Raw genomic sequence first — 56,309 nt, 5'->3', positions numbered from 1 at the left:
CGAGTGCTCTACGACCCGAACGACGACGGAACCCGGCAGATCTCGTGGCTCGCCCCCTCCCCGGACGGGCGGATCGCCGCGCTCGGGGTCTGCGAAGACGGCTCCGAACTCGGCGAGATCTGGTTGCTGGACGCGGAAACCGGCGATCGCCTGCCGGACCGGATCCCGCAGCGGACGATGGGGCCATTGGTCACCCCGCAGTGGCTGCCGGACAGCTCCGGGTTCTTCTACACGGCCGGCGACATGTCCTCGGAGTCGTTCGCCTTCCGGGTGTACTTCCACACCGTCGGCGGCCCGCCCGCCACCGAACCCGAACCGGTCGACGTCGTCCACGGGGCGACCGTCCAGGTGTCCACGGACGGCAAACGCGCCGTCGTGTCCGGCGTATGGCCGCTCCCGCAGTACGTGTGCGACCTGCCGCGGCGAGCGTGGCGGCCGTTCGTCCAGGGCCTCGACTCGTCGGTCGCGGGTTCGATCGACGGAGATCGGTACGTCGCGGTCACCGACCACGGCGCCCCTCGCGGCCGGATCGTCGCGATCCCGTTCGACGAGCCGGCTCCCTCGGACCCGGCCACCTGGCGTGAACTGGTTCCGGAGTCCGGGCGGGTGCTCAGCCACGTCAGGCTGATCGGCGACCGCCTGGTGGTGACCGGATCGGTCGACACCGAGGCGCGCGCCTGGGTCTTCGACCGGAACGGACGGGAACTGGAGGAGGTGCCGCTGCCCGGCCGGGGCGCCCTGCCGCTCGACGTGCTCCCCAACGCCGCCCTGACCCCCGCCGGCCACCCGGACGAGTTCGTTTTCTCGTTCTCCACCCCCATCTCGTCACCCGGCTTGTACCGCTACCGCCTGGGCTCAGGGCAGGTGGACACGCTCCGAGCACCGCGTGTTCATCTCCCGGGCGCGACTTCTTCGCTCCGCTGGGCGCAGTCCGCGGACGGCACCAGGGTGCCCTACCACCTCGTCCTGCCGGACGGCGCGGACGGAACCCGGCCACTCCCGGCTCTCATCACCGCATACGGTGGCGGCCGGGTGGCCTGGCCGGCGCAATTCCCCGGCCCCGTAGCGGCTTTCGTCGCAGCCGGCGGGGCGCTGGTCATCTCCCACCAGCGCGGTGGCGGTGACCTCGGTTCCGGCTGGGCCGACGCCGGGCGCGTCCGGAACAAGCAGAACAGCTTCGACGACCTCTACGCGATCGCCGAACACCTCGTCCTCACCGGGGTGACAACATCCGAACGGCTCGCGGTGACCGGGTGGAGCAACGGCGGGATCATGGCCGGGATCGCGTTCGCCCAGCGCCCGGACCTGTGGGCGGCAGTGGTTTCCCAGTGCCCGATCCTCGACATCATCGGATGCCATCGGCACCCCTACGGCCGGTTCGCCATCAACGCGGAATACGGCGACCTCGGCGACCCGGACGACATCGCCCGCCTCGCCGGGATGTCGCCGTATCAGCTCATCGAGGACGACGTGGCCTACCCGTCGCTCTACGTGCACGCGGGCGGCGCAGACGTCGCGTGCCCGCCCGGGCCGACCCGCAAGTTCATCGCACGCGCGCAAGCCGCGGCGGGAACCACGGCACCGGTGTTGCTGCGCGTCTGGGATGGCGTCGGGCACGGAACGGCCACCAGCAGGTCCGAAGGCGTCACCCAGGCGACTCACTGGCTCGCCTTCCTGATGCAGCGCCTGAACATGGTGCCACGCGAAGACGGCGGAGTTCGAGCTACCGGGTGAGGGGGTCGCGGCGTCGCGGACCGGTGATCCTTGGCTGCCAAGGGATTGGCGACAGGGGAGATCTCAGCGCACCTGGCCGAGGTCTATGGGGCCGAGGTGTCGCGGCAGACCATCTCCACCATCACCGACACGGTCGTCGAGGGTGTGGTCGACTGGCAGAACCCGGCCGCTGGACCCGGTGTATCCGGTGATCTTCATCGACGCCATCCACGTCAAGATCCGCGATGGGCAGGTCGCCAACCGGCCGCTCTACGTCGCTTTGGCGGTGACCTGTGAGGGACGCCGCGACATCCTCGGCTTGCGGGCCGGCGATGGCGGCGAGGGAGTCAAGTACTGGCTGCACGCTGCGTTGTTCACTTGCTGCGCAACAGTTTCCGCTATGCGGGTCGCCAGCACTGGGACTCGATCGCCAAGGCCCTCAAGCTGGTCTACACCGCGCGGACCGGGGCAGCCGCGCGCGAGCGGTTCGCGGAGTTCTCCAAGTGTGAAGCTCCGCCGGCAGCCGCGCGGCCAGGGCTGCGCGGCTGCCGGCGGTGTCTCTACCGGTCAGGCGTTCCTGATCAGCTCGAACACGGCGCCGAACAGTGGATCGTCCGCTTCGCCGAGCCGTTCCACGGCGTCGAAGTGGTGGCCGTCGGGCTGGTCGACGACCTTGCACGCAAGCCCGCGCGTCGACCAGATCCGGGCGAACTCCGCCTGTTGGCGGTGAAACTCCGAGGATTCGTCTCCGCCGACGGTCAGGAGCAACGGCGCGCTCGAGGAAGGTGCGTGCTGCACAGGGCTGTTTCGCTGACTGGTCGCGATATCCATGCCGAGCACGTCATTGAGGTAGCAATTCTGAATCGGTTCGAGATCGTACAGTCCGCTGATCGCGCAACCGCCCTTGATGATGTCCGCCGGCAGCCCCAGCTCCGGCCATGCGGTCGACATCAACATGGCTGTGAGGTGCCCGCCGGCGGAGTGACCCGACAGGTACAGCTGGGCTGGATCTGCACCGTACTCGGGCGCCCGCTCGTACAGGCTCCCCACCGCCGACCGGACATCCTCGACGATTTCGTCCATTCCCACATCGGGTGCCAACCGGTAGTTGACAGCCGCGAAACAAATGCCGCGCGAGATGTACGGTTCGGCGAGGAACCCGAACTGCGATTTGTCCAGCGACTGCCAATAGCCGCCGTGCACGAAGACGAGCAGCGGGTCCGCTCCGGTCGAGTGACGCGCCGGGTACACGTCGAAAGCTTGCAACGGATCGGGCCCGTAGCTCACGTCCAGCTTCGCTCGGGAGCGCTCGTGGTCCTGCAGCGTCGCGCTGTCACGCGTCCAGCGGGCGAAAATGTCCTGGTGGTCCGGAATTCCGGCGCGCGCGTTGTACTCGGCGTCCAGCCAAGCTCGCTCGACGTCGTTCGGTGCCGCAGCCATTTCCATCAAGCCTTTCAGATAATGATTGGGTGAATCGATCGCCTGTTGCTTTCGCGACTGGACAACTGATCGCCGAGGAGAGCGCGCAGCGTTCGATCGAGGATTGCCTTCCAGTTTTGCCCCATTTCGGGCGCGGTACTTATGAACTGCTCGTCCCTTCCGTGTGAATCAGACTGCGGTTAAAATTTATGGCCGGATGGTTTGGCCGTCTAGCGCGTTCGGGACAGCTGTCGTCGGGAGCCTGCCAATGTACGGGAAGAGCGAAGACCGCGAGGACTACCAGGACACGCCACGTGCCGTGGCGGCGATGGCGCGCGACCTGCCGGACCGGCACTACATCCCGACGCATTCGCACCGCCGCGGCCAGCTCGTCTACGGCACGGGAGGCACGATTACGGTCACGACGCCGGAAGGCACGTGGGTCGTCCCGCCCCAGCGGGCCGTCTGGGTGCCCCCACGTGTTCCGCACGCCATGCGCACTTCCGGGCATGTCCCCATGCGAACGCTGTACATCGATACCCGCGCACACCCGTCGCTGCCGGTTTCGTGCACGGTGATGACCGTTTCGCCGCTGCTGCGCGAACTGGTCAGCGCCGCGGCCAGGATTCCGGTCGACTACGACGAGTCCGGCCGCGACGGCAAGCTCATGTCGTTGCTGATCCACGAGCTCGTTCCCGCAGATGTCATCCCGCTGCATCTCCCGGTGCCCAAAAGCGATGTGCTGGAACGCCTGTGCGCGCGCATCATCGACGAGCCCGGCCTGAACTGGACGCTGGGCGAGTGGGCGGCGTGGGCGCACCTGAGCGAGCGAACGCTGGCCCGCCGTTTCCAGGACGAGTTCGGCTGTTCCTTCGCGCGCTGGCGCCAGCAGGCCCGACTGCTCGCGGCGGTCCAGATGCTGGGGGAGGGGAAAACGATCGCGACCGTCGCCGGGACGCTGGGATACGAGAGCCCCAGCGCGTTCACCGCGATGTTCCGCAAGGCCCTGGGCAAGCCCCCGACGCAGTACTTCGAGGAATCCTGACTCCGCCGCATTCCCCCATGTGTCAGGTTCTCGACGACACCTGACGCGAACGAGCGGAATAGCCGGAAACTCCGCTGGTACCGTTCATGGCTATCCGCTCGCAACCCTAGGGGAATGGGGTTGATAATGAACAGAGAAGATGAACATGATCTATCCGGGGAGCGGAAATTCCGCTCTCGCAAAACTTCTCGGGCAATTTTCGCGAGCACGCTCAGTGTGGCGATCGAATGGTATGATTACTACCTCTACGGCTTGGTCTCGGGCCTCGTTTTCGCGCACGTCTTCTTCCCGAACGCCAGTCCGTTGGTCGGCACCGTCCAGGCATTCGGAATATTCGGTGTCGGATTCGTGGCACGGCCGATCGGCGCGGTGCTCTTCGGTCATCTCGGCGACCGGGTAGGCCGGAAGACGGCCCTGATGTGGAGCACGCTCTGTATGGGAATCCCCTCGTTCGTGGTCGCCTTCGTGCCGAGCTACGAGACGATCGGGATCGGCGGCGCGATCATCCTGACGTTCCTGCGGCTCATGCAGGGAGTCGGCCTGGGCGGGCAGTGGGCCGGAGCCGTCCTGCTGTCGATGGAATCGGGCAGTGCCCGGCGCAGCGGCTTCTTCGCATCGTGGGCACAGGCCGGTTCACCCATCGGACTCGTGCTGGCCAACCTCGCGCTGATCGGCACGTCCGCCGGCATGTCCGGCGAGGCGTTCCTCAGCTGGGGCTGGCGGATTCCGTTCCTGATCAGCGGCGTGCTGATCTCGGTCATCATCTACATGCGGTTCAGGGTCGACGAGACGCCCGAATTCTCACGTCTTTCGCGCAGCAGCCGAACCGAACGCAACCCGGTGCTAGGCGTGCTTCGGAGCAACTGGCGAGAGGTCCTGCTCGCGGCGCTCGTGCGCACGTCCGAAATGGCGCCCTTCTACATCTTCACGACCTTCGTGGTGACCTACGGCGTGCACGAGCTGCTGCTGGACCAGGGGTTCGTCCTCGGAGCCGTGCTCGTCGCCTCGGTGCTTTCCGTTGGTTGGATCCTCCTGTTCGGTCACATATCGGACCGGATCGGACGGCGAAGCATGTACATCATCGGAGCGGCGGCCACAGGCGTGTGGGGATTCGGATACTTCGCGCTCCTGGACACGAGAATCCCGGCCCTCGTGGTGATCGCAATCGTCGTGTCGATGATCCCCCACGACATGCAGTACGGCCCCCAGGCCGCCTTCATCGCGGAGAGCTTCCCGCCGCGCGTTCGGTACAGCGGTGCCGCGCTCGGATCCCAACTGGCATCCATCATTTCCGGCGGCCCTGCCCCAATCATCGCGACCGCACTGCTGGCGCGGTTCGGGTCCAGTACCGCGGTGGCAATCTACCTGCTCCTGTGCGCAGTCGTGGGAGGAGTCGCGGCGTTCTTCTTGCGCGCTCACGGCGCTGAAACGAAAACCATCGAGCAACAACCCCGATTTCCACTACGCCTCGGTGCCGACGAACGCTGACCAGCTGATCCTGCTATCCGACCTACGGCAACGCTTGCAATTGAAACGAAGGGAAACCATGCCGGAATTCAACACCCTTGCCCCCGTCACCATCGCAACCTCGGCCGCGCCGGTACCGGCCGGCCCCTACAGCCAAGCCGTCGCCGCAGACGGCCTGGTCCTGTGCAGCGGTCAGATGTCCATCGATCCGGCCAGCGGACGGTTTGTGGGCCGGGGTGACGTTGCGGTCCAGGCCGCTCAGATTCTGACGAACTTGGACGCCATCCTGGCCGCGGCGGGGACCTCCATGTCGGAGGTGGTCAAGACGACCATATTCCTGACCGAAATGGAGAGTTTTCCGATCGTCAACGAGGTCTACTCGTCGTTCTTCCCGGGAATTCTTCCCGCGCGTTCATGCATCGCCGTGGTAGCACTCCCGATCGCTGACGCCCTCGTGGAGATCGAAGCCGTGGCTCACGTTTCCCCGCAGCAGTAGATCGGGAAATGAGTTTTGGCAAGTGCCGCTGCGCCGGTAGGCGAAGCGGCACTTGCCGGCTTGGCCGCTTCTCGACGATGGTCGGCAGCGGCTCGCTAGACGGTCACTGCATCGGCCCGCAAACTTGAACCTGCTGCATGGCCACTATGGAAGGGAGATCGTCTTTGTACGTGCCACCGCATTTTCGCGAAACACGAGCTCAAATGATCGTTGACGTCGTCACGCGCAACCCGTTCGGCATCCTGGTCACGTGCTCCTCCGCAGGTGAGCCGGAAGCGAGCCACCTCGCCTTCACCTATCATCCGAACACCGAAAACGGCGGACACGGAGTCGTTCTCGGGCACTTGGCCATCGCGAACCCGCAATGTGAATCCATCCGACAGGGGAAGCGCGCGACGATCATCTTTTCCGGCCCCCACCACTACATCTCACCCAGGTTCTATCGAACCTCCCCGAGCACGCCCACCTGGAACTACTGCGCAGTGCACATGACGGGACATCTGGATCCGACGCCCGAGTCCGGCTTGGATGAAACCCTGTCCAAGCTCACCGATTCCCTCGAGAAGGGATATCAGGCACCGTTTCGCTACGAGAGTCTGTCTCCTTCCTACACTGCTACGCGAAAGCCGGGAATTCTGGCCTTCAGAATGACGGTGGAGTCGATCGACGCGCAGTTCAAGATGAGCCAGAACCGTACCGCAGAGGACCGGCGCGGAGTCATCAAAGGCCTGCGCCGCCTGCACGATCAGGAAGCCGACGCCGTCGCGAGCATCATGGATCGGTTGCTGCGAGAAGCCAAACCGGAGAACTGAGCCTTTTTCACCCTGATCCAGATGTGTTGGTGGACGAGGGATGCAGATAACGAGGCTGATGAGCACCGGTGTGTCGGTGCGACAACGAGATGAAGCCTCCGGGAGAAGGGCTGTCGACCAAGATCAGTCCATACCACCGAAGGCTTCGCATGTTGTTCTACTGTGCCGCACTGTCGTTGTCACGTCAGACCTGACCTTCGCGAGCGCCTACCCCAGAACCACTATGGCTCAGTCGGTTCGGGTGGCGGTGAGGGCGTGTGCCGGGCCGTGGGGGTGGTCGGGGGTGTCGAAGCCGATGTTGGTGACGGTCCAAGCGAAGTGTTCGAGGGCGGCGAGCAGGTCGGCACGGGTGAGCCAGTTGCTGAAGGGGGCGCTGCCGCCGCAGAACCCGTTGCGGTGCAGGGCTTCTGCTTATTCGAAACGGTGCAGGGTGTGTGTGAAGCCCTGGTGGGTGGCCGGTTCGTGGCTGGGGAAGCGTGGTGCGAGCAGTTCACTGCGGGTGATGACGTCTTCGTCGTAGACGTGGGTCCACAGGAAGAGCTTGGTGGCGATTTTCGCGGTGAGCGCGATGGTTTCGACGGGGTTGCGCATGTGGTAGAGCACGCCGCTGGCGAAGCAGATGTCGAAGCGCTGGTCGGTGTCGCGGAGGTAGGGCGTGAAGTCACCCAGCAGGAACCAGGCCCGGGGCATGCCGAGCAGTTCCTTGGCGATGAGGCATTTCAGGTAGGCGCGGCCCTGCGCCTCGACAGCGACGATGTCGGCACCGGCGGTGTGGAGTGGTAGGTGTGCCCACCTTCGAGCGGTCCGATTTCGAGCACGCGACTGCCTGCCACACCACCGAAGCACTCGATGGCCCAGGAGACGCGGGCGTCGTCGAACAGTGGAAGGGGGCCCGCCTGGACGTGCTGGAGCGGCGCGGGCAGCTGGGAAGACCACTCGCCGGCGAACACGTCGACGGCGTTCTGCGGTGAGGGCGCGCTGGTCACGTACTCGTCCAGGATCGACGGCGCGGCCATCGCCGGTGGTTCCGGTGACGGTGGCGTGGATGTGCGGGACCTGCGAATGAGCGAACGCACGGCCTGGCCCGTTCTGCTCCTGGTCAGCGGCGGCCAGGTATGCGCTTGTCATCGGCGGCACAGTGACCACCGGAAAACTGGGATGTCGCGGCCTCTATCGATGAGGCCGCATCGGGCGTTACTCGAAAAACCCTGTCTCGCAGAGATTTCGCTTTCGTCACATGCGTGGCCGTCCACGATGGCCATTACGTATCGCACCGGCGTCGTTGCTGTCAGCTATCACCCGTTTGTCGTATTGGTGTTCTGATGGTTGGCTGGTGAAGATTTGAGCGCTTTCTTGGCGCGGGCTGTGGGGCCTGCACCGATTCTTCGAGGAGTTTCGGAATGGTCCCTGCTCGTCCCGGTGCTGACGCGCGCTCTTGTGTCCGCCGGTACTTTTCTCGTTGGCTTGCCGGTCTTCTGGTGTTCGTGGTCGGTGTCTCGATCGTCGAGGTCGTGGTACCGCCTGCGGTCGCATCGGCGGCCGAGCCCAAGCAGCGCGACCCGCGTGAGAATCCACTGCTGCCGGGCCAATCGACGCCCGAGCGGACCTCGCCTGGCCGCACAGATGCTGACTTCGCGTCGTTGACGGCCCGGGCCGGGTATGCGGGGTCGCGGTTCGATCCGGTGCGCTCAAAGCTGGTATCGCGGTCGATGTTCGTCGAGGAGTGGGCGAACCCGGACGGCACCCGGACGGTGCGGCAGTCCACGGTGCCGCTGAACGTCAAGGACGCGGCGGGGCAGTGGCAGCCGGTGGACACCACGCTTGTGCCTGGTCAGCGCTCGGCGCGGGCACAGGCGCAGCAGCATGTGCTGCACCCGTCGGTGGCGGGCAGGGCTAACGATCCGGCCGTGGTGGCTGCGGAGATCGAGGGCAAAAAGGCGTCGCTGGCGTTGGAGCAGGCCGCTGACCGGCCGGTGCGTCTGGGCGCGATCGGCTGGCTCCAGGGCAGTGGCGTCCCACCCGCAGCCAGAACAACCGTGCGAGAGCTGAAGAAGGCGTTCGGCCTTAACGGAAATCTCTTTGAAGATTTGTAGTCGCGCTATGCGATCCGTGTGCAAGTACCGGATGTATGGGCCTTTTTCGGCCAAGTGGCAGTCTAGAATGTGGGAGCACGCGCGGATCATCGCTACAAGCGGATCTATGGGGTGTGCCCACCTGGTCAACGAAAGAGTTGCCGATGAACGAGCCGAGCGAAATCAGCCTCATTATCGGGGCCCCTGATGATCCGAAAGGTCCTGAGTGGGCAGATATATGGTGGGCCGGGCGGATGTCCGACTCCTTCGCTGTTCCCGCTCTGGACGCTGTATCTCGGGCGCTTAATGCCACTGTGGACCTGAATTCCTGGCTGGGAGAACACTACGGCAGGCGCGATGTCACCATTTCTCTTCAATTTCCCTGGAAGGTGAGGCACGAGGACTTCATTGGCCCGGATGGTTATGTGATGAGTGGAGAATGGGGCTACTGGTGTTCGGTTCACGTGCCGCCGAAGGTGGCCGAAGAAACCGATCCCCGAGTCGTGTTTGGGTGGCTCTACTCCAAAGGGCTGGAAGCGCTCGAGTGCATCGCGAAGAAAACTCGGCTGGGTAGCACTCTGTACGGGGCCCATGTGGATCTCCCGCTGGAATTTGCGCCCGAATCCGGTGCTGTCAGGCTCGTCGCGCTGCCTCGGCTGGCAAATAAGATCGCAAATCTCGACGACCAGCAGAAAGCGGTTCTTGAGTCTGTCGGCGAAATGCGCGGTGTCGATGCGTGGGCAGTAGATGTCGGCGCTGTTTCCGAGGTGGTTCCTCGGTCCGTGCGTGGGCGAGCGGAATTCGTTGAGCAGAGGATCAGGGCAAGCGGTGTGCTGCCGAAGGAAAAAGGCACCTGGGGGCAATTCCGGATCAACTCGGAAGGCTTGAGTTACCGATCTGTTGTGAAGGACCTCAAGCTCTTGGAACGCTGGGCAATCTACCAGCTGTCCTGCGAGGTCGTCGATGTGGGCCGCGCCAACCACGTGTACTGGATGACAATCGCACCAAGCCGGGAGCCTCGTCCACGAAAGAACGTCTCCCCTGAGCTGAGCAGATCCCAGGACGTCTAAGGTACGGAGTCTGCACAGTACTGACCGGTCGGTGGGCCGGGTTCCCTTACCTGGTTTAGGTTTTCGTCGGCGAAGGTTCAAATACGGACGCACCCTCGCCGATGAGTGCTGAACAGTCCGCAACGGGATTGCCCTGACCTGCGGATTCTCCATTTACGCAGGTCAGGGCGATGCGAGGGCTGCCTTTGGCGCGGTAGTTCTCTTGATCGCTATTTCTGCTGGTCAACACGGGCTCGCCGGTAGCTGTGCGCAGGGAGCTGGTGCGTGCGCTGGGACGGGGGGCAGCGCACGCACCAGCCGCAAATGGTTGTCAGGGCAGGGGGTGTTCGGCGGGAGCGGTCGGCGGGGTGATCGGTCGGTGGCGTCGTACCGCGAGGTAGCCGACCGTGATCGCGGCGGCCAGGGCCGGGGTGAGGTATAGCGCGATCCGGGTGTCCGGGTCGAACGCCAGCAGCATCACGACGAGCGCGAGGAAGGTGAGCACGAGGTAGTTGGAGTACGGGGCGAAGGGCATCCGGAACTTCCCCGCCTGGATCTCACCCGCGGCCACCTTCCGGCGGAACCCGAGATGGGCGAGGATGATCATGCCCCAGGTGAAGATGGCGCCGATGGTGCTCGCGCTGGTGATGTAGGTGAAGGCCTCCTCCGGGGCCAGGTAGTTGATCAGGACGCCCAGTAGCATCGCGACGAACGTGACCGCGATGGCGCGGGATGGCACGGCGCGGGCGTTGAGGCGGCCGGTCCTGCGTGGTGCCTGCCCGTCCTGCGACAGGGTGCGCAGCATTCGCCCGGTGGAGTAGATGCCGCTGTTGCAGGACGACAGCGCCGCGGTGGTCACCACGAAGTTCACCACGCCGGCCGCGGCTGGGATGCCGATCAAGCTGAAGGCGTGGACGAAAGGGCTGCCGTTGGCTGGGAATTGGTTCCATGGCACCAGCACGGTCAGCGCTGTGAGGGCGCCGACGTAGAAGATCAGGATTCGCCACATGACGGAGTTGATCGCGCGTGTAGCACTTTCTCGGGGTTTGTGCTCTCGCTCGCGGTCTGGCCGACCATTTCCACGCCGACGAAGGCGAACATGACGATCTGGAACGACAGCAGCGCGGCGGTCGGGCCGTTGGGGAAGAGTCCGCCGTGTGACCAGATGTTGTTCACCGTCGCCGAGTTGCCGAGGTCGCTGAAGCCGAACACCAGGATCGCCGCGGCGAGCACGATCAGCGCGATGATGGCCAGCACCTTGATGAGGGCGAACCAGAACTCGAACTCGCCGAAGAGCCGTACTGCGATCAGGTTGACGCCGGTGAGGACGAACAGCGCGACGAGTGCTGGAATCCATTGTGGAACGTGGGGGAACCAGAACTGGAAGTACTTGCCGACGGCGGTGATCTCGGCCATGCCGGTCACGATCCACACCAGCCAGTACCCCCAGCCGGTGGCGAACCGGGCCCAGGGTCCGACGAATTCCCCGGCGTACTCCGCGAAGGAGCCGCTGACGGGCCGGTACATCAGCAGTTCGCCCAGCGCGCGCATCACGAAGAAGATCATCAGGCCCGCGATCGCGTAGATCACGATGAGGCCGGGGCCTACCTGGTGCAGGGCCTTGCCTGAACCCAGGAACAATCCGACCCCGATCGCGCCTCCCAGGGCGATCATGTTGATGTGCCGGCTGCTGAGCGCGCGGCGGTATTCCTCGGTGGGTGGCTGACTCATCTGAGGAAGCTCCGTTCATGCGGCAGCACTGCCGCCAAGTCGGTTCCAGACCGGTCGCGAACGTCGCATGTGCATTCGGCCACGTGCGTGTTGCAGACCACCATCAGGCACCCGCCGCGAGGTGTCATTGTTCCGCCGACACCGTTTGAACGAAGTGGATTGTGCCCACGCACCTCCTCCGCGCCACAAGCACCACACCGGATCCGGCTGCCCCAAAGGACGCAGCTGATCCGCGAGGTGAGGGGTGTTGGCCAGCCTCCTGGCCGCCGCAAGGTTGTGCTTGCGGTCTACCGGGTGGCGCGGAATCGCCCGCAGGGCGGCGGGCACGCCATGGGGGGCTCGCGGTAGCGGCAACCTCGGGCTGTTACTCCGAGCAGTCGCCTGGTGCGCTCTCGAAGAGACGGATGCGTGCGAGCACTTCTCGGTGGAACCGGGAGATCGAGTCGACGAGCGCGGCTACCTGTGCGCCGGCCCAGTGGGATCTGTCCCAGCCGGCGTACAGGGTCACGGAGAGCAGGCTCTCGCCTGCCCGGATGGCGACCGGGGTGAGTCCGAACATCGGCCTGTCGGTGAGCACTGCGATCCCGTGGCCCGAGGCTGCCAAGGCACGGGCCACGACGGTTGTCGAGACCACTCGCGGCTCGTTGTAGACCAAACCCTCGCGTGCGGCAGCCGCGTCGAGCGCCAGCCGACCCGCGTTGACGGGATGCATCAGGATCAGTTGCTCCTGGACGAGCTCGGTCAGCTCGACTTCGCCGATTCGCGCCAGCGGGTGGGTTGGTGGCACCAGCGCGAGCACGGGGGCATGACCCACGACGCGGGATTCCATCGATCCGGGTGGCGGGATGGGCGCGATGCCGAGGTCGGCATCTCCGCGCGCAACGACGTCGTACACGCTGCGCGCGTCGCGTTCGAGGATGTCGCGAATTGAAGAGGCGGCGCCTCGGTCGGCGAGGTAGGGCGCCAGAAAGTCGGCGATCGTGGTCGGGGGTGCGGCGACGATCAACGGCATGCCATGCCCTTGGGTCATGGTCCTGACCGCGCCCAGCGTGCGGTCGGCCCGGGCCACCAGGTCACGGGCGAGGGGCAGGAAGCGCTCCCCGGCGAAGGTGAGCTTTCGCGGCCCTGGCGTGCGCGCGAAGAGTTCCACTCCCAGGCTGCGCTCGAGGTTGCGCAGTTGGCGGGAGAGCGAGGGCTGTGCGATTCGGACATCGCGTGCGGCCGCCGTGATCGAGCCTTGGTCGACCACTGCCAGGAAGTAACGCAGAACTCTGATCTCCACCATGCCTCCGAGGTATGGGCAGCGATGTTAACGGGCATTAGACGGCATATGCCACATGCGCTCAGAATCAGATCCCGTTCCGGCCACCGAGCCTCAACGCTCCCGTCGTCGAGGAGACGGCATGTCCAGTTCTTCTGATCTCCGCGCAGCCCGCCGGGCGGGCCTCGGATCGTTCATCGGCACCGCGATCGAGTGGTACGACTTCTTCATCTTCGGAACCGCCGCGGCGCTCGTCTTCGGGGAGGTCTTCTTTCCCACGGCGTCACCGGTAGCCGGTCTGCTCGCGTCCTTCGCGACCTTCTGGACGGGTTTCCTCGCCCGGCCGCTGGGAGGTGTGGTCTTCGGTCATCTCGGCGATCGGATCGGCCGCAAGAAGACGCTCGTCACCACACTGGTCCTCATGGGCGTCTCCAGTACCGCCATCGGTCTGGTGCCCAGCTATGCCTCGATCGGGATGGCTGCCCCGGCCCTCCTCATCCTGCTCCGATTGGTGCAGGGCCTGGCGCTTGGCGGTGAATGGGGAGGAGCTGTGCTGATCGCGGCTGAGCACGCGCCACCGAGCCGTCGAATCCTCTTCGGTGCCTTCGCCCAGCAGGGCTCGCCGGCGGGTGGCCTGCTGGCGACCCTGGTCTTCCTGGGCGTGAGCCGGCTGTCGGCTGAGGACTTCGCCGCCTGGGGGTGGCGTGTTCCGTTCCTCGTGTCTGCTGTCTTGCTGATCGTGGGCTTGGTCATCAGGCTGACCGTGGCTGAGTCGCCGGAGTTCTTGGCGGCCAAGCGACGCGGCGAGATCGTCAAGGCGCCGGCGGCAGAAGTGCTGCGGACGGCCCCGGCTGCAGTCCTGTTGGGAATCGGGGCATCGGCCATCGGGATCGGCGCAGCGTACTTCCTGAACGCGTTCATGATCGCTTGGACCACGACCGAGCTCGGCGTGACCCGGGAGATGATCCTCTCGGCCCTGCTGGTGGGCACCGTCGTCCAGTTCTGCGCGCAACCGGTGGCAGCGCTGATCGCGCACCGCGTCGGCGCCACGCGGTTCATGATCGTGGCCCTGGTGGCGAGCGCCCTCCTCACCCCGGTCTTCTACCTGCTCGTCAGCACGGGCGACGGGAGCAAGATCGTCCTCGGCATCGTCCTCATCAACATCGTCGCGCCGGCCTACTTCGCCGTCCTCGCCGGCTTCCTCACACACGCGTTCCCCGCCAGGATCCGGTACACCGGAATCTCGTTGGCCTACCAGCTTTCCGCAACGGTGATCGGCGGCTCGGTCCCGCTCATCGCACAGTCCCTGCTCTCCAGCGGCGGAATCGGCCTGGTCGTCGCCTACCACGTCGGGCTGATCGTCTTGACCTTGGTGTGCGTGGCCGCGCTGGGCCGCAGGACAGCGAAGTCCCAAGGCGTTGCGGATCTGCCGGACAACTCGGACCTTCGCGCCAGCGATGCGCCCGCATGAGACTCGGGGCGACATTCGCCCCGGGCGAACCCCAACGCGCCACAGTGGACGTCAACACGCCGACAGGCGCGGTCCCAGCTTTCTCAGCATCGAAAACCTGGAAGGAATCGCATGCATTCGTCAGCCGAGCCGCGCATCTTCCGTGCGCGTCGGGTCATCACGCCGTCCTCGCCATCCGCTGACGCGGTCGCGGTGCTCGGGGACAGAATCGTTGCGGTGGGCGATGCGGACGACCTTCGGCGGTCGCTGCCCCTCGCGCGGCTCGTGGACCTGGGCGACGCAGTTGTCACCCCTGGCTTCAACGACGCGCACGTGCACCTGTCGATGGCCGCCGACAGCGAGCTCCAGATCGACGTGTCCCCAGCGGAGGTGTCCTCCCTCGCGGAGCTGACCGCGAAGGTCGGAGCCGCTGCAGGGCGCGAACCGGTGGACGGCTGGGTCCGCGCCTTCGGCTACGACGATGCGCGGATGGCCGAGGGGCGCCGACTTACCCGTTGGGACCTGGACGCGGTCACGGGCGCTGTCCCGGCGATCGTGCTGCACGTCGCCTGTCACTGGGGTGTGGTCAACTCGGCAGCGCTGGCCGCAGGCGGCATCACCGATGAGTCGCTACCTCCGAGTGGTGGCGAGTACGGCCGGGACGCGACCGGGCGGCTCGATGGCGTCCTCTACGAACGCGCGTTGACCGACTTCGCCTACGGTCACGTCAATGCGGCGGGAGGCCCAGTCGTACCGCAGTCTCGGTTCGACGACCGCGTAGAGGCGCTTGGACGCGTGGTGCGCCGCTGGCACGCGGCCGGCGTGACATCGGTGTGCGACGCACTCGTGGGGCCAGACGACATCCGCCTCTTCGCCGCGGCGCGGGAGCAGGGGCTGCTGACGATGAGGGTCGGGTTCCTCCTGGCCGCCGAGCACTACGACACCTTGCGCCGGCTCGGCCTTCGTTCGGGCTTCGGGGACGCCGGGCTTCGTTTCGTCGGCGTCAAGACCTTCGCCGATGGCGCGGTCGGCGGCCGGACGTGCCTGCTCGACGAGCCGCACCACAGCACCGGCGACCACGGCATCCAGGTGCTCACGCGGGAGGAACTCGCCGACATCGTCCGGGCGGTGCACGGCGATGGCAACCGGGTCTGCGTCCACGCCAACGGAGACAGGGCAATCCGGCTCGTGCTCGACGAACTTGAACGCGCCCACCGGGAAATGCCGAAACCTGGCCTGCGGCACCGCATCGAGCACTGCAGTCTGGTGGACGACGATATCCTCGGCCGGATCCGAGCTCTGTCCGCGATCGCTGTGCCGTTCGGCAACTACGTTCACCAGCATGGCGGGCGCTTGATCGATTGGTACGGCGAGGCCCGGGTGGAGCGGATGTTCGCCCACCGCTCTTTTCTGGACGCCGGCATCACCGTCGCCGGTTCGTCCGACTATCCGTGTGGTCCGGTGGAACCCCTCCTGGCGGTGCAGAGCATGGTCACGCGGACCGGCTGGGATGGGTCGGTTGTCGGTGCGGGGCAGCGGGTCTCTCCGGCCGAGGCGTTGTCGGTCTACACAACTGGATCAGCGGCCAGCACCGGTGAGGAAGGGCTGAAGGGCTCGCTGATCGTCGGTCAGCTCGCCGATTTCGTGGTGCTCGAAGACGATCCGCTCGAGGTGCCCCACGACCAGATCTCGAAGATCGCAGTCCGGGCCACCTACGTCGGCGGTACGGAGGTCTACGCGCGCGAATGAAGATCCGTTCGCCCAGGTCGAACCGGATGACCGCATTCTCGACCAGGACAGGCAATTCCATGCACCCGGCCCGAAAAGGACAGCGCCGCTCGACGAGCCTGCGTCGACCTTCCGATTGACGCCTCCACGCGCCAGACGGGGGTTGACCTCGTTCGAGGTCAACCCCCGCCGTTGCGTGCTCGTTCAGTTCCGACCCTGTTGGGCCGCAAGGAGGTGCAACAGGATCGCGTCCGCGTTCAGGGTCAAGATCGGGGGTTCACGCTCACCGGCGACGTACCGGTGCCGGGCGTCTGCCCCTGCAACATGGCGGGAATGCCTACGCGGGTGTTGCAGTCGATCACCTGGAAGTGCAGGTGTGGAGCAGACGACGCTCCAGTGCTCCCCGACAAGCCGATGACCCGCCCCTGCGGAACCTGGTCGCCGGTGTTGTAGATCGCCTTGTTGAGGTGCGCGTAGTGGGTGCACTGGCCGTTCGGGTGCTGGATGATGACCTCGATGCCGTTCTGCCAGTACGGCGACCAGTCCGACGCGAGGATGGTCCCACCCTGGGCAGCTGACACCTCGTAGTTGGCGGGAAGACCGAAGTCCCAGGCGTACTCGTTGTACGGGCCAACGTGCGAGTAGGTGCCCTCCGGCCCCTGGGTCACCACGTACGACTCACCAGCGGGATACGGCAGTGCGTAGTCGTCCGCGGCCGAAGCCGGCGTCGCACTCCCCAACATGAACGTTGCGCCCATGAACACCGGCGCGACAGCGCCGACAATTGTCCTGAATGAATTTTTCCGGTTCACCACGTCGTCACCTTTCGAAAAGAACGGACTGCAAGAACAAGCCGGCCGCGATGACGAATTGCTCCGGGGGGCGCAGGAGAGAACAGGGACTCCAGGTCCACTTCGGAGCTGCTGATCGTCGCCGGCAGCGGCACACGCCTGGCGGCGCACTGGGAGATGTGGATCAGGCGGGCAAGCCCAAAGAGGACCACACCACGAACGGGTCCACATCGTCGCAGGGGCCGATGGGCGAGGCGCCCCAGTTGCCGTGCGACGCGCGGTAATGGACGTGCGAGAAGGTGAGTCCGTCCGCCGTCGTCCCGACCTGCGCCCACACATCACCTTCTTCGAAGGTGCGGCCAACCGGCAGCTGGGAACCGTCCAGCAGGTGGCCCAGGGTCATCGTCATGTCGATCGACGGGAAGTAGACCTGGATCCAGCGGTGATATCCACCGTCGTCATAACCGGTGCCTACGACCTGGCCCGATCCCCAAGCGTGGATGTTGGTTCCGGTGGGCGCTGAGATGTCGAGGCCCTTGTGGCGCTGATCGCCATTGCAGCCGAACTGGTAACCGGGAACGTAGAGGTTGTACCCGGCTTCGGTTGCGCCGTTCGGCACACCCCACCAGGTGTTGTCGGGCAGCCCGGTCGCCTGCGCAGAAGCGACGGTCGCGGTGGTCGTCAAGTTCGGGGCGGCGGCAGCGGCGCTGACTCCTGCGAATGTACCGATTGCAAGGGTCGAGGCGATCGCGGCCGCCCTGAGTAATTTGTTCACGAATGGGACAATATGGTGGTCAATAACCCACTGCAACCAGCAATATCGTGATCCCGATCACATTTCATTGCCAATTGGTAACGGGGTGAACTCGGTTTATTACCGCTAATCCCAGATTAAACATTTTGAACTCGTCGCCGCGTTCCGGTCTGGCTGAACCGAGCCTGCGTCATATCCAGCCACCGACCACAGTTGGATGGCGCCCCCGTTACGCCGCCGCGAGCCACGCCCGAAGCACTGCGCTATCCGAGTAGTGCTCGGCTGGTGACGGCGATGCACTCGCTGGCAGGAGTGCCGACGGCGGCCGGCGGTCAACGTCGGATGGCGTGCGAAGCGCCCCGATCGAAACCGGCACCGACTTGTGCCGCTCGCCCGCCCGGGCCGAAGAACACTCTTCCTGATGCGGCGGGTCCGTGACCACTTCGGTGCCACCGGGATACTTCAGTCTGGGTCAACCGGCTACGCGAGATCGGACGAATGATTAGCGTTCAAGAATGTCCACCTCCGTGGGAGCGTTAGTACTCCAGCCGTAGATCGTGACGGTCATGATTGGTAAGTGGATTGTCGCTGGTAGTGGGCTTGTCGGGCTTGGTATTGGCGGCGTCTGCGCCAGTTCGTGCAGCGCAACCGGTGCGCGGTGTTGCGGGCCGGTGTGACGACGATCGTGGCGAACAGGTGCTGGATTTCGTTGCAGGTCAAGGAAATCCAGCCTATTGGTGCCGGATTGTGGGCGCGCTCGGTCGCGGCGACGGCGGCGAGGAACGCGAACGCGAGCATGGCTAGAACGGTCCAGCGGTGCCAGGAGTCCCAGCGGCGAACTTGGTGCTGGTCAAGGCCGGTGAGTCCTTTGCTGGCCTGGAACGATTCCTCGACGCACCAACGGGTTCCGGCGACACGGACCAGGGTCGGTAGCGACGCCGGGCTGGGGGCGTAGCAGCGGTAGAAGGCCAGTTCTTGCGTGCTGCGATTGCGGCGGATGAGCAGCCACCGATGCCCCGCCGGCTCGGGGTCGATGTCGACCAGCGCCCAGTCGTAGTACCGGTGTCCTTTCGCTCCGGCTCCGGCCGATAGTCGCTGCCAGAGGCGCTTGGGCAGGCGTGTGGCGAGTTCGTCGGGGCGGAACTTCCCGGCAGCGGTGGTGACGCGGCAGTCGCGTCCCATGGCCAGCACATAGCCGACACCCCGAGCCTCGAGTGCCGTGCGCAGGCGAGGGTCGGCGCCGTAAACCTCGTCGCCGGTCACCCACGGGGCGTCGACGCCGGCGTCGAGTGCGCGAGTGATCATCGTGGTGGCCAGTGCGGGCTTGGTCGCGAACTGCACGTTCTCGTCGATCCCGGCTGCAGCACAGCGTTCGGCGTCGTCGGTCCAGGATTTCGGCAGATACAGGGCTCGGTCGAGGAAGGCGTGTCCCGCGCTGGTGGCGTAGGTCAGGTAGACCGCAACCTGGGAGTTCTCGATCCGACCGGCGGTTCCGGTGTATTGACGCTGCACTCCGACGGTTCGGGTGCCCTTCTTCAGATCCCCGGTCTCGTCGATCACGAGGATCGCGTTCTGCGCGCCGAGGTGGTCGAGGACGTAGGCACGCAGGTCATCGCGCACCACGTCAGCGTCCCAGACCGCTCGCGCGAGCAGGTGCTGCAGGCCGTCCGGAGTCACGTCGCCAACGTGCTCGGCGATGGTCCAACAGTTCTTCCGTGGCAGCTCAGAAACCAAGCCCAGTAGCAGTTTTTCTGCCCGGCGACGGGGTTCGATCCGGGCGAACCGGCCCGCGATCCGTCCGGTCAGCTCATCGAACATCGCCCGCCACTGCGCGGGGCTTATGCTGGGGCCTGCGGCCACCGCCTGATCTTCTGTCTTCACACACCGATGATCACCGGTGGCCGCACCAGTTCCCGGGCCAACCCCAGAGCCTTGCCGAAGTCGCGTGACGTCTCATTCTGAGAGGATCCTGACGTGTTCAACTTCGGGATCGAAGGCTACCGGCCTCATTGGCTGAACGGTCGCTCCGCCGTCGTGGCGGCCCACGGCCGGCACCTGCGTGCGCTCATCGGCCGCCCGCTGACCGATGCCTGGCTGATCTGGGACGTTCAGGACAACGAGTGGTTCTCCGACTGCCCGGTCTTGCTCGACTTCACCGGAGAACAGGTTGAGATCAACCACCAAAAGTTCGATGACCTCTCGATCACCTGGAACACGATCGATCCCCACCAGCCGGTCCTGTGGCCCGACTTCGATCTCCAGTGGCGCCACGACATGCACGTTGAGCTGCACGCCCTCTACGGCCAGGTCCTTCAGGACGTCGAGCTCCTCGAATGGACCGGGCGCGACATCGCCCAGGGAACAGTCGCTGTCAGCTTCCACTTCCCCCACAGCCAACTGACCATCGCCAACGCCCTCGACAAGAACGAACTGACCTTCGGGCCACCCGAATCGCGCTACCAGCGTCACTCACTTCGCTAAAGCACTCGCCCCTGAAACCGGATCCTCAAGCGCCCTGACCGAGGCCCTAGGACTAGCCACAATCGGCAGATCACGATCTACGGCTGGAGTATTAGCCGCGATCCTTGTTCTGGTTCATCTGACCCTCGCCGCTGTGTGGCTGGGATCGATGGTGTACAGCCTCGTGGTGGTTCAGCCGCGGGTGGCGCGGTTCTTTCCCGACGAGCATCAGCGTGAGGATTTCCTGCTTGAGTTGGCGAGCGGGAACCGGTGGCCGGTAGCGGGCGTGATCTGCACCCTCCTGCTGAGCACCTCCGGCCTTGCCGCTCTCGTGCCGCAGCGGGTGGTCGCCTACGGTGCCGTCGCCGTGCTGTACGCGGCTGCCGGGACGGTGTTCTGCAACGTTTCGTGGCGGCATTGGCCTGCACGGGTCTTCGCCTCCGCCAACGAGTTGGCGTGGTTTCGCCGGCGGCTGCGGTGGCAGGCGTGGATCATGTTGGGGCTGGTCAGCACCGCGTTCGTCGTCGCGTTGGCCGCTAGCGCGGGGATGGTGGCGTGATGCTCGTGGTCATGGCGGGAGCCGGCGTCGCCGGATGAAGTGCGGTGGGACCCAGTTGCCGAGCCCAGTTCGGCCTGGGTCGCGGGAGCCGAGGGCATCGTCAATCTGGCCGGTGCACCTCTGGGTGGGCAGCGCTGGACACGAGGATACAAGTCCCTGTTACTGCGCAGCCGGATCGATAGTGCTCACACGCTTGCGGTCGCGGCAGCGGCAGCACATCGACCACCTCGGGTGATGATCTCGGCTTCCGGTATTCGGTTTTACGGCGTCGATCGTGGTGACGAGGTGCTGGGCGAGTCCGCGAGTGGTGTGGCGGACGGTTTCCTTCCCACGGTCACACGCGCCTGGGAGGAGGCGACCAGCCCGGCGAGCGCTGCGGGAATCGCCGTATGTCACTTGCGACTTGGCCTGGTGGTCTCCCGTTGCGGTGGATTCCTGCCCAGGCTGCTGCCCATGTTCCGAGTGGGGCTGGGGGCCACCTTGGGTAGCGGGAGCGAGTTCTGGAGCTACGTATCACTCGCCGACGCGGTCCGCGCGATCCGGTTTCTCATGGCCCGTCCAGGAGCTGAAGGGCCTTACAACATCGCCGTGCCCAACCCGATCCGAAGCCGGGCATTCACCCACGCGCTAGCGAGTGCGATCGGCAAGCAAGCGTTGCTGCGTGTGCCTACTGGAGCGCTTCGGGTAGCCATGGGTCAAGTGGCTCCCGAGGTCCTGGGCAGCTTGAGGGTCGTCCCTACCCGCCTGACCGAAGCGGGTTTCGAGAGCTGGCACCCAGACATCGCCTCCGTCTTGGATGACGCGTTACACCACTGACGCATCCTGGCGCCGCCGCTGCCGCAACTGTCGTATCGGCGCCAACACGACCGACTCGAGCCTGACTGGCTGAGACCTGTACCGCTCGAAAAGTCATCGCTGCATGTCGAGCCGCATACCGGTATTCGTCGATAAGTCCATCGAGGACGTGGGTGCGTAGCAACGTGCGGGCGTTGGCTTCGTGCGCTCGCTCGTGCTGGTGATGAAATTCGGGTGGTCGTCGTTGTCGGGCTCGGTGGGGCCGATGCTGGTTGTAGTGCCGCTGGTACTCGGCGAGGATCAGTCGAGCGTGTGCCTCGTTGAGGATCAGGATGTGATCGCAGACCTCGTTGCGGAGGGTTCTGATGACCCGTTCGCAGTGTGCGTTCATCCGCGGCGCTTGGGGTGCGCTGGTGAGGATGTCTATGTTCTCAGCCTGGAGAACGGCAGCCGAAGGCGCCGAATACTTCCTGTCGCGGTCGCGGTCGCGGAGCAGGAAGCGGAGCGCGTTCAGCCCTCTACCGAGATCGATGGTGAGGTTGCGGGCCTGTTGTGTGGTCCAGTCCTGGGTCGGGTGGTGACGCCAGCGATGTGTAGCCGCCGTGTGCCGTGTTCGAGGAACACCAGGGCGTAGAGGCGCTTGCCGAGCGCGGTGTCGATGTGGAGGAAGTCCGCCGCCAGGCGCGACGACTTTCGAGCGGTACAGGGTTAAGGGGTCGCAGGTCCAAGTGCTGTCCGCCGGACGTTGACGGAAGTCCGCTGACCGGCACGTACGCGCCGGTCAGCGGACTTCCTCGTGTCGTGGCGGCAGAGGGATCCGGCGGCAGGCTCATGACCTTCGCCGGGGTCGACCCTGCCGCGACGACGCGTTGGAACTGCTTGCCGCTGCTGCCGACCGCGGCGCCCGCGGTCTGAAGCTCTACCCGCCGATGGGGTTCTTGCCCACCGATGCGATCGTCGACCAGCTCTACGAGTTCTGCTCGGCACGCGGGCTCCCCGTGTTGTTCCACACCGGGCCAAGCGTCCCAACCCTGCACGCGAACAACGCGCAGCCCAGCCACCTCGACGGCGTCGCCCGGCGGTTCCCCGAACTCCGGATCATCAAAGGACATTGTGGACACGAGTGGTGGGAATCGGTGGCCGTGGCAGTGTGATTTGGCCCCGGTTTAGCACCGTCAACGGGCCCCACCGATCGGGCGAATTCCTGCTCGTAGTGTGCGAGTCGGTGGGTCGAGTTAAGGGTCTTAGATGGACAGTGCCGGTGAGGGGCCGTCCGCGTGGGAGCCGGGATGGTGTCCAGGGTGGAGTTGTTCGCGCTGATCCGGCGGGATGCCCGGGTGGAGGGGTTGTCGGTCCGGGCGTTGGCTGAGCGGCATGGGGTGCATCGCCGGACGGTGCGTCAGGCGCTCGGCTCGGCGGTGCCGCCGCCGCGGAAGATGCCTGTCCGGTCGTCGCCGGTGACAGGTCCGCTGCGCGGGGCGATGGACGAGATGCTGCGGGCGGATCTGGATGCACCGCGTAAGCAGCGGCATACCGCGCACCGGATCTGGGAGCGGCTGGTCGACGAGCACGATGCGACGATCGCGTATCGCACGGTCTCGAAGTACGTCGCGGCCCGCCGCCCGCAGATCGAGTTGGAAGCCCGCAACCGTGCGGGCGTCGTCGAGGGGTTCGTCCCGCAGACCCATCTTCTGGGGCAGGACGCCGAGGTTGACTTCGACACCAAATGTTTCCTTTTCACGTTGCGAATGTCGTTCTCCGGCAAGGCAATTCACCGCGTCTGTTCCTCGCAGGGTCAGGAGGCGTTCTTCGCCGGTCACGTCGCCGCGTTCACCGAACTTGGCGGCGTCCCGGCCGGGGAGATCCGTTACGACAACCTCTCCTCCGCGGTCCGGCGAGTCTGCTTTGGACGGTCACGGGTGGAGACCGGCCGCTGGGTCCTATTCAAGTCCGCCTACGGAATCACCAGCTTCTATTGCATGCCAGGCAAAGAAGGCGCGCACGAGAAGGGCGGCGTCGAGGGCGAAGGCGGCCGGTTCCGGCGTCGCTGGTTCGTACCAGTCCCGAAGATCGCCGACATCTCCGGGCTGGCCGGGATCAACGACAGGCTCGCCGCGGCGGACCGGGCCGAGGACGCCCGCCGCATCGACCAGCGGGTGACCACGATGGGCAGGACTTCGCGCTCGAGGCGCCGCTTTTGGCGGCGTTGCCGGTGGACGAGTTCGACATCGCGCTGACCACGACACCGCGGGTGGACCGCTACGCGCGGATCACCGTCCGGCAGGCGCTCTACTCAGTCCCCGCCCGGCTGATCGAGCAGACGGTCCGGGCGAAGCTCGGCGCGGAAGAACTGGTAGTGCTGCACGGATCGAGCGAGGTCGCCCGGCATCCACGGCTGACCACCAAGGGTGGGCAACACCTGGTGCTCGATCACTACCTGGAGGCCTGGCCGGCAAACCGGGCGCGCTACGTGGCGCGAAGGCGCTGGTCCACGCACGGCAGAAGGGCTGGTTCACCGCCACCCACGACGCGTTCTGGGCCGCTGCCCGCGCCAAACACGGTGACCAGGCCGGCACGAGGCTGCTGATCGAGGTCCTGCTGCTGCACCGGCGGATGCCCATGCGCATGTGATCGCCGGGATCCGCGCCACGCTCGAGGCCGGATCGGTCTCGCCGGACGTGGTCGCGATCGAGTCCCGTAAGCACGCCGCCGCAGCCGGAGACGCCACCGACGCCGCGGCCGGTGAGCTGCGTCCGCAGCGCAGCCGCAGCAAGGTCGTCTCGCTGCCCGAACGTCGCCGCAGCGGCGAGCTGCCGCCGGACTCCCGCCCCGTGCCGTCGGTCGAGGCCTATGACCAGCTGCTCAGTGACACTCCCAGGAAGGGGAACGCGTCATGACCCGCACCACCGCCCGCGGCCGGGATCAGATCACCGAGGAAGCCGCCGACGCCGCGATCGAGCAGGCATGCCGGATCCTGCGGCTGCCCACCATCCGCGACCGGTTCGGTGACCAAGCCGCTGCCGCGGCCCGCCAACAGGCCAGCTACAAGAGCTTCCTGTCCGAGCTGCTGTTCATCGAGTGCGAGGACCGCGAGGTGCGCCGCAAGGCTCGCCTGGTCAAGCAGGCCGGCTTCCCGCGCACCAAACGCATCGAGGACTTCGACTTCGCTGCGAACCCGAACGTCCCGCCCGCGCTCGTGCACACCCTCGCCGAGGGCGCCTGGATCCGCGCCGGGCAGCCGGTCTGCCTGATCGGGGACTCCGGCACAGGCAAGTCCCACCTGCTCATCGGGCTCGGCACCGCCGCGGCGGAGGGCGGGTTCAAGGTCCGCTACGTCACCGCCGGCGCGCTGGTCAACGAGCTCGTCGAGGCCGCCGACGACAAACACCTGTCCAAGACCATCACCCGCTACGGCCGCGTGGACCTACTCTGCCTGGACGAGCTGGGCTATCTTGAGCTGGACCGGCGCGGCGCGGAGCTGCTGTTCCAGGTGTTCACCGAACGAGAAGAACGCTCCAGCATCGCCATCGCCAGCAACTCCGCGTTCAGCGAATGGGCTCGCACCTTCACCGATCCCCGGCTCCGCGCTGCTATTGTCGATCGGCTTACCTTTGACGCCTCCATCATCGAGACCGGCACCGAGTCCTACCGGCTGCGCACCACCAAACGCCGCCGAGCCAGCTGACAACCGACCGCGACACCACTGCAAAATAGAACTCCGCCGCAGTGGAGTCCGAGACTGCTCGTGAGCGAACTGGTCCTTCCGCAAACCTCAGTCGGCCGACTCGTCCTCGGTGAGTTGCTGTTTCCCGGCGTCGGCATCAGGTGGCACCGCCTCGTCGCCGGAACCGATGCGCCGCCCGAGTGGACTCCCCAGAGCGGGCGCCATCGACCCCAGCTCGCCACTGTGAGCAGCGATGTGGTCGGTGGTAGGCGACGGTGTGACCACCGCGTTGCCTTCGTTCCGGCAGAAATGGAACAGCTCCGCAAAATTCGCGAACCGCTTTACTTCCCCCTGGCTTGGCTCGTACCGCCAGGCGATCCACTCACCGTCTGCGCCGGGTTCGGCAGGGTCGAGCAACCAGTAATCCTGACCGCCGGCCACCAGCAGCGACCGCTCGAAGATCGTCACCGGATTCCGGACGCTGTCGTCCTCTGGAAGCGAATCCCAGTCACCGAAAAAGTCCTCGGCAACGTCGATGGAGGTGCCGCCTTCGTCTGTGTCACGGAACCAGGCAAGGCGGTCACACGAGTACAGCTCTTCGATCCACCCGCCGACGCCGGGCCACCCATCGCTGGCCAGCAAGAATCCACGAAAGCTTGGCGGAAACCGAACAGCGAGACGGTGCTCGGCTGCCGCCACAGCCTGTTCGGTGGCAGGTTCGTATCCCAACCAGCCTGCCGCCCCCTGCTCCGCGGTGACGCCACCCCGGTCGGGCTCGTTGTCCGTGCGCACGCGCAGTTCACTGTATTCTCGCAGGTAGCCACGCCACTCCTGAGGCGTCTTCAGCGGCGCCGGGCTGGAGCCCCGACCACCCTCGTGAAGATCATCCAAAGTGCCGTTTCCTCTCGAATCACCAGCCAACGTCAGGGCCCAAGCAAGCGTGCCACCAACGCTGCCGGCATGACACGAGATCCACACAACACTGCCCTTGCAGGCAACACCGGGTGTCCCGAAGAACCCGCTCGGCCACGGCCTGAGAGGAGTGGGACTGCCCGCTGGATGAGGGCACGTTGGACGTGTTCACGGCCGAGATCCCCGTCGGTAAGCGGGTCGAGATCGACGCGGGAGCGATCCGTACTCCGCCGGATGGGTCCGGCGGAGTCGCTGGTACGGGCGCTGGAGGTTTTCATCGGAACCTGTCCCGGTGGTCCGCCGCGAGCTGGAGACGGACCAAGCCCACGCTCCCCTCCACCACGTCGTCGTCATCGACGAACACCATGCGACCGGCAGAAACAGGACAACGAGGCGGGGCCAAATCAGAGTGCCGCCCCGCCGAGTCGATCGACACGCGGGGCCAGATCAAGATGCCGACCGCCTCGGCAACCCCGCTGCCGGGGCCACATCAGAATGCCGAGCTGGGGCCAGTTCGACTTGCCGAAATCAAATCGGCGCTGGCGGTGGCCAAGCACCATCCCCACGTCTACGTCGACGTGTGCTGCTGGCAGGCGCGCTACCACCGCAACCCCAAGCGCTTCTACCAGAGCCTGCGGGCCATGCTCGACATAGCGGGCCCGCGCAAGGTGCTGTTCGCCTCGGGCTTTCCCGCCTTCGAGAAGCTCGTCGACGACGAGCGGTGGGTGGAGGTGTTCCGTTCCCCGGATCCGGCGGTGCTTGAGGCGGCCGGGGTGACCTTCACCGACGACGAGCGTGCACTGGTGCTCGCCGGCAACGCCCGCCGCGTGCTCGGCATATGAGGTGTGGCCATGGCGCTGTTGCTGTTCCAGCCGCAGCATGGGCTGTGGGCGTTGGGTGACTGCAGGCTGCACCAGGTCGAGCGGGAAGACCACTGCGAATGCCAAGGTGCCCCATTGCCACGAACAAGGTCTGCGTCGTTATGCCATTGCTCAGAACCAGTGCAGGCAGTGGGGGGAGCGCTCGGCGCGGAAGAGGGCGTCGGCGAGCATCGCCGCGCCCGGGCGGTGGGCCCGGATGTGTCCGGCGCGCACGAGCGTGCTCGGGGCGGTGCCGCCGAGGTAGACCGAGCCCAGGTCGCTCACGTCCAGGGACAGGTCGGGCTCCCGGTCCGTCGGGACGCAGTCGGCCTGGCCGTCCCGGACCGTCAGCAGGTAGCGGCCGTGCTCGCCGAGGAACGGATCGTCGACGTCGAGGACGAGTTCGCCGTCCATGAACCAGCCGCGCGCGGTCAGCGCACGCGGGACGTCCAGCAGCCGCACCCAGAGCCAGTCGGTGTCGTCGTTCACCTGGCCGGCGCGGAAGTCCGCGAGTTGCCAGCGCAGTGGGTGGTCGGGCGGGAATTTCTTGAACACTACCTGGGCGACCAGGTCGTGTCCGAGTACGAACTGGGCCAGGGCTGTGGAGACGGCGTCGTCGATGGCGACGGTCTCGTCGACGGTCAAAGTGCCGGGCTCGGCGAGCGAATAGCTGGCGTACCCGTCCGGGACGCCGTCGGCGTCACGGTGGACGGCGACGTAGCGCGGCGCCGGAGAGACCGGGGGCTGCCCCGCGCCCAAGGCCCACCAGTGGCGCGGCCGGGACAGCGCGCCGGGCTGTGCGCGGCGGTACCGGTCGTAGACCTCTTCCAGGATCTCGCCACACTCGGCACGCCGCAGCAGCTCTACCGATCCGGTCGCTGCGAAGTCGGCCGTTCCGCGCGCCCGGGGAGCGGCGAGGGCTGCCTGGTGGCGCGGCACCACCAGTCGCTGCGTGTAGGTCGCAGGTCCGTAGCCGAACCTGCGGTAGATCAGGGCCTCGGAGGCCAGCAGTGCGGAGAGGAACTCCCCTCGGGCCCGCAGCTCGGTGAGCTGATGTCGCATCATCGCGCTGAGCACGCCTTGGCGTCGGTGCGAGGGCAGGACGCCGACCGCGGTCACCCCGGCGGCCGGGGCGAGGATCTCCCCGGGCAGGGTGAGCTCGAAGGAGTACGCACCGGCGGTGCCGACGGGCCGCCCGTCCGCCGTGGCGAGCAGGTTGCGGTCCATTTCGAGCGCCGACCACCAGCCCCCGCCGCCATCGGGTGGGGGTTCCGGGAAGCGCCCGAACGCGGCATGGACCGTGTCGACGAAGACGTCGAGGTCCTGGTCGGTCGTGGAACGGATCTCCATTGCTGCGGCTGCCTCCCCGGGATACCGGCACCACGACTCGTGGTGTCCCGTCACAGTGCAGCGTCGACCCGTGGCTAGATCAAGTGATTTACGGTGTCCGCCGCTGGCAGTGCCGCACGGCGCAGCCGCGCCGGGTCCGTCCGGGGCAGGGCCGCTGGCGCGTCCAGCTGCCAGCCGGTCTCGTACGCCTCGGCGAAGCGCTCGTCGCCGAGCGCCGCCCGGCCACGGCTGGTCAGCGTGCGGACCTGCGGGTCGGTGTGGTCGTGGGCGCCCCGCAAGCGGGCTGCCGCGCCGAGAATGACGGCCAAGTCATGGTTTTGCCCGTACAGCGCGGCGAGGCCGGCCACGGTCACCGCCACCGTCGCCACGATCGGCATGTCCTTGCTGTCGACCGCCGCCGCGTACGCCCGGCCCAGTGTCTCCTGGGCGCCTGGCCCGTCGCCGAGTTCAAGGCAGAGCGCGCCCCGCACCGCGCCGACCAGCGCCTGCCCGCCGTCGAACGCGAACGGGGGTTGCTCGGACAGCTCGGCCTCGGCCGACTCGATCAGCTCGCGCGCCCGGTCCAGGTCACCGAGCCGCATCTGCAGGCCGGCCTCCCGCGCGTCGAGCAGCATCGCCATCTCGGGCGTCGCCGAGCGCAGCGCGCGCTCCCGGGCCGCGGCGATCATCTCCGGCCCGTCGACCAGTCGCCGGCTGATCGACGGCGACGCCTCGATCTCTTCCAGGCAGGCCAGTCCGACCGCGGTCAGCGCGCCGCCGAAGCCCGGCAACTCCGGATAGCTCAGCAGCCGGTCGGTGAGCGCCCGCCGCTCCTCAATCGAGTCGTCGACCAGCGAGCCCTGGGTGGCGATGGTGTTGAGCAGCAGCACCCCCTCGGCGATGTCGTGCTCCACGCTCGGCCGCTGGGCCGGCACCGCGACTGCTTCGCCGAGCCAGTAGGCCGCTTCGGGGTGCCGGCCGAGCATCTGCCAGTACCAGGTCAGGTTCACCGCGAGCCCGATCGCGCCGCCAGCGTCACCGGTGTCGCAGAGGTGGCGCAGGGCGGCGAGCACGTTGTCGTACTCGGTGCGCAGCACGTGGAGTGCGTCGAGCTGCTCGGGGCCGCGCAGCAGTGGGTCATGGCGGGCGACCAGCTAGGCGAAGTGGTGGGCGGCCAGGCCCCGCACGCCGGTCAGGGTGCCCTGCTCCCATTCCTCGATCTTCGCGTACGCACCGGTGGGTCTTCACATCAGGGCAGCGCCCGTGTCAGCGCCGTGTGCGCCCCGTGTGAGCGGCCCGCTGAAGTCTTGGCCTGTCGCGGAAAACAGGCTTCAGAAGGGATCCTCATGCATGACGTGGTGATCGTGAGTGCCGGCCCGGTCGGTCTTCTGCTCGCCTGCGAGCTCGGCCTCGCGGGCTGCTCCGTCCTGGTACTCGAGCGGGAGCCGGAACCCGGCTCCCCGTGGCGGGCGGACCCGCTCGGGCTGCGGGGCCTGTCCGCCACCTCGGTCGAGGCGTTCTACCGCCGCGAGATGCTGCGCCCGCTGCTGGCGGCGTCGGGCATCCACGACGATCCCGGCCCCGACGCGGACGAGCCGGCGCCTCCCAGCGGCGTGGGCCATTTCGCCGGCATGGTGCTCGATCCGGCCAAGGTCGACGTCGCTGCCCTGCCGTTCCGGCTTCCCAGCCCGGCGCCGGACTTCTTGTTGACCAGCCTCGAGGCGGTCGAGTCGGTGTTGTCCGAGCGGGCAGCCAAGCTGGGCGTGGAGATCGGGCGCGGCGTCACCGTGGAGGCCATCGCACGGGACGAGCAGAGCGTGGTCGTGCACGCCGGTGAGCGCGAGTACGCGGCGCGCTGGGTCGTCGGCTGCGATGGCGGACGCAGCGTGGTGCGTGGGCTCGCGGGCTTCGAGTTCGTCGGCACCGAGCCGCAGTTCACCGGCTACACCATGCTCGTCACGGTCGCCGATCCCGAGAAGCTGCGACCTGGGATCAACCTGACGCCGACGCGGGCTGCTCGACACCTACACCCGCGAGCGCCATCCGATCGCTGCCTGGGTGCTCGACTGGACGCGCGCCCAGGCGGTGGCCATGCGGCCGGATCCGCATGGCCAGGCGGTCCAAGGACTGATCCGCGACCTGATCGGGACCCGGGCCGGAACGACCTACGTGTTCGAGAAGGTGTCGGGCTCGGCGATCCGCTACGACCTCGGCAGCGAGCAGCCGCTGGTCGGCCGCAACGCCCCGGACTTCCGTTTCGGAGACGGCACTCGCCTCGGCGACCTGATGCAGGACGGACGAGGCGTCGTGCTGGATTTCAGCACCGACCGCCGCCTGCGCGATTCGGCGACGGGCCGGGAGAGCCGGCTGCGTTATGCGGCCGGGGCGGCGAAGAACGACCTCGGATTGGGCGCCGTGCTCGTCCGGCCGGACGGCATCGTCGCCTGGGCAGGCGATCGCGACTTCGACCGGAAAGCGTTCGAGCGGGCCGCGAACCAGTGGTTCGGCACTCCGGAAGGCTGAGCAGCGCTCCATTTCCCCGGTGAATCTTCCTTCCCCCGAACCGATTTCGAGGAGTACGCATGACGATCACCCTCCGACCGGGGAGCACCGTGGTGTTCACCGGCGATTCGATCACCGACTGCCAACGGCTGGACAGCGAAGACGGCCTCGGGTTCGGCTACCCGCTGCGCATCGCGGGCGAGTGGGGCCTCCGGCATCCGGACCGCCCAGTGACCTGGCTGAACACCGGAATCGGCGGCAACAAGGTGATGGACCTCGAAGCCCGCTGCCAGGCGGACGTGCTCGACGCGCGCCCGGACGTGGTGTCGATCCTCGTCGGGGTCAACGACATGGGCTGGCACATGCTGGATCCGGAGGGGTACGTGATTCCCGTGGAGGAGTTCGAAGCGGGTTATGACCGCTTGCTCGCGCCCCTCGCCGCGGCGGGCACGGAGCTGATCCTCATCGAGCCGTTCCTCCTACCGATCCACGGCGTCGTCGAGGCCGGTGTCGCGCTCATCGGGGAGGAGGAGCGAAAGGAGTGGCGCGCCGACCTGAACCCGAAGATCCGGGTGGTGCGCGAGCTCGCCCGCAAGTACGGCGCGAACCTGCTTGCCGCAGACGGCATGTTCGCCGAGCTCGCCGCGACGACCGGGCCGGAGTACTGGGCCGCGGACGGCGTGCACCCGACGCCGGCCGGTCACGCCGCACTCGCGGCGGCCTGGCTGCGCCTGGTCGCGTGACCGCGCCTTGCGATCGCACGCGACACCGGCGATCGCAAGGCGTTTCGCCGATGCAGGCAGGAGCAATCGCTCACCGACCGCGCAGCGTTACCGAACCGGCTGGGTCGAGGTGGACCCGGCAACGCTCGGACTCCTGTGCACCGCGAACGGCGGCCGTGCCGGGCTCGACAAGGAACCGTCCCTGCTTCCCCGGCCCGGAGCGGAGTTCTACGACCAACCGGCGCAGGGCACGACCTCGAATCCCCGACTGGGGAAGACGGCGTCCATGAAGAAGTCGTGCATTGCCGGATCGTCGTCGGCGCAACCGTCCCGCAGCACGGTCACTTCGTAGCCGCGGTCCGCCGCGTCGTAGCACGTCGCAGCCACCATTGCGCTGGTCGCGACTCCGGCGATCGCGAGAGTGTCGACGCCGCCGGCGCGGAGCACGAGGTCCAGATCTGTGCCGGCGAACGCGCTGGCGCGGCGCTTCAGCACGACGACGTCCTCGTCGGCGACCGGCAGATCGACCTCGGTTCCGGCCGATCCCTCGTGGAAGGTGTCCCCGGCTTCGTAGAACGTCCTGAACATCGCGTTGCCCGGCGGCAAGTCGGCCCCGTTGCCCCGGACGGCGAAGCGCACGAACACGACGAGAGCACCGGCCGCGCGGGCGCGCGGGAGCAGTTCGGTGAGCGGCGGGATGACCTGCCTGGCGAACGGGTAGCTGCTCGTGATGCCCCGCTGGACGTCGCCGATGATCAGTGCGGTGGTCACGACAGGCTCCTGTCCAGCCGCCCTATCCGGCGCCCCGCGGTGAACGGGACGGCCGGCCCGGCGGCCGTGGTGATCGCGATGGTCAACAGTGCACAGCTGAAGCTACCGGTCGCGATGGTCCCAGCGAAGCAGGGGCCGCCGACGGAGTTGATCAGTGCGATTCCCAGGTTTCCGCCCGGACAATCGTCGTGGTGCCGGCTTCCACGTCTCGACCGCGTGCGGCTTGAGCCCGAAGCCCGCCAGCTCCGCGAAGCCGTCGAGTGCGACATCTCGGACGCCGTCGACCCGCCGCCGCATCGCCGACTGGCCGCAGCTCGCGGCGACATCCCGCTGTGGCGCGGTCGTGAGTGGGCAGCCGGGCTGCCCGATCCGGCTCGCACGACGTACCGGTCGCCCAGCGGTTCATGTATAGATACCGGCATGGCAACGAATTCCGCTCGAGCGAGTGCTGCGCAGTACGCGGCTCGTCTCGTCGCCACTGTCGATGCTCCGCTGGACCCGGCGTCCGCGGACGCGCCAGAAGTGCGGCACTGGCCCGGGCGCGAACTGCTGGTGCAGCGCGGGGACACCGAACTGGTCGTCCGTGACCTGGACGGTCCGGGAGCAGTGGTTCGCTTCCCGGCGCCGTGGCCGCGCCGTTTCGGCTCGATGGCGGTCTCTCCCGAGGCCGATCTCGCGGTGTTCGCCGGGGTGCACGCGCTGCAAGCGGTGGATCCGACCGGCGCCGTGCGGTGGGAGGTTCGGCACGGCTGCTGGTCGGCTGCGGTGTGCACCGACGCCCACACGTCGTTCGCCGAGTACGCCGACGACTACTACCACGGCCATGCCGACAGCGGATCGGCCGCCTTTTCCTCGGACGGCGAGCTCCTGTGGGCCCACGTCCGCAACTACGCGGGAGAGGACGTCGAGGAGGAGTGGCTGATCCTCGATCCCGCCGACGGCAGAGTGCTGGCCCGTGCCGAGACGATGACCGTGGGATCGGGCTCCTTCCACTCCCCGCACCCGGATCCCGCGTACATGGCGCTGACCGTCGGTGAGGGCGACGAGGATTCGCCCGTGCTGTGGGGGCACTGGGACGGCGCGAAGTTCAGCATCCAGCGGTTCGTCGAGGAGGTCTTCCTCGCGGCGAGCCCGTCCGGGGAGCACCTCGTCGCGACGGATCCGGGGCAGTGGGCCCTCTACTTGCGCCGGGCGGAGGATGGCGTGGAACTGGGGCGGCTGAACGCTGCGGAGGCGGTGCCGCAGAGCGGCGACGACCGTCCCTGCTGGGCCTACGAGGCGGCGTTCCCGGACGACGACACCATCGTGGCCGGGATCGAGAACGCCGCGGGAGTTCCCGGCCATTGGCTCGTCGACGCGCGCACGATGACCCTGCGCGGCCGGATCGACTATCCCTTCCCCGTCTCGGGTTCTCCCCGCTCGGCGGGGCGCGGCACCTGGTACACCGGGGCCGAAGACCGGACCGCACTCCACTTGTGGAGCCTCCCGCACGGCGGATGAAACGCGCGCCATGAGGCGCCGTTGAACCAGGCCGGCTTCACCGGGCCGTGCGGAGGTAGCCGGTGATCATCGCCACGAGCTCGTTCTCCAGTCGTGTGGTGTCGACCGAGCCGGGCGCGGCGATGAGCTGGTGCACGGTCAGCTCCACAGTGGACGCCACGAGCCGGGCGGCCGTGTCCTTGTCCTGGACCCGGACTTCCGCGTGGCGGTCGAACAGGTCCCGCAGGCCACCGACCATCTCCCACTCCTGCCGGGTAACCCGCTCCAGCAACTCGCCGGAGCGGGGCGCCTGCTCGATCATGATCCGCAGCAACTGCGGGTCGTCGAGGTGGTTCTCGATCACCGCTCGCACGAACGTCCGGATGATGTCCTCGAGCGACTCCGGCAGGTCCTTGTGCCGGCGGAGCGTTTCGGTGGCCCTGTCGCCGTCGAGGTGGCGGGTCAGCAGCTCGGCCAGGATCGCGTCCTTGTTCGGGTAGTACTGGTACAGCGAGCCGATCGAGATCCGCGCCCGCTCGGCAATCCGGTTCGTGGTGCCCGCGGCGTAGCCGTGCTCGGCGAAAATGTGAGCAGCGGCGGTGAGGATGCGCTGCCGGGTCAGCTCGGCCCGGACCTGGCGCGGCTGTTTGCGCGGCTGGAGCCGGCGCTGCTCCGACGTCATGGCACCCCTGCGAACCGGCGCGAAAGCGAGTAGCGCGCAAACCGAATAATTGCTCATAATTGTGCCATGACCAGCACTGATCGCGTCAGCGAGACTCGCCCGCGCCGGGTCTCCTTCGAGGAGGTCCGCGCCCGGCTCGGGGAGCCCGAGGCCCTGATCAAGGCCAAGGTCCACGACCGCATCGACCGGCATTTTCGCCGCTTCATCGCCCATTCCCCATTCCTGGCGATGGCCACGTCGGATGCGACCGGCCTGCCCGACTGCTCACCGCGCGGCGACTACCCGGGATTCGTCAAGGTGCTCGACGAGCGCACGCTCGCGATTCCCGACCGGCCGGGCAACAAGCTCGCCGACTCGTTCCGCAATCTCGCCGAGAACGACGGGATCGGGCTGATGTTCGTCGTCCCCGGGGTGCGGGAGGTGTTGCGCGTCAACGGTCGTGCGTATCCCACCGACGAACCGGCCGTGCTCGCCCGGATGCAGACCGAGGGCAAGGACGCGGAGCTGGCGCTCGTCGTGGAGGTGGCGGAGGTCTTCTTCCACTGCGGACGCGCGCTGATCCGGTCTCGGCTGTGGGATCCCGCGAGCCAGGCCCTGGCCGAGGAGTTGCCGTCGGCGGGCGAGATGGCCGCCGAGCAGATGGGGGCCGACGTCGATCCGGCGGTGCTGGAAAACATGCTCGCGCGCGGGGGAGTCCATGTTGAACGCGCTGAACCACGCGGGGTATCAGATACCGTCTGGCTGCCGCGAAGGGGTTTGCGGCAGTTGCGAGGTCGTCGTCATCGACGGGGAGCCGGAGCATCGCGATGACATCGGCGCGCCGCCCGGTCGCATGTACTGCTGCGTCTCCCGCGCGCTGTCGTCCGGCCTCACCATCGACCTCTGACATTGATGATGTTCGTGGTGACGCCGTCTGGTGGGTCTGACCCGACCTCTGACTGACGTTGCGGACCATCGGCGTGTCACACCCCGACACGCCGACTCCTGTGGACAACTTCCGCAATTTCAATGGAAATCGGACCTTCGATTTCCATTGAAATTGCGGTTCAGAGGACCTCGGGACCGCTGGTTCAGGTGTTTCGGCGGGTTCGGAACGAGGCGATCAGCATGACGATGCCGATCGCGACCGCGGACGCCGCGAGCAGCCACTGCACGTCGCCGCCGAAGCCGAGCAGCAGACCCCCGGCGATGACGATCGCGAGCAGGCCGCCGGCCAGCGTGAACATGTCCGGTCCGCCGCGGTCGGCACGGCGGGCATGCAGGCGGTGGTCGACAAGGACCTCGCGAGCGCCGCGCTGGCCGCCGAGCTCGAAGCGGACACGCTGATCATGCTCACCGACGGCGACTTCGTCAGCGAGAACTGGGGAACGCCCGAGCAGCGCAACATCCTCACCGCCTCGGCCGACGCGATCTCGGCCCTCGCGTTCGCCGAAGGCTCGATGAAGCCGAAGGTCGACGCCGCGATCCGCGTGGCGCGGGCCGGTGGACGCGCGCTGATCGGCCCGCTCGACCGGCTCGACGATCTGCTGGCCCGCAAGGTCGGCACCGAGATCCGCGGCGACGTGGCCGAAGGCATCGTCTACGCCTAGGAACGACGAAGCGGGGGTCCGGGCCGCGAAGGAGGAGACCGGGTCCCCGGTCGGGTCAGCTCGATTCCGCCTTTTTCATTGGACATACATAAGGAGGGGCACCCACAGTCCAGGGAGCGTCTGAGGTTCCGCTACCCGCACCGCCACCCAAAACGAGGTTGGAAAACCTCATTCAGGCCGTGCCGCCGCGTCATGGGTGCCGTGTAGGTATCGCCCGGTCTCCATGTGATCGAGCACGAGTTCGCCGACCAGCGCCACGTTCCGCTGAGCGATCGCGTCGTACAGCGTCCGGTGTTCCTCGGCCACGCGCATCAGATCGTCGTGCTGGACCAGCAACCACCGGATCCGGCTGCGCATCGTCTGCCCGAGCTCGTTCAGCAGGTGGTTTCCCGCCAGCTCGGTGACGATCTCGTGGAAGTCCGCCGCCGACCGGCGCGCGGCGATGGCGTTGTCGACGCGTGCCGCCTCGAACTCGGCATCCAGCGCGGCGCGGAGCCGGGCCAGGCCCTCGCGGGTGTGGCGCTGCGCGGCGAGCTTGAACGTGAGCACCTCCAACGCGGAACGAACCTCGTTGATGTCGGCGATGTCGGTGGGCGTGAACTCCCGCACGACCGCCCAGGTCCGAGGCCGGGGCGTCACGAGGCCCTCGGCCACGAGCGTCTTCAACGCGTCGCGAACCGGCACCCGGCTCACGCCCAGCTCATTGGCCAGGTCGCGCTCGACGAGCTTGCTCCCCGGCTTCCGGATGCCGTCGAGGATCTCGTCGCGGATGTGTCGGACGACTCGGGCCGATTCCGGCTCGTCACCTGCAACTGCCATGACCGGCATTCTTCCATCTCCGGGAGATGCCACCACATTCGCCGCACCGGTCACAGCAGTTTCCTTGCGCCGCAACGACATGTCGCCGGCGGGTCGCTCAGGGCGTCGTAGCGAGGACCCGCCGGATGGCCGAGCTATGCGATCTCCACCCCTCGGCCGAGGAATACTCGACGGGGGCCTGGTGAGGCGCCGTGGAACGAGGAGAGGGAGCAACGTGGAAAAAGGGCTGACCGAGCTGCTGCGGGAGTTGGAAGAATTCGGCGAGACCAACGATGCGGCGACCGGCGACCGAAGCCGGAAGCTGCTGAACATCACCCACGACACCGGCAAGTTCCTCGCGTTGCTCGTCAAGGTCGGCAAGTGCAAGAACGTGCTGGAGATCGGGACGTCGAACGGCTACTCGACGCTGTGGCTCGCCGACGCGGTGGGTGAGGACGGCACGGTCACGACAATTGAACGAGCGCCGCACAAGATCGCGATGGCCGAGCAGAACTTCCAGCGCGCCGGGCTCCGCTCCCGCATTCAGCAGATCGCGGATGACGCCGGCCGATTCATCGCGTCACGCGCTGCCGGCGAGTACGACTTCATCTTCCTGGACAGCGATCGTGGCCAGTACGCCGACTGGTGGCCTTCGTTGCAGCGGATCCTCAAGGACGGCTGCCTGATCGTCGTCGACAACGCGATCTCCCACGCGCACCAGCTGGAAGACTTCGACCGGCTGGTCGCGGCCTCGGACGGCTACCTCGGCTCCCTGGCCCCGATCGGCAAAGGCGAGCTGTTGATCCTGAAGGACACGTGACCAAGCGGTGGCGGACTCGTCCAGAACCACTGGCCCTCGGTTCGCTACCGGATGTTCACCGTGACCGGTTCGCTGCCGGTCGCCCGCACGGTCACGATCGGTGCTCCGGGTGGGGAGGTGACCTCGCCACCGGCCGCCGAGACGGTGTAGCCGTCCGGGTAGTGCAGGTCGGACACGTAGATTTCGGTCTGGGCCGTGCTGTTGGGGCGGTAGGTGTAGCGGAAAGCGCCGCTGTCCGGGTCGAAGGTCATCGAGACCGGTGTGCCCGCGGTGGCCTGCGGATAGGTGCGCACGAGTTGGCGTCCGGCCTCACCGAGGAACGGGTCCTCTTCGGGTTCCGGGCCGCTGATGCTCGCGTAGTGCCAGTACTGCCATCCGATGAAGCGCTCGTCGGCACGCGACAGCGAGTTGCCGAGCACCGCGGGGTCGTTGTCGCCGAACTCCGTGAGCAGCGCCGGTGTTCCGGTGCGTTCGGTGAACTTGTCGGCGTTGCCCCAGGTGATGTCGTGCTGCAGCGGGCACATGCCGATCAGTTCCTTGGGCATTCCCAGGTAGATCGCCGACTGGCTGATAATGCAGTAGTCGTGGAAGGAGAACGCGACGTTCGGGTCGTCGATCGGTGGAGTCCGCGGCGGTTCGGCGAGGTGGGTCGGCATGGTCTGGTTCCAGGTGACGTTGGGTTCCCAGAACACCGGCAGGGTGGGGGAGACCTCGCGGATCCGCTCGGTCAGATCCTCGTGCACGGCTTGGTACTGGCGGTCGAACAACGGGCAGCCGAACGGGAAGCAGGTCGGGAAGGCCGTTCCGGGCCACGGTTCGTTCAGCAGCTCGATGCCGAGCACGTTCGGCTTGTCGGCGACCCGGGCGGCCAGAGCGGCCAGCGCGTCACCGAGGTGGTCGACCACGCCGTTGGAGTTGTGCCAGACCTCGTCCCAGCCCGCGTTCATGCTCGGCATCAGGTAGTAGAGGGGGAATCCCGGGTTCGACTCCCACGACTGCGGTCGCGCCTCGATGGCCCACTCCGGAAAACCGTTGCCGTTCCAGCTCTTGCTCAGTCCGTCCTGGTGGTTGTCCAGCAACACGTGGATCCCGGACGCCCCCAGCACGTCGATGACCCCGGCGAGGCGGTCGAGGTAGGCCTCGTCGACGTCGCCTCGGGAAGGCATGAGTCCGTCGAAGGACACCCCGAGCCGAACGGTGTTGAACCCGTGCCGAGCCAGCAACCGTGCGTCGTCCGCGGTCAACGTGAAGCCGTCACCGGGCTCGATGTACGGAGCGTCCTTGTCGACATTGTTCACGCCGTGCAGCAGCACCACGCGGTTGTGCTCGTCGACGAACCAGCGACCGTCGATGCGCAGCGGGGGATCGGCGGGCGCGGCCTGTGCCGGGGCCGCGGCGCCCACCATGGTCGATGCGAGCGCGAGGACGAGCAACAACCTGGGCAACCGCAACATGCTGCCTCCTGTCGAATCACCACCGGACCCAGGATTATATGAATAGTTCTCACGTTTGGCTAGGGTGTGCCTGCCTCGGTTTGCCGGGTTCCTGGCCCGGTGAGGCTGCTCGGCTCACAGGTGCCACGCGGTGTCATCCGGCCCGGAACGCTGTGCTCAAGGCCGGGCGGCGGCCAGTGGACCGGCGCCGGGAAGGACGTTGAACACCAGCTGGGTCTCGGTCTGCCGGACGGCCCGGTGGACGTTGATGTGTTCCAAGACCAGATCGCGCAGCACTTCCGGGGACGCGACGGCGACGTGCAGGAGGTAGTCGTCCTCGCCGGCGACGTGGAACGCGGTCAGCATGCCGGGGATCTTCGCGAGCTTGGCGTGGAATCTGAGCACCTCGTCGCGATTGTGGCTGCCTAGCCGCACCTTGATGAGCGCCTGGATCGGCAGGCCGAGCGCGGCGAGGTCGAGCTGCGCGTGGAACCCCGCGATGACGCCGGCCTCCCGCAGCGCGCGCACCCGGTGGATGCAGGTCGATTCCGCAATACCGACCCGCGCGGCCAGCGCGGCGTTGGTGATGCGGCCGTCGGCCGCGAGCTCCGCCAGGATCTCCAGATCGGTGGCGTCCAGCCCGGCCTGCTCCGGCGAATTCTTCGATCTGTCCGCCCTCACCACGCCACCTTCCGTCAGGATCTTCGGTGATTTCGCCGTAGACCGAGGTTCCTTCGTCCATTCCGCTTCACGCCGATGTTTTCTTGCATCCTACGGCGCATGACCCAGAGTGCTCGCTCCTTCGACTCGATCGCCGTCCACGCAGGCCGGGAAGACCTGATCCGACTCGGCGTGCACGCCCCGCCGATCGACCTCTCATCGACCAACCCGCTGCCCGACTCCGAGGCCGGTGGCGCCTCCTACGAGTCCATGGCCGGCGGTGGCCGGCCGCTTGCCGAAGGCGGCGCCGTGTACGCGCGGTTGTGGAACCTGACGGTCGCCCGGTTCGAGTCGGCGTTGGCGCAGCTGGAGCGAACTGAAGATGCCGTGGCGTTCTCCTCCGGAATGGCCGCGATGACGGCATCGGTATTGGCCGCCAAGGCCGAACACGGCGGCCGCCACGTCGTGGCCGTGCGGCCGCTGTACGGGGGAACCGATCACCTCCTCGCATCGGGGTTGCTCGACGTCGAGGTCACCTACTGCGAACCGCACCAGGTCGCCGACGCGGTGACCGGGCACACCTGCCTGGTGGTGGTCGAGACACCCGCCAATCCCACCCTGGAGCTCACCGACATCGGTGCCGTCGTGACCGCAGCGGCAGGGTGCCCGGTGTTGGTGGACAACACCTTCGCCACGCCCGTGCTCCAGCAACCCGCCCTGCACGGCGCGGGCCTGGTGCTGCACAGCGCCACGAAGTACCTCGGCGGTCATGGCGATGTGGTCGGGGGTGTGATCGCGGCCGATGCGGGATGGTCGGCGGCGCTGCGGCGGGTCCGTGCGGTGACCGGAGCACTGCTGCACCCGATGGCCGGGTACCTGTTGCACCGAGGTCTCGCCACGCTGCCGGTCCGCGTCCGAAGGCAGCAGGAAACGGCTGCGGAACTGGCCGATTGGCTGCGCTTCCAGCCTGGCGTCCGACAGGTTTTCTACCCGGGATTGGACGGCAACGGCGCAGGTCTCCTCGGACGCCAGATGAACGGGTCGGGCGCCATGATCTCCATCCGGCTCGCAGGCGGTCACGAGCACGCGATGCGGGTCACCGACCGGGTTCGGCTGTTCACCCACGCCGTCTCGCTGGGCGGAGTGGATTCGCTCATCGAGCATCCCGCGGCGCTGACGCACCGCCCGGTTCCGGAAGGGGCTCGCCCGGGCGCGGACATCCTTCGGCTGTCCATCGGCCTGGAGGACGTCGAAGACCTGCGCGCCGACCTCGACCAAGCCCTCGCCGCCGCCTCGACCGGCGGGCTGGTGCAGGCCGCGAGCAGCGGAGCACCTGGCTCAGGGCGCTGAGCGGCGAAACCCCGTCCCGCGACGCGTGTTCCGCGTCGGCGACGGGGGCACCAGCTTTCCGCCCCGGCCTTACCGGGCGTGGCTGTCGTCGGGCGCCTGAACGCCTGCGTTGCGCGAGATGTCCGGGTAGTCGTTGTCGGCCAGCGTCGGCAGGCGCGTCCAACCCCACCGAGTCTCCTGCGGAACGCGCAGGTCGTAGCGGCCCACCGGGAGCTGGTAGCGGACCACGAACACGTTTCCCCACGGCAGTCGGGGCGGTCCGCCGGGCAGTTCCGCGGCCAGCCGGGTCTGCGTCCATTCCCGGGTCGTCTGCGTCCAGGCGCCGCCCCACTCCAGGTAACTGATGTTGTCCAGCCACTCCGGCGGCAGCCCTTCGTCGGCGGTCAGCCGCACCGTCGGCGTGTCCGTGACGCCGTCGCGGATGCCGACCTGGTCGACGCAGGGCCACAACGGCGCATTGATGTGGTTCGCCAGCACCGGACGGCCGCGGGTGAGTTCGGTGATCGGGCGGGATTCGGTCGTCTTCGGTTCCGCGACGGCCAACCACGAACCTTCCCCGGTCACCTGGTCGGTCGCGACGACCCGCACCGACTGCGCGCCCGCCCGGATCGGGACTGCGAGCTGCTGCCATTCCCGCAACGCGGATCGGCGCAACTCCGGGTGCAGCTGCTGCGCGACGACACTGCCAGGACGCGCGAACTCGACTTCCAGGCGCTGGCCCGCGAGCAGCCCCGCCACCGGCACGGTCACGTGCGTGCCCGGGCCGGACAGCGGGTACCAGCCGGTGACCAGCCGACCGACGCCCGGCGTCGTTCCGTCCGGACGATCGGTGTTCCAGATCGTCACCGGCTCCGGCCACGGGCTGGTCGGCAGCGCGTTGCCGACCTGGAAATCACCGGCGAGTTCCGGCGCGCTCGGTGCGCCGAGCCGTCCGGACGGCAGCTGCACCCGAACATCGCCGGCCAGGCCGCAGCCATCGCCGAACAAGGTTTGCACGCCGGAGCGTGCGATCGTCCACCCCGGTGCCTGCCCGATCGGCGCGTAGCAGAACAACGCGACCAGCAGCAGCACCGAGCCGATCGACGCAACACCCAGCACCGCGCGGTCCGGGCCCACGCGCACCGGCTCGCCACGGCGGCGACGCCACTTCGCCCACGAGTACGCCACCACCGCGATGCCGATCCACAACAGCGGATTGCGCAGGTAGAGCGGACCGAAGTGCGGTTCGAGGTTGTTGGTCTGCGAATCCCGGTTGAGGTGTTCGCCGAAGCGCTGCCCGGCGTCGGAGAACGGGATCCACCAGTTGTCCCCGGCGAAGCTCAACGAAACCGCACCGATGACCAGCACTAGGCTCGCTCCCGCGACCACCGGCCCGGCTCGGCGCGGCAACGGCGAGCGCAGCAGCGCCGCCGCCAGCAGCACCGTCGGAGCGGCGGCCACCGCGTGGAAGTGGCTCACCCACTTGGTCGGGCTGAACGCGATCAGCACCAGCGCGATCGCGGTGGTGACCGCGCTGGTGATCAGCAGGCGGCGGATCGGATCCCGGCCCATACCCCCACGTCCGCTGGCCAACGCGACCACGCCGACGATCGCCAACGTCAGCAGCACCGGTAGCCGCCGCGCCCAACCGGCCGTGTTCAGCAGCGTGTTGTAGTGCTCGAACTCCTCGTACCAGGGGAACGACAGGTAGTACCAGCGGTGGATGTCGGTTGCTTCAAGGACATCGCCCAAGCTCGCGTCGGCGAAACCCACTGGCACGACAACGGTCGCCGAAGCCGCCGCCAGCAACACCGCGGCGACGCGCCCCGACCAGGGCTGCCGGTGCAGCCAGCGCAGCAGCCACGGCACGCTCAGCACCAGGGGAGCGGCGGCGACCAGGCCGGACGGCGAGACGGTCATCGCCAGCGCCGCGAACATCGTCGCCACCGCTAACGCGCCGATCGAATGCCGCAGGGCGGCGGCCTCCGCGAAGAGCAGCGCCGCCGCCGCGCAGACCACGATCACCGGTTCCGGGCGCAGCGACATGCCGTAGGACAAGAACCAGACCAGGTGCGCGACCAGCAGCGCCCAGGGCACCGCGCGGAGGTTGGCCGCACGTCCGAGCAGCGTGGCGAAGACGATGCGCAGCAGCACCCAGGTCGCGAGCCCGCAGAACATCGGGACCAGGCGCATCCACCAGAGCGACCAGCCGCCGAGCTCGCCCCACCACTGGAGCAGGTACTGGCTCAGCACGAACGGGTTCTCGGTCGCGTTGAACATGTAGACGAAGTTGCCGACGTAGCCGGATTCGCCCGCGTTGCGGGCCATCATCAGGTACCAGCCGTCGTCCATGTTGACCGGCCCGAGCAGTACCCACGCCGCAGCGACCAGCACCATCACCGCGTCGGCGGCGGCGAAGCGGGGGATCGTCAGGACGCTCATCGACTGCCGGCCCCGCCACCGCCGCCATGCGAGCACCAGCAGCGCGATCAGGCACGCCGCGTGTGCCAGCAGGAGCGCGATTTTCAAGGCACTGGGCGAGGATTCGTAGCGCGCGTCGGCGTGCAGCGCGACTTCGAGGCCGTCGACCGAACCCGTGGTGGACAGCTCGGAGACCTGCGGCGGCAGCAGGTCCGGCCGGTTCACCAGGAGCGCGCCGTCTCGGGAGACGCGGATTCCGGTGGCGTCGGCAATCACCTGGTACTCGCACGTCGCGCGCAGCGGGTCGGCGAGGATCTCGCTGCCGTCGACCAGGAACCGTGCTTGCCCTGCCCACGCGGCCACTTCCAGGCCGGGGTTGCCCGGGGCGTGCGTGCGCAACGCGGCTGCGGTGCTGGTGCGCAGCGCTTCGCACGGGATCGTGGCGGTGAAGTCCAGCGGCCGGTACGGCGACAGCGGCAACACCGTCGACGGCGTCGCGTCACCGGCGCGCGGCCAGGTGACCAGCGGCGCATCCGACTTCACCGGCGCGAGCACGGCGAGCACCCCGAGCAAGAGCGTCAAACCGGCCAACGCGGCGAGCCGGCGATTGCCGCGCGGGGCGCGGTCGTGCCGGCTCGGCGGAACGTCTCCCAAGCTCTGCCTCATTCTTCGTGATCAAAGGTAACGGGAGAAGTTCACTGACCGCCCTTTGGCCGCAATTCCCCGTGCGTCAATCTTGCAGCATGATCGGCGCAGTTGACAGCAGGAAACGAAGGCCGGAAAGGCTGCCCGCGAAATCAGCAGGAACTGTCCTCGCGTGCACCCATGCTTCAGGTGTCCGGGCAAGGAGAACGAGCCTGGTCCGCGTCAACGAGATGACTTCCACGGCCGCAGCTTCTCGGGGTTTCGCACGGCCCAGATGTTCTTGATCTTCCCTTCTGCGATGCCGAACGCGTACACGGTCACGATGACGCCGTGTTGTCGGGCGACCAGCCCGGGCTGGCCGTTGACCGTTCGTTCCAGGAACGTCACATCGGGTGCGCGGGCCGCAAGACCCACCAGGCCACGCGCGATCTGCTGCGCGCCTTCGATCGGGTGGCGGCTGGCGCTGGCGAGCCCGCCGCTGTCGCCGATCACCGTGACGCGGGGGTCGAGGAGACCGATGAGGGCGTCGATGTCCTTGGCTTCCCAGGCCTGCTTGAAGTCCCGGACGATGTCGGCTCGCCGGACTGCCGGGGTCGCGGGTGCCTGCGCGGTGCGGATGCGGCGGCGGGCCGAGGTGGCCAGTTGGCGGCATGCCGCCGGTGTTCGGCCGACGATGTCGGCCACTTCGGGAAAGGCGTAGCGGAAGACGTCGTGGAGGATGAACACGACGCGTTCGGCCGGGGTCATCGACTCGAGCACGACGAGGAAGGCCATGTTGATCGACTCGTCGAGGGTGACCCGGTCGGCCGGGTCGACGATGCCGCCGGTCCACTCCGCGGGTTCGGGCAGCGGCTCGGGGAGCCATTCGCCCACGTAGCGCTCCCGCCGGGAGCGCGCCGAGCCGAGCAGGTTGAGGCAGATGCGGCTGGCCACCTTCGTCAGCCAGGCGCCGGGGGATGCGATGGCCTCCTGCTCCGCCCGGGACAGGGTGTACCAGCGCGCGTAGGTTTCCTGGACGGCATCCTCGGCATCGGCCAAGGAACCCAGGAGCCGATAGGCGAGGTTGATCAGCTGACGCCGCTCGCTCATGATCGCGCCCAAGTTCGGGTCGGATCGGTAGTGCGCGGGTTCGGATCGCGTGGCCATGGTGTCGCCGGCTCCCTCGGTCGCAGCTGTCGTCACCAATAGGACAAGACAGCGCGCCGAACTGTGACATCGCCACCTCGCCTCACATTCCGGGGTCCGGCGTTGTCGAACTGGTGTGACGCGGTCCAGCGCGCCACTGGGATCGAGAGAGGAACACCTGGCCATGTCCACACCCACGACGACCCAGCACGATGACATCAAGTCGCGTCTGCCCGACCTCACCGACCAGTTCCCCGAGATGGCGAAGCTCTCCGCGGCCGTCCTCAACGCCACCCGGAACGGTCCGGTCCCGCAGAGCACCGTCGGCCTGATGCGGCTCCGAGCCGGGCAGATCGTCGGCAGCACCTACCACACCATTCGAGCAACCGAAAACATCCGCAGGGCAGGGGAGTCCGAGGAGCGCATCACCGCCGTGGCCACCTGGCAGGACGCGCCCTACTTCACCGACGCCGAACGAGTCGTACTGGAACTCGTGGAGGCCGTCCTCACCCCGAACCCGTTCGGGGAGCGCGTCTCCGACGAACTGTTCGCCAAGGCCGCCGCCCACTACGACGACCTAGCGCTCTGGACGCTCACCATGGCGATCGGGCATTTCTGCTTGTTCGTCCCGGTCGCTCTCATCGGCAAGCCGATCCCGGGTAGGCCCCCGGGGACGAACTACAGCAAGTAACGCCAACCGGTTCGGGGTGAGGCGCGGTCACCGCGCCACCCCGAACACGGCGCAATGTTCGACCTGAGGAGAAACCAGATGCCAACGGACCAGGAAGCCGACAACAAGGCGACGTTCCGCCGCTTCCACGACGCGATGAACACCCGTGATGCGGAGATCATCGCGAAGACGATCGACGAGCTCGTCGTGCCGGACGTGCGGTTCCACACGCCGGTGCCGATGGATGCGGGCGGAGCGCAGGCCCTCAAGCAGGTGTGGGCGGTGCTCCTGCGCGCGTTCCCCGACATTCACGTCGCGGTCGAGGAAATGGTCGCAGAGGGGGACAAGGTCGTGTTCCGGAACACGGTGACCGGGACCCACCTGGGCGAGTACCGGGGCCTCCCGCCCACCGGAAAAACCGTCACGTACAACGAGATCTTCATCGTCCGCTTCGCCAGCAGCCGGATCGTCGAGATCCGGGGAGTCGTAGACGTCTTCGCGCAGCTGCGACAGCTCGGCGCGATTCCCGGAGAGTTCTAGGAGAAACTCCTGCGCCCAACGGCAGCGAGCGCACAGTTCTATCCAGCGGATCAGCGGGATCGCGCCGGGCACCTTGCCGGCCTGAACGGCAGCGGCGCCGTTCGCCGCGATGATCACCAAGCACGCCAGCAGGCCGCCGCCCCTGCGCCGCCGGGCGCGAGCCCCGTGATCAGCGAGCGCGGAGGCGGGGCCGTCGGTGGCAGGAGTGGTCATCGCGGCGTTCCCGACCAGGCGGTCTCGTCGGGCCAGCGGTGGTGGAAGCCGCTGATGGTCTCGAGCCGCTGCGCGGCGTCGAGGAGGAGTTCGTCTTCGCCGGGCGGGCAACGAGTTGCACGCCGATGGGCAGGCCGCTATCGGTCCACGTGGCGGGAATGGAGATCGCGGGGAACCCGACGAGGGAGATCAGGAAGGTGCAGGCGAGGACCAGGGGATTGGTGGGGCCGGGGATGAGTCCGGGTGTGGGGCGGTAGCCGATGTGGCCGCAGAACGAAGCCGGGGTGCGGACCGAGCCGCCGAAGTCGCCGCCGTGGGCGAGCGTCGCCAGGCCTGCGGTCGCGGCGACTCGGCGCCGTCCTGGCAGTCGCGCTGTGCCTGGTTTGGGCGGCCAGCACCACCAGCTTCCGGGAATGGCGACGCCGGCAGACCACATTGCGGGACCTGTGGGCAGTCGCGAGTGCTGCGCTCATGGCCACGGGCCTGCTGGCGCTCATCGCCCTGGCAATCCGCCTTGCCTCGTGACGAGGACTGCCGAGCAGGTCGCTCCTTCCTCGGGCAGTCGCTTCGATCCGCTTCCTGCGCCGGTCATTGGCGGATGGAGTCGGGGCGCCATAGGGATTCTCTATGGCGGCTGCTGACTTTTCGTCTTTGCCTCTCGTTCTTTTCCGGACGTAGCGTGAAACAGCTCGACGAGGTGCCCGCCGCAATTTCTTCGAAGATTCGCGCGCTGCGCACGTCGATCCTTCTTTCGTCGAGCCGATGATCACGCAATCGAGAGGACCGGTGGCATGACCACGATTGAGAACGGATCGGGAAAGCGGGAACTCGCGGGAAAGCGAGCCCTGGTCACGGGTGGTTCTCGAGGAATCGGAGCGGCCGTCGTGCGCCAGCTCCTGGACGCGGGCGCCGAGGTGCTCGCGACCGCCAGGTCGGCGACGAGCACGGTGCCGGAGAGGGCCACCTTCGTACAGGCCGACGTGCGGACACGGGCTGGAGCGGAGGCGCTCGCCGCAGCCGCGCAGGAGACGCTCGGCGGGGTGGACATCGTGGTCCACAACGCGGGTGGGGCGCGACCGCACAAGGGCAGCTCGGCCATCCCTGACGAGGAGTGGCAGGACGCGCTGGACCTGAACCTCCTGGCGTCGGTGCGGCTGGACTCGCTGCTGACACCGGGGATGCGGGAACGGCGTTCGGGGATGATCGTGCACGTCTCCTCGGCCGCGGTCCCCACCCCGGTAGCGCCGTTCTTGCACTACACGGCGGCGAAGGCGGCGCTGGAGAACTACAGCCGGGGACTGGCCTCGGAACTGGCCCCGTTCGGAATCCGGGTCAACACTGTGTCTCCTGGCAGGACCGCCACCCCTGGCGGCGAAGCGACGCGGGAGCAGTGGGCGCAGATGGATGCGGCGCCGGACCAGAACAACACCGCGGCGCCGAGCGACACCAACAGCATCGTGCCGCTGGGGCGCGATGGTCAGCCCGAGGACATCGCCAACGCGGTGCTGTTCCTCGTGTCCGACCGGGCGAGCTGGCTGACCGGGAGCAGTCTCGTCGTGGACGGCGGCGAATTCCACAGGGGCTGACGCCGACGGAATTCCGGAACGCCGGTTTCGGCAAGAAGAATTGAGCGACGTCCGCTTCCTTCTCAGTCGTCAGGACACCGGTCAGAAGGAAGCGGACTCGCGCCAGTCTCTTGACGCAGGAGTTCGAGCAGGGCCGTCTCCGCCGGGGCCCTCGATCGCAATAGCGGTCGAGCGTTGACGGTTGGTCCCAACGCCAACGAGGCATCACGAAAGGTCACACGGCATGGAATTGCAGGGCAAGACCGCGCTGGTCACCGGCGGCACTTCTGGCATCGGTCTGGAGGCCACTCGATTGCTGGCCCGCGCGGGTGCGGAAGTCGTCATCACCGGCCGCGACGTCCAGCGCGGCAAGAACGCTGTGCACGCCGCGCAGGAGGACGGCGTGATCCGATTCATCCCGGCTGACTTGGCCGACTTGGACTCGGTCGCCGAACTGGGCCGCCAGAGCGGTCCGGTCGACATCCTCGTCAACAACGCGGGCGCCTTCCCCACCTCGCTCACCGTCGAGCAGAGCGTGGCGGGCTACGAACGGGTCTTCGACACCAACGTGCGCGGTGCCTACTTCCTGGTCGCCGCGCTCGTGCCGCACATGCTCGAGAAGGGCGAGGGCAGCATCGTCAACGTCACCACACTTGCGGCGTTCAAGGGCTTCCCCGGCGCCTCGGTCTACGGTGCATCCAAAGCCGCGCTGGCCTCGCTGACCCGCACTTGGGCGGCGGAGTTCGCCGATGGCGGCGTACGGGTCAACAGCGTCGCTCCCGGTCCGACCCGCACCGAAGGCGTGCTGGCCGAATGGGGCGAGGGCATCGAGGACGTGGCCAAGGGCTTGGGGATCAAGCGGACGGCCGAGGCGCACGAGATCGCCGAGGCGATCTACTTCCTCGCTTCTCCTCGTGCCAGCTACATCACCGGCACTACGATCCACGTCGACGCCGGCGGCACCGTCGTCTAGCGGCGACGAATGGACCTCGCAGTGTCCGACCGGGCGAGCTGGCCGACCGGGAGCAATCTCGTCGTGGATGGCGCCGGTTTCGACAAAGAATTCAGCGGCGCCCGCTTCCTTCTCCGCCGTCAGGACACCGGTGCGAAGAAAGTGGATTTGTGCCAGGTCTCTTGACGCAGGAGTTCGAGCAGGGCGGTCTCCGCCGGGCCCGCGCCGCGCCGGACCGCGGCGAGGACGGGCTGGGACACGACCGGGAACACCGGGCGCGCGAAGTGCTCGTGTCCCGGCGGCACCGCGGAGGCCGGGACGAGCGTCACCCCCAGCCCGTGGGCGGCCCAGCGCACGGCGGTCGCCGTCTGGGACACGCGGGCGACCGTGGTCGGGGTCAGCTCGTTGTCCTGCAGCACGTCCCTCAGCACGCCGTCGAGCGCGCTGTCGCGGTCGAACCTCACCCACGGCTCGCCCTCCAGTTCGCGCAGCTCGACCCGGTCCGCGGTGAGCAGCCGGTGCCCGGCGCCCAGCACCACGACGAACTCCTCGTCGCCGAGGTGGTGGGCGTCGGCGGCGCCCTCGTCGCACGGCGCGGCCGCCAGGACGAGGTCCAGCACGCCCCGACGCCCCAGCCGCTCCAGCTCGGCGGGGTTCGGCTCCTCGAATACGGTGACCTCCAGCCGCGGGAAGCGGCGGCGCAGCGCGGCCAGCGCGCTCGGCAGTTGCCGCGTGCCCAGGCCCATCTGCGCCGCGACCAGCAGCTCGCCCACCAGCTCATCGGCACCGGCCCGCGCCGTCGCCCTCGCCCGCCGCGACGCGCTCACCGCGACCTCCGCCTCCCGCAGGAACGCGCGGCCGACCACGGTGGGCACCAGTCCGGTCGGCGTGCGGGCGAACAGTTGCACCCCGAGTTCCCGTTCCAAGCTGCGGATTTGCTGGGACACCGATGGTTGAGCGACGTGCAGCAGTTCCGCCGCCGCCGTCACCGAGCCCTCCTCGGCAACGGCCAGGGCGTACTCGTACTGACGAAGGCTCATCGGCTCCCGTCCCCTCTGTGCGGTGGACCGCGGTCCAATCGTCGAAACAAGTGCGACAACACGGGAGGCGGCGCGTTTACTCCATGTCCGGGTCATGAAGAGCCGAGAAGCGACGTGAGGGTTGGTGCTTGACCATGCCCTTGGGGCATGGTTTCCAATGCCGGCGACATCAGGCAACCCAGCGGCTCGGCACTGGTCCTGGGCGTGCCGCTCTCCGACATCGCCGCGATGGACGAGTCGGACGAGAGCGCGGACCAGGCGCTCCGCTCCCTCGATGCCGAGCTGGCGGCGAGCATCGAACGACAGCAACGGATGCGGGAGGAACTGGCGGTGGTCCTCCGGCATCGGGCCATGGCCGACCTCCCGCCGGGTTTCGACGCGAGCGCCGCCGACCTGCCTGCCGCCGATCGAGCCCTCCTGCTGATCTTCTCCCGGGTCTTCGGGCCCGCGACGATGGCAGCCCTGCGGGAGCTGCACACCGCTCCCCGCACCCCGGTCGATTCGGAGTTCGATGCCCTGCCCGCGGACGCGAGCGAGGACGCCCGGCAGCAGCTGGCCGAACGCTACGCCCCCGAGATCCGCCGGCAGTACCAGGACCACCCGTCGCTGGAAGATGCGGGGGCAACGGCCCCCCGGGGCGAGGCCTTCACCATGTCGGTCGTAGTCCAGGGGTTGGTCGAGTTGTACAACCCGGCCCAGATCGACGTCCTGCGGCGCGTCAACGCGATTCTCGAGGGAGACCGCACTTCCTCGTGAGGGCGACCCTGATCGGTCAGCGGTCGTCCGATGTGGAAAGCAGTGAGGCGCCGGGACGGTAGGCTGGCCACATTGGACTCCGCGCCGGTGTCATCGGCGGAAACCTTGTGGTCCCAACCTGGTACACGATCCACGTCCGCGCGAGGTTCACTTTCCCGGCGTGATCGGGCAGCGCCTTTACCCGGACGTCATCGGCGCGCAGCGGATCGCGGCCAATCGGTCCCGCGCTTGGTTGACTTGTTCTGCAAGCGAAAACCGCTGAAAGGAACACTTGATGCAGCAGGCCACCAAGCGTTGGACGGGTCGGGGAATCGCCCTCGCCGTCGCGGCGGGCGCCGCGCTCACCATGGGGACGTTCGGCACCGCGCAGGCCGCCACCCCGGGCGTCTTCAAGCTGTGCTCCAAGGGGTCCTACGACTCCTACGCGACGTTCCCGGAGCGCGGCGGTTTCTCCACCTTCGTCGTCCGCAGTGGCGAGTGCCAGGACTTCAACTACGGCGGCAACGGCCCGGAGCGGGTGGACATCGTCAACGCCAACAGTGACGGCGTCATCGGGTCGGTCACCTACGACGGTCGTGCGGGCCTGAACATCGCCACCGTCGACGGGCCGAGCTTCTACCCGTTCTGACGGGACCGGTCGAAGGCCGAACTGCGCCGTTGCCGCGAACCGCGGCAACGGCGCAGTCGTTTTCCGGGGCCGATTCCGGCCCTGCAGCGCCGGGCCGCGGGTGTGCTCCGGGGTGCTGAAATCATGTACGTCTGTACACCAAGTCGGTGCGCGGGGGTGCATTCTGCCCCAAGGTCATTCCCGATAGTGTGGGAATCAGCGATGGCCTCTTGACAGGATGGGGGTGGCAGGTGCGTTTGTTCTCGGCTGGCGGCCGATCGGATCACCCGTCCGACAACCGTGGCTCGTCGAAACCTGCCGAATCCGGTGCGAATCAGGGGTTCCCCTCGGTCTACGACCAGCCGACCATGCCCATCAAGAGGGTGGATCGGCGCAAGGACCAGAAGCTGCTGGTGCTGGCCGGTCTCGGCGGGCTGGTGCTGATCGCGGCCCCGGTCGTGGTGTTCAGCCAGGCCTTGGGCGGAGAGCGCCCGCCCTGGATCAACACGGACGACCCCGCAGGCATCCAGCTCCCCTTCGAGACGGGGACGTACGCGGCCCAGCCGACGCAGATCTCCCCGCTGCCCGCGACATCGGCCCGCCTGGACAAGGCGGGGCGCCTGGTGGTGGTGGCGAGGGGGCAGAACCACGAGGTGCTGAGCAGTACCCAGGTCGCCCCGTCCTCGGGATCGGCCACCACCGGGTGGGTCAACCTGGGCGGAAGCGCCGCGGGGGACCCGGTCATCGCGACGAACGCGGATGGCGAGCTGGTGGCCTTCGCCATCGGCACCAACGGCGCCCTGATGGAGAACTACCAGGTGAAGCCGAGTACCGGCGCGGTGGCGAACTGGCGCGTGCTCGGTGGCATGAACCTCGTGGGAATGCCCGCCGTGGCGCAGGACGCCGTGGGCAAGCTGGTCGTGGTGGCCCGGGCCGCCGATGGGTCGCTGTGGACGGCCCAGCAGACCCAGCCCGGGGGCAGCACCTGGACCGAGTGGCGGAGCCTTCCGATGCCGGCGGCCCACGATCCCGCGCTCTTCCGGGATTCCAAGGGGAAGTTGCGCATCTTCGCGGCCGGACCGGACCGTCAGCTGCGGACGATGGCGCAGGCCGGGCTCGCCGTCGACGAGTGGAACGCCCCGCGGAGCCTGGGCGGCACCACGACCGGGCCTCCCGCGGTGGCCATGGACGACCAGGGCAGCCTGCGGGTCTTCTCGCTCACTGTGGACGGCTCGCTGCTCGACAACGTCGAGTTGAGCGCTGCGTCGGACACCTGGCGGGGCTGGCAGAGCCGGGGCGGCCAGCTGACGGGGCGACCGTTGGCCGTCGCAGATCCCAAGGGCTGCGTGGTCGTGCACGTGTTGACCGTCAACGGCACCGTGGAGGAGATCTTCCAGCTGCCGGATCGCGCGGTGTGGAGCGAGTGGCACGACCACGGCGGCAGCATCGCCAAGCTGGTGTCCTCGGCCCAGGATTCGCAGGGCAGGTTGGCCGTCTACGGGATCAGCAAGCGGGGCGGCATGGAGCAGACCTACCAGGCGATCCCCGCCAGCGGCCCGTGGGTGGGCTGGGAGAGCGACCTCGGCGGGGTCTTCCCCACGAAATGACGCACCCCGCCGCGGGTGCAACGCTGCTCGGCGTGCAGTTCCGATCGGAACTGCACCCGCGCGGCCCTGGTAAATCCGGCTCCGCGAAAATGTTGTGCGATACCGGAATGTCCCATTCGTAACTCTTCGCGCCAGCGTGTGTGCTCATCCGGAGCCCGGTACCTGGCGCCGTTTTCGCGCGAAAACGGCGCCCTGCCCTCACGCGAGGCGCCGGTTTCGCGCGAAAACGGCGCCCTGCGCCTCGTGCGGCCACGTCTCGCACGGGCTCGCGCCCGGATCTGAAACGACCCGCGGAAACGCGGGCTGCTCGTCGGATTGCCTTCGGTGGCCTCGGGTTTGCCCGTTCGGGGGCTCGAGGTGATCTGGAAAACCCCGGCGTGCCGGAACGGGCAAGGCTGCCTGCCTTTCGGGAAGGGGCGTACCGGATCGGCTGGGCGCGCGGCGAACCCGGCGGGAGACTTGACAGGTGCCCGCGCCCGTGAGTCGGCCGGTCCGGCGCGTGACCGCGGGTCCAACAGAGACCGGAGGAGTTCCTGAATGGCAAACTTTCCGCAGGTGCAGACGTCGCAGCCGGGAATGCAGCAGGCTGCGCAGATTTTCAGCGACCGGGCCACCGAGTTCACCCAGGAATTGGGGCGCATCAACTCGATGATGGCGAGCCTCCAGGGCAGCTGGACCGGTACCGCGTCGAGGAACTTCAACGCCGCCATGGACAACTGGGAGCGTTCGTTCCAGACGATCATCAACAAGCTGATCAACATGATGGACGTGATGGGCGTCAACACGAAGGACTACGTGGCGTCCGAGGACGACGCGGCCAACACCGCCCAGTCCTTCGCCAGCGCCCTGCCCGGCGTCTGACGCACATCCCTCCCGAATCGTAAGGAGAAGAGATTGTCCGACTACAGGTTCGACTTCAACGTCGCGGACATGACCCTCGACGAGATGAACGCGGTCAACGGCCGCGTCCGGAGCGCGCTCTCGGAAATGGAGGCCCAGGTCGAGGCGACCCTCGCGGACTGGTCCGGTGTCGCCCAGGAGGCCTACCGGGCGGCCAAATTGGAATGGAACCAGCAGGCCGATCAGATGCCGGTCTACCTGGAGTCGGGGCGGCAGACCCTGCTCTCCATCTCGGACAACTACGGCACCACCGAGCAGCGGGCCAAGCAGATCTGGGACGGCAGCCGCTGACCTGCCGCGATCCGCGGTTCGGCCGCCGGGGAGGTTTCGGACTTCTCCGGCGGCCGTTCGCGGCTGAGATCCGCGACAGGTTCTGAAGAAAGGGAGGTTCGCAATGGCCGAAGAATTGAAGGGGCTCGACTACTACCTGGCGAGCGACGCCTGGAAGGACACCAAGGTCGCCGACTGGTCGAAGATCGACGCCTTCGTCGATCACGGCTGGCTCACGGATCAGGACCGGAAGTACCTGCACGCGTACGGGAGCATGGTCGCGCTCAACCCGGACTCGTCGGGCGGGTTCTCGGAGACCGACGCGGCGTGGAAGAAGTACCTCGACGTTTCCGACAAGCACGAGAACGACCCGATCTTCAACGACGAAACCAAGGCGGAGGACATCCCCCCGCCGGACTGGGACGACGGCCCGCAGGACGGGAAGGACTATCACAAGGACGGCCCCTCCGACATTCCGGGAACTGAGAAAACCCCGGTGGGCGACGTTCCCAAGGTGCCGGGCGATGGCGGCGACAAGAAGAAGGGCGGCGACGGTGTCATCAGCGTCAACACCAAGGCCCTCGCGGTGTTCGCCGACAATGTGGAAGCACTGCGCGTCATGATCGGCAAATCCAAGAAGAAGACCGACGAGGTGAACGTCCTGCCCGGCGGGTTCAACGTCGCCTTCAAGCTGCGGGACAAGATCATGGGCACCGGTGAGAAGGATCCCGGCCTGAAGAGCAACGTGCGCAACTACATGGACGGGCTGGACATCGCGCTGGCGAACGTCCGGGACGAGGTCCGGAAGCTGATCGTCGACTACGACAGCACCGAAGAGCTGAACAAGCTCACCACCGACAAGCTCAACAAGGTGATGCGGGACTCGTTCGGCTTCATCGACTCGAGCTCGCGCTCGAAGTAGCGGGCCCGGTGCCGGTGGTGGACGGCGGTTCTGGCGCGCTGGCCGGGCCGTGGCGGGGCCTGCCGGTGGCGTACGGGCGCTGAATTCTGATCTTGGTTTGGTCTTCTAGGGAGCGTGATGGTCGATGGCTGAGTCGGAAGAGAACGAAAGGCTGAAGTTCGGCGATTACGACGCGGACGTCTTCCGGAAGGACGAAATCGACGAGCACGCGGTGTTCATCAACCACAAGGCGCCCTACCAAGACGGAAAAGACGAGGATTTCAGAGCCTGGGATTGGAAGCAGATCAAGGCCGCGCTGTGGGGCGGTGCCGCCCTGTCGAGCGACGCCCTGTGGGAACAGGCTTGGCACGAGGTCGATCCCAACACGCTGTACGCGGCGGGCAATGCCTTCCTGCACATTCAGGAGACCATGCACGCCGTCGCCAAGAACCTGGAGGCCCAGGCGAACGCGGTCGCCGGGGAGCACGGCTCCTGGAAGGGCCAGGCGGCCGGCGTGTTCCTGGCCAAGATCCAGACCCTGGCCAACAACATCAAGGACAACGCCGACCGGCTGGGCGGCCCGGACACGGTGCACCCGGTCCCGTCGAAGCTGTACGACAACGGTCGTTGGCTGGCCTGGGCCCGCGACGCGGTGAACCAGATCGACCAGCACTACGCCCAGGTGGCGAGATGGCGCGGCGTGGCGGACGTGATGGACAACGGGTTGGTCAAGGTCAGTGACGACGAAGAAGTCGTCAAGGCCATGAACATCGAGATGCAGAAGCCCATCAAGAAGCTCGCGGACAACTACGGCGTCACCGTCGACCAAGTCCGGACCACGACGCCGGTGCCGCCGGGCGGAAGCGGCGAGAAGCCGCCGCCCATCGACAAGAAGGGCGGCCCACCCCCGCCGCCACCGCCGAAGAATCCGCCGCCGCCGAAGAG

54 protein-coding genes and 5 pseudogenes (1 of these 59 running past the window's edge) are annotated in these 56,309 nt (G+C 67.4%); 37 read left to right on the top strand and 22 right to left on the bottom strand.

Annotated features, from left to right (window positions below):
• Together E1288_RS30045 and E1288_RS49080 are read left to right on the top strand one after the other, a co-directional pair.
• Positions 1-1,734: the 3' portion of a prolyl oligopeptidase family serine peptidase gene (locus E1288_RS30045; RefSeq protein ID WP_132490994.1), read on the top strand. It extends 360 nt beyond the left edge of the window; 1,734 of the gene's 2,094 nt are visible here — the last part of the coding sequence; its start codon lies beyond the left edge, outside the window; it ends in the stop codon at positions 1,732-1,734.
• 27 nt (positions 1,735-1,761) lie between these two features.
• Positions 1,762-2,217 (top strand): annotated as a pseudogene (locus E1288_RS49080) (transposase); the annotation flags it as partial.
• A 63-nt stretch (positions 2,218-2,280) separates the two neighbouring features.
• Here the strand turns inward: E1288_RS49080 and E1288_RS30035 are convergent.
• Positions 2,281-3,153, bottom strand: a complete 873-nt coding sequence (locus E1288_RS30035) for an alpha/beta hydrolase (RefSeq protein ID WP_132490991.1) — start codon at positions 3,151-3,153, stop codon at positions 2,281-2,283.
• Between the two features lie 247 nt (positions 3,154-3,400).
• On the opposite strand from E1288_RS30035, the gene E1288_RS30030 reads away from it, so the two are divergent.
• From E1288_RS30030 to E1288_RS30015, 4 genes are all read left to right on the top strand, one after another.
• Positions 3,401-4,177, top strand: coding sequence for an AraC family transcriptional regulator (locus E1288_RS30030; RefSeq protein ID WP_132490988.1), 777 nt, complete (start codon positions 3,401-3,403; stop codon positions 4,175-4,177).
• Between the two features lie 126 nt (positions 4,178-4,303).
• Positions 4,304-5,665 (top strand): MFS transporter, encoded by a 1,362-nt coding sequence (locus tag E1288_RS30025; RefSeq protein WP_132490985.1) that lies wholly within the window; start codon positions 4,304-4,306, stop codon positions 5,663-5,665.
• Positions 5,649-6,140 carry a Rid family detoxifying hydrolase gene (locus E1288_RS30020; RefSeq protein WP_207954638.1) on the top strand — a complete coding sequence of 164 codons (492 nt, stop codon included), beginning with the start codon at positions 5,649-5,651 and terminating at the stop codon, positions 6,138-6,140. The genes E1288_RS30025 and E1288_RS30020 overlap by 17 nt, the downstream gene beginning before the upstream one ends.
• A gap of 137 nt (positions 6,141-6,277) precedes the next feature.
• On the top strand, positions 6,278-6,952 hold the full coding sequence (locus E1288_RS30015; RefSeq protein ID WP_132490982.1) for an FMN-binding negative transcriptional regulator: 675 nt from the start codon (positions 6,278-6,280) through the stop codon (positions 6,950-6,952).
• A gap of 411 nt (positions 6,953-7,363) precedes the next feature.
• Here the strand turns inward: E1288_RS30015 and E1288_RS48215 are convergent, their stop codons facing one another.
• Complete coding sequence (locus E1288_RS48215; protein ID WP_207954637.1) at positions 7,364-7,642, bottom strand: methyltransferase domain-containing protein; 279 nt, start codon at positions 7,640-7,642, stop codon at positions 7,364-7,366.
• 29 nt (positions 7,643-7,671) lie between these two features.
• Positions 7,672-7,968 carry a hypothetical protein gene (locus E1288_RS48210; protein ID WP_207954636.1) on the bottom strand — a complete coding sequence of 99 codons (297 nt, stop codon included), beginning with the start codon at positions 7,966-7,968 and terminating at the stop codon, positions 7,672-7,674.
• Between the two features lie 384 nt (positions 7,969-8,352).
• Between E1288_RS48210 and E1288_RS30005 the strand changes: the two genes are divergently transcribed.
• Positions 8,353-9,045 (top strand): hypothetical protein, encoded by a 693-nt coding sequence (locus tag E1288_RS30005; RefSeq protein WP_207954635.1) that lies wholly within the window; start codon positions 8,353-8,355, stop codon positions 9,043-9,045.
• 143 nt (positions 9,046-9,188) lie between these two features.
• Entirely contained in the window at positions 9,189-10,094 is a 906-nt protein-coding gene (locus tag E1288_RS30000; protein ID WP_132490976.1) for a hypothetical protein, read from the top strand.
• A 310-nt stretch (positions 10,095-10,404) separates the two neighbouring features.
• On the opposite strand, the pseudogene E1288_RS29995 reads toward E1288_RS30000, so the two are convergent.
• Positions 10,405-11,747 (bottom strand): annotated as a pseudogene (locus E1288_RS29995) (amino acid permease).
• 421 nt (positions 11,748-12,168) lie between these two features.
• Positions 12,169-13,089, bottom strand: a complete 921-nt coding sequence (locus tag E1288_RS29990; protein ID WP_207954634.1) for a LysR family transcriptional regulator — start codon at positions 13,087-13,089, stop codon at positions 12,169-12,171.
• A 118-nt stretch (positions 13,090-13,207) separates the two neighbouring features.
• Between E1288_RS29990 and E1288_RS29985 the strand changes: the two genes are divergently transcribed.
• Complete coding sequence (locus tag E1288_RS29985) at positions 13,208-14,536, top strand: MFS transporter (protein WP_132490973.1); 1,329 nt, start codon at positions 13,208-13,210, stop codon at positions 14,534-14,536.
• A 111-nt stretch (positions 14,537-14,647) separates the two neighbouring features.
• Positions 14,648-16,264, top strand: coding sequence for an amidohydrolase (locus E1288_RS29980; RefSeq protein WP_132490970.1), 1,617 nt, complete (start codon positions 14,648-14,650; stop codon positions 16,262-16,264).
• A 242-nt stretch (positions 16,265-16,506) separates the two neighbouring features.
• Here the strand turns inward: E1288_RS29980 and E1288_RS29975 are convergent, their stop codons facing one another.
• The 3 genes from E1288_RS29975 to E1288_RS29965 all read right to left on the bottom strand — a co-directional run bounded on the left by E1288_RS29975 (position 16,507) and on the right by E1288_RS29965 (position 19,606).
• A complete protein-coding gene (locus E1288_RS29975; protein ID WP_235883889.1) occupies positions 16,507-16,986 on the bottom strand; it encodes a M23 family metallopeptidase in 480 nt (159 codons plus the stop codon).
• A 232-nt stretch (positions 16,987-17,218) separates the two neighbouring features.
• Positions 17,219-17,845: a M23 family metallopeptidase gene (locus E1288_RS29970; protein WP_132490964.1), complete on the bottom strand. Its 627-nt coding sequence runs from the start codon at positions 17,843-17,845 to the stop codon at positions 17,219-17,221.
• A 507-nt stretch (positions 17,846-18,352) separates the two neighbouring features.
• Complete coding sequence (locus E1288_RS29965; protein WP_132491027.1) at positions 18,353-19,606, bottom strand: IS701 family transposase; 1,254 nt, start codon at positions 19,604-19,606, stop codon at positions 18,353-18,355.
• A 156-nt stretch (positions 19,607-19,762) separates the two neighbouring features.
• Here E1288_RS29965 and E1288_RS29960 point away from each other — a divergent pair, with 156 nt between their 5' ends.
• The 3 genes from E1288_RS29960 (at position 19,763) to E1288_RS50485 (ending at position 21,623) form a co-directional block, all read left to right on the top strand.
• The gene (locus tag E1288_RS29960; RefSeq protein ID WP_132490961.1) at positions 19,763-20,269 is read left to right on the top strand and encodes a hypothetical protein; all 507 of its coding nucleotides are present in this window, start codon (positions 19,763-19,765) and stop codon (positions 20,267-20,269) included.
• A 265-nt stretch (positions 20,270-20,534) separates the two neighbouring features.
• Positions 20,535-20,807 (top strand): hypothetical protein, encoded by a 273-nt coding sequence (locus E1288_RS29955; protein ID WP_132490958.1) that lies wholly within the window; start codon positions 20,535-20,537, stop codon positions 20,805-20,807.
• Between the two features lie 39 nt (positions 20,808-20,846).
• Positions 20,847-21,623: a TIGR01777 family oxidoreductase gene (locus E1288_RS50485; RefSeq protein WP_132490955.1), complete on the top strand. Its 777-nt coding sequence runs from the start codon at positions 20,847-20,849 to the stop codon at positions 21,621-21,623.
• Here E1288_RS50485 and E1288_RS49075 read toward each other — a convergent pair.
• On the bottom strand, positions 21,544-22,023 hold the full coding sequence (locus E1288_RS49075) for an integrase core domain-containing protein (RefSeq protein ID WP_408014080.1): 480 nt from the start codon (positions 22,021-22,023) through the stop codon (positions 21,544-21,546). The genes E1288_RS50485 and E1288_RS49075 overlap by 80 nt on opposite strands.
• 448 nt (positions 22,024-22,471) lie before the next feature.
• Between E1288_RS49075 and E1288_RS29940 the strand changes: the two genes are divergently transcribed.
• From E1288_RS29940 to istB, 3 genes and pseudogenes are all read left to right on the top strand, one after another.
• Complete coding sequence (locus tag E1288_RS29940) at positions 22,472-22,756, top strand: amidohydrolase family protein (RefSeq protein WP_165968317.1); 285 nt, start codon at positions 22,472-22,474, stop codon at positions 22,754-22,756.
• 135 nt (positions 22,757-22,891) lie between these two features.
• Positions 22,892-24,499: pseudogene (istA, locus tag E1288_RS29935) on the top strand (IS21 family transposase).
• Positions 24,496-25,287, top strand: a complete 792-nt coding sequence (gene istB / locus E1288_RS29930; protein ID WP_132490949.1) for an IS21-like element helper ATPase IstB — start codon at positions 24,496-24,498, stop codon at positions 25,285-25,287. The pseudogene istA and the gene istB overlap by 4 nt, the downstream one beginning before the upstream one ends.
• Before the next feature lie 87 nt (positions 25,288-25,374).
• Here istB and E1288_RS29925 read toward each other — a convergent pair whose 3' ends face one another.
• Complete coding sequence (locus E1288_RS29925; protein WP_132490946.1) at positions 25,375-26,157, bottom strand: SMI1/KNR4 family protein; 783 nt, start codon at positions 26,155-26,157, stop codon at positions 25,375-25,377.
• A gap of 185 nt (positions 26,158-26,342) precedes the next feature.
• Between E1288_RS29925 and E1288_RS29920 the strand changes: the two genes are divergently transcribed.
• Complete coding sequence (locus E1288_RS29920) at positions 26,343-27,020, top strand: amidohydrolase family protein (RefSeq protein ID WP_235883893.1); 678 nt, start codon at positions 26,343-26,345, stop codon at positions 27,018-27,020.
• A 150-nt stretch (positions 27,021-27,170) separates the two neighbouring features.
• On the opposite strand, the gene E1288_RS29915 is transcribed toward E1288_RS29920, so the two are convergent.
• Both E1288_RS29915 and E1288_RS29910 read right to left on the bottom strand, forming a co-directional pair.
• Entirely contained in the window at positions 27,171-28,388 is a 1,218-nt protein-coding gene (locus E1288_RS29915) for a GNAT family N-acetyltransferase (protein WP_132490943.1), read from the bottom strand.
• A 74-nt stretch (positions 28,389-28,462) separates the two neighbouring features.
• Positions 28,463-29,464, bottom strand: coding sequence for a hypothetical protein (locus E1288_RS29910; protein ID WP_207954632.1), 1,002 nt, complete (start codon positions 29,462-29,464; stop codon positions 28,463-28,465).
• A 42-nt stretch (positions 29,465-29,506) separates the two neighbouring features.
• Between E1288_RS29910 and E1288_RS49070 the strand changes: the two are divergent.
• The 3 genes and pseudogenes from E1288_RS49070 to E1288_RS29900 form a co-directional block, all read left to right on the top strand.
• Positions 29,507-30,289 (top strand): annotated as a pseudogene (locus tag E1288_RS49070) (FAD-dependent oxidoreductase); the annotation flags it as partial.
• Between the two features lie 136 nt (positions 30,290-30,425).
• The gene (locus tag E1288_RS49065) at positions 30,426-30,890 is read left to right on the top strand and encodes an aromatic-ring hydroxylase C-terminal domain-containing protein (protein ID WP_235883894.1); all 465 of its coding nucleotides are present in this window, start codon (positions 30,426-30,428) and stop codon (positions 30,888-30,890) included.
• A 59-nt stretch (positions 30,891-30,949) separates the two neighbouring features.
• A complete protein-coding gene (locus E1288_RS29900; RefSeq protein ID WP_132490940.1) occupies positions 30,950-31,612 on the top strand; it encodes an SGNH/GDSL hydrolase family protein in 663 nt (220 codons plus the stop codon).
• A 207-nt stretch (positions 31,613-31,819) separates the two neighbouring features.
• Here E1288_RS29900 and E1288_RS29895 read toward each other — a convergent pair whose 3' ends face one another.
• Positions 31,820-32,362, bottom strand: a complete 543-nt coding sequence (locus tag E1288_RS29895) for a cysteine hydrolase family protein (RefSeq protein WP_132490937.1) — start codon at positions 32,360-32,362, stop codon at positions 31,820-31,822.
• A 216-nt stretch (positions 32,363-32,578) separates the two neighbouring features.
• Between E1288_RS29895 and E1288_RS29890 the strand changes: the two genes are divergently transcribed.
• Positions 32,579-33,862: a hypothetical protein gene (locus E1288_RS29890; protein ID WP_235883886.1), complete on the top strand. Its 1,284-nt coding sequence runs from the start codon at positions 32,579-32,581 to the stop codon at positions 33,860-33,862.
• 37 nt (positions 33,863-33,899) lie between these two features.
• On the opposite strand, the gene E1288_RS29885 is transcribed toward E1288_RS29890, so the two are convergent.
• Complete coding sequence (locus E1288_RS29885) at positions 33,900-34,523, bottom strand: TetR/AcrR family transcriptional regulator (protein ID WP_132490934.1); 624 nt, start codon at positions 34,521-34,523, stop codon at positions 33,900-33,902.
• A 66-nt stretch (positions 34,524-34,589) separates the two neighbouring features.
• Here E1288_RS29885 and E1288_RS29880 point away from each other — a divergent pair.
• Positions 34,590-35,138: pseudogene (locus E1288_RS29880) on the top strand (MSMEG_1061 family FMN-dependent PPOX-type flavoprotein); the annotation flags it as partial.
• Between the two features lie 82 nt (positions 35,139-35,220).
• The gene (locus tag E1288_RS29875; RefSeq protein WP_408014069.1) at positions 35,221-35,409 is read left to right on the top strand and encodes a 2Fe-2S iron-sulfur cluster-binding protein; all 189 of its coding nucleotides are present in this window, start codon (positions 35,221-35,223) and stop codon (positions 35,407-35,409) included.
• 184 nt (positions 35,410-35,593) lie between these two features.
• Here E1288_RS29875 and E1288_RS47240 read toward each other — a convergent pair whose 3' ends face one another.
• A complete protein-coding gene (locus tag E1288_RS47240; protein ID WP_165968316.1) occupies positions 35,594-35,749 on the bottom strand; it encodes a hypothetical protein in 156 nt (51 codons plus the stop codon).
• Between the two features lie 30 nt (positions 35,750-35,779).
• Here E1288_RS47240 and E1288_RS29870 point away from each other — a divergent pair, with 30 nt between their 5' ends.
• Positions 35,780-36,112 carry an amino acid kinase family protein gene (locus tag E1288_RS29870; RefSeq protein WP_328592503.1) on the top strand — a complete coding sequence of 111 codons (333 nt, stop codon included), beginning with the start codon at positions 35,780-35,782 and terminating at the stop codon, positions 36,110-36,112.
• A gap of 168 nt (positions 36,113-36,280) precedes the next feature.
• Here the strand turns inward: E1288_RS29870 and E1288_RS29865 are convergent, their stop codons facing one another.
• On the bottom strand, positions 36,281-36,931 hold the full coding sequence (locus E1288_RS29865) for a GntR family transcriptional regulator (protein WP_132490931.1): 651 nt from the start codon (positions 36,929-36,931) through the stop codon (positions 36,281-36,283).
• A gap of 214 nt (positions 36,932-37,145) precedes the next feature.
• Here E1288_RS29865 and E1288_RS29860 point away from each other — a divergent pair, with 214 nt between their 5' ends.
• Positions 37,146-37,730, top strand: a complete 585-nt coding sequence (locus E1288_RS29860) for an O-methyltransferase (protein ID WP_132490928.1) — start codon at positions 37,146-37,148, stop codon at positions 37,728-37,730.
• 44 nt (positions 37,731-37,774) lie between these two features.
• On the opposite strand, the gene E1288_RS29855 is transcribed toward E1288_RS29860, so the two are convergent.
• A complete protein-coding gene (locus tag E1288_RS29855) occupies positions 37,775-39,184 on the bottom strand; it encodes an endoglycoceramidase I (protein WP_132490925.1) in 1,410 nt (469 codons plus the stop codon).
• Between the two features lie 156 nt (positions 39,185-39,340).
• On the bottom strand, positions 39,341-39,844 hold the full coding sequence (locus E1288_RS29850; protein WP_132490922.1) for an Lrp/AsnC family transcriptional regulator: 504 nt from the start codon (positions 39,842-39,844) through the stop codon (positions 39,341-39,343).
• A gap of 99 nt (positions 39,845-39,943) precedes the next feature.
• Here E1288_RS29850 and E1288_RS29845 point away from each other — a divergent pair, with 99 nt between their 5' ends.
• Entirely contained in the window at positions 39,944-41,173 is a 1,230-nt protein-coding gene (locus tag E1288_RS29845) for a trans-sulfuration enzyme family protein (protein ID WP_132490919.1), read from the top strand.
• Positions 41,174-41,242: 69 nt separating this feature from the next.
• On the opposite strand, the gene E1288_RS29840 is transcribed toward E1288_RS29845, so the two are convergent.
• Positions 41,243-44,239, bottom strand: a complete 2,997-nt coding sequence (locus E1288_RS29840; protein ID WP_132490916.1) for an arabinosyltransferase domain-containing protein — start codon at positions 44,237-44,239, stop codon at positions 41,243-41,245.
• A gap of 201 nt (positions 44,240-44,440) precedes the next feature.
• On the bottom strand, positions 44,441-45,364 hold the full coding sequence (gene sigJ, locus E1288_RS29835; protein ID WP_132490913.1) for an RNA polymerase sigma factor SigJ: 924 nt from the start codon (positions 45,362-45,364) through the stop codon (positions 44,441-44,443).
• Positions 45,365-45,527: 163 nt separating this feature from the next.
• On the opposite strand from sigJ, the gene E1288_RS29830 reads away from it, so the two are divergent.
• Together E1288_RS29830 and E1288_RS29825 are read left to right on the top strand one after the other, a co-directional pair.
• Positions 45,528-46,034, top strand: a complete 507-nt coding sequence (locus E1288_RS29830) for a carboxymuconolactone decarboxylase family protein (protein WP_132490910.1) — start codon at positions 45,528-45,530, stop codon at positions 46,032-46,034.
• A gap of 78 nt (positions 46,035-46,112) precedes the next feature.
• Positions 46,113-46,553: an ester cyclase gene (locus E1288_RS29825; protein WP_132490907.1), complete on the top strand. Its 441-nt coding sequence runs from the start codon at positions 46,113-46,115 to the stop codon at positions 46,551-46,553.
• Positions 46,554-46,722: 169 nt separating this feature from the next.
• Here E1288_RS29825 and E1288_RS50155 read toward each other — a convergent pair whose 3' ends face one another.
• Entirely contained in the window at positions 46,723-47,202 is a 480-nt protein-coding gene (locus E1288_RS50155; protein WP_165968315.1) for an amidase family protein, read from the bottom strand.
• A 355-nt stretch (positions 47,203-47,557) separates the two neighbouring features.
• Between E1288_RS50155 and E1288_RS29815 the strand changes: the two genes are divergently transcribed.
• Both E1288_RS29815 and E1288_RS29810 read left to right on the top strand, forming a co-directional pair.
• The gene (locus E1288_RS29815; RefSeq protein WP_132490904.1) at positions 47,558-48,352 is read left to right on the top strand and encodes an SDR family oxidoreductase; all 795 of its coding nucleotides are present in this window, start codon (positions 47,558-47,560) and stop codon (positions 48,350-48,352) included.
• A gap of 223 nt (positions 48,353-48,575) precedes the next feature.
• Positions 48,576-49,304 (top strand): SDR family NAD(P)-dependent oxidoreductase, encoded by a 729-nt coding sequence (locus tag E1288_RS29810; RefSeq protein ID WP_132490901.1) that lies wholly within the window; start codon positions 48,576-48,578, stop codon positions 49,302-49,304.
• A gap of 119 nt (positions 49,305-49,423) precedes the next feature.
• Here E1288_RS29810 and E1288_RS29805 read toward each other — a convergent pair whose 3' ends face one another.
• Positions 49,424-50,323, bottom strand: a complete 900-nt coding sequence (locus E1288_RS29805) for a LysR family transcriptional regulator (protein WP_132490898.1) — start codon at positions 50,321-50,323, stop codon at positions 49,424-49,426.
• A gap of 147 nt (positions 50,324-50,470) precedes the next feature.
• Here E1288_RS29805 and E1288_RS29800 point away from each other — a divergent pair, with 147 nt between their 5' ends.
• The 7 genes from E1288_RS29800 to E1288_RS29770 all read left to right on the top strand — a co-directional run.
• Positions 50,471-51,079 carry a MerR family transcriptional regulator gene (locus tag E1288_RS29800; protein WP_235883884.1) on the top strand — a complete coding sequence of 203 codons (609 nt, stop codon included), beginning with the start codon at positions 50,471-50,473 and terminating at the stop codon, positions 51,077-51,079.
• Between the two features lie 274 nt (positions 51,080-51,353).
• Complete coding sequence (locus E1288_RS29795; protein WP_132490895.1) at positions 51,354-51,707, top strand: hypothetical protein; 354 nt, start codon at positions 51,354-51,356, stop codon at positions 51,705-51,707.
• Positions 51,708-52,054: 347 nt separating this feature from the next.
• Positions 52,055-53,293: a hypothetical protein gene (locus tag E1288_RS29790; RefSeq protein ID WP_132490892.1), complete on the top strand. Its 1,239-nt coding sequence runs from the start codon at positions 52,055-52,057 to the stop codon at positions 53,291-53,293.
• A gap of 537 nt (positions 53,294-53,830) precedes the next feature.
• Entirely contained in the window at positions 53,831-54,154 is a 324-nt protein-coding gene (locus E1288_RS29785) for a WXG100 family type VII secretion target (RefSeq protein ID WP_132490889.1), read from the top strand.
• 33 nt (positions 54,155-54,187) lie between these two features.
• A complete protein-coding gene (locus E1288_RS29780; RefSeq protein ID WP_132490886.1) occupies positions 54,188-54,484 on the top strand; it encodes a WXG100 family type VII secretion target in 297 nt (98 codons plus the stop codon).
• Positions 54,485-54,587: 103 nt separating this feature from the next.
• Positions 54,588-55,385, top strand: coding sequence for a hypothetical protein (locus E1288_RS29775; RefSeq protein ID WP_132490883.1), 798 nt, complete (start codon positions 54,588-54,590; stop codon positions 55,383-55,385).
• Between the two features lie 124 nt (positions 55,386-55,509).
• Positions 55,510-56,309, top strand: an 800-nt coding sequence (locus E1288_RS29770; protein ID WP_207954630.1) for a hypothetical protein, incomplete at its 3' end; no start/stop codon positions are given.

Source organism: Saccharopolyspora elongata, assembly GCF_004348985.1.
In the GTDB taxonomy this organism is placed as follows: Bacteria; Actinomycetota; Actinomycetes; order Mycobacteriales; family Pseudonocardiaceae; genus Saccharopolyspora; species Saccharopolyspora elongata.
Note: the sequence above shows the minus strand (reverse complement) of the source record. Positions and strands in the feature narration are given on the sequence as shown.

Coding starts and splice junctions, on each gene's coding strand:
- E1288_RS48215 (WP_207954637.1), bottom strand. CDS start 7,642: ATGCCCCGGGCCTGGTTCCTGCTGGGTGACTTCACGCCCTACCTCCGC.
- E1288_RS29915 (WP_132490943.1), bottom strand. CDS start 28,388: ATGGAGATCCGTTCCACGACCGACCAGGACCTCGACGTCTTCGTCGAC.
- E1288_RS29830 (WP_132490910.1), top strand. CDS start 45,528: ATGTCCACACCCACGACGACCCAGCACGATGACATCAAGTCGCGTCTG.
- E1288_RS29815 (WP_132490904.1), top strand. CDS start 47,558: ATGACCACGATTGAGAACGGATCGGGAAAGCGGGAACTCGCGGGAAAG.
- E1288_RS29875 (WP_408014069.1), top strand. CDS start 35,221: ATGTTGAACGCGCTGAACCACGCGGGGTATCAGATACCGTCTGGCTGC.
- E1288_RS29790 (WP_132490892.1), top strand. CDS start 52,055: ATGCCCATCAAGAGGGTGGATCGGCGCAAGGACCAGAAGCTGCTGGTG.
- E1288_RS30015 (WP_132490982.1), top strand. CDS start 6,278: ATGGCCACTATGGAAGGGAGATCGTCTTTGTACGTGCCACCGCATTTT.
- E1288_RS29965 (WP_132491027.1), bottom strand. CDS start 19,606: ATGTTCGATGAGCTGACCGGACGGATCGCGGGCCGGTTCGCCCGGATC.
- E1288_RS29870 (WP_328592503.1), top strand. CDS start 35,780: ATGCAGGCGGTGGTCGACAAGGACCTCGCGAGCGCCGCGCTGGCCGCC.
- E1288_RS29800 (WP_235883884.1), top strand. CDS start 50,471: ATGGTTTCCAATGCCGGCGACATCAGGCAACCCAGCGGCTCGGCACTG.
- E1288_RS29865 (WP_132490931.1), bottom strand. CDS start 36,931: ATGGCAGTTGCAGGTGACGAGCCGGAATCGGCCCGAGTCGTCCGACAC.
- E1288_RS30030 (WP_132490988.1), top strand. CDS start 3,401: ATGTACGGGAAGAGCGAAGACCGCGAGGACTACCAGGACACGCCACGT.
- E1288_RS29795 (WP_132490895.1), top strand. CDS start 51,354: ATGCAGCAGGCCACCAAGCGTTGGACGGGTCGGGGAATCGCCCTCGCC.
- E1288_RS29805 (WP_132490898.1), bottom strand. CDS start 50,323: ATGAGCCTTCGTCAGTACGAGTACGCCCTGGCCGTTGCCGAGGAGGGC.
- E1288_RS29975 (WP_235883889.1), bottom strand. CDS start 16,986: ATGTTGGGGAGTGCGACGCCGGCTTCGGCCGCGGACGACTACGCACTG.
- E1288_RS30025 (WP_132490985.1), top strand. CDS start 4,304: ATGAACAGAGAAGATGAACATGATCTATCCGGGGAGCGGAAATTCCGC.
- E1288_RS29985 (WP_132490973.1), top strand. CDS start 13,208: ATGTCCAGTTCTTCTGATCTCCGCGCAGCCCGCCGGGCGGGCCTCGGA.
- sigJ (WP_132490913.1), bottom strand. CDS start 45,364: ATGGCCACGCGATCCGAACCCGCGCACTACCGATCCGACCCGAACTTG.
- E1288_RS48210 (WP_207954636.1), bottom strand. CDS start 7,968: ATGGCCGCGCCGTCGATCCTGGACGAGTACGTGACCAGCGCGCCCTCA.
- E1288_RS29825 (WP_132490907.1), top strand. CDS start 46,113: ATGCCAACGGACCAGGAAGCCGACAACAAGGCGACGTTCCGCCGCTTC.
- E1288_RS29785 (WP_132490889.1), top strand. CDS start 53,831: ATGGCAAACTTTCCGCAGGTGCAGACGTCGCAGCCGGGAATGCAGCAG.
- E1288_RS50155 (WP_165968315.1), bottom strand. CDS start 47,202: ATGTGGTCTGCCGGCGTCGCCATTCCCGGAAGCTGGTGGTGCTGGCCG.
- E1288_RS30000 (WP_132490976.1), top strand. CDS start 9,189: ATGAACGAGCCGAGCGAAATCAGCCTCATTATCGGGGCCCCTGATGAT.
- E1288_RS29775 (WP_132490883.1), top strand. CDS start 54,588: ATGGCCGAAGAATTGAAGGGGCTCGACTACTACCTGGCGAGCGACGCC.
- E1288_RS29990 (WP_207954634.1), bottom strand. CDS start 13,089: ATGGTGGAGATCAGAGTTCTGCGTTACTTCCTGGCAGTGGTCGACCAA.
- E1288_RS30035 (WP_132490991.1), bottom strand. CDS start 3,153: ATGGCTGCGGCACCGAACGACGTCGAGCGAGCTTGGCTGGACGCCGAG.
- E1288_RS29845 (WP_132490919.1), top strand. CDS start 39,944: ATGACCCAGAGTGCTCGCTCCTTCGACTCGATCGCCGTCCACGCAGGC.
- E1288_RS29840 (WP_132490916.1), bottom strand. CDS start 44,239: ATGAGGCAGAGCTTGGGAGACGTTCCGCCGAGCCGGCACGACCGCGCC.
- E1288_RS29855 (WP_132490925.1), bottom strand. CDS start 39,184: ATGTTGCGGTTGCCCAGGTTGTTGCTCGTCCTCGCGCTCGCATCGACC.
- istB (WP_132490949.1), top strand. CDS start 24,496: ATGACCCGCACCACCGCCCGCGGCCGGGATCAGATCACCGAGGAAGCC.
- E1288_RS29900 (WP_132490940.1), top strand. CDS start 30,950: ATGACGATCACCCTCCGACCGGGGAGCACCGTGGTGTTCACCGGCGAT.
- E1288_RS30005 (WP_207954635.1), top strand. CDS start 8,353: ATGGTCCCTGCTCGTCCCGGTGCTGACGCGCGCTCTTGTGTCCGCCGG.
- E1288_RS29810 (WP_132490901.1), top strand. CDS start 48,576: ATGGAATTGCAGGGCAAGACCGCGCTGGTCACCGGCGGCACTTCTGGC.
- E1288_RS47240 (WP_165968316.1), bottom strand. CDS start 35,749: ATGTTCACGCTGGCCGGCGGCCTGCTCGCGATCGTCATCGCCGGGGGT.
- E1288_RS29885 (WP_132490934.1), bottom strand. CDS start 34,523: ATGACGTCGGAGCAGCGCCGGCTCCAGCCGCGCAAACAGCCGCGCCAG.
- E1288_RS29980 (WP_132490970.1), top strand. CDS start 14,648: ATGCATTCGTCAGCCGAGCCGCGCATCTTCCGTGCGCGTCGGGTCATC.